This is a genomic window from Pseudomonas sp. H3(2019) (genome assembly GCF_007713465.1).
Taxonomy (GTDB): Bacteria; Pseudomonadota; Gammaproteobacteria; order Pseudomonadales; family Pseudomonadaceae; genus Aquipseudomonas.
Map to the genome: position 1 here is coordinate 56,287 of NZ_VMSG01000005.1, position 57,671 is coordinate 113,957.

Annotated in this window: 45 protein-coding genes and 1 other RNA gene (1 of these 46 running past the window's edge); 30 read left to right on the forward strand and 16 right to left on the reverse strand. The window is 60.0% G+C overall.

What is annotated here, in order from left to right; genetic code table 11:
• The 4 genes in view from ccoN to ccoP are tightly spaced (at most 5 nt apart) and all read left to right on the forward strand, a layout consistent with a single transcriptional unit that may run on beyond the window.
• Positions 1-190: the 3' portion of a cytochrome-c oxidase, cbb3-type subunit I gene (gene ccoN / locus FPT12_RS07140; RefSeq protein ID WP_054593208.1), read on the forward strand. It extends 1,253 nt beyond the left edge of the window; only the last 190 of its 1,443 coding nucleotides appear in the window; its start codon lies beyond the left edge, outside the window; the stop codon is at positions 188-190.
• Positions 190-798 (forward strand): cytochrome-c oxidase, cbb3-type subunit II, encoded by a 609-nt coding sequence (ccoO, locus tag FPT12_RS07145; RefSeq protein WP_054593209.1) that lies wholly within the window; start codon positions 190-192, stop codon positions 796-798. The genes ccoN and ccoO overlap by 1 nt, the downstream gene beginning before the upstream one ends.
• Before the next feature lie 5 nt (positions 799-803).
• Entirely contained in the window at positions 804-989 is a 186-nt protein-coding gene (locus tag FPT12_RS07150) for a CcoQ/FixQ family Cbb3-type cytochrome c oxidase assembly chaperone (protein ID WP_003175465.1), read from the forward strand.
• Positions 986-1,963, forward strand: a complete 978-nt coding sequence (gene ccoP / locus FPT12_RS07155) for a cytochrome-c oxidase, cbb3-type subunit III (protein ID WP_145015278.1) — start codon at positions 986-988, stop codon at positions 1,961-1,963. Before FPT12_RS07150 ends, ccoP begins: the two co-directional genes overlap by 4 nt.
• A 72-nt stretch (positions 1,964-2,035) precedes the next feature.
• On the opposite strand, the gene FPT12_RS07160 is transcribed toward ccoP, so the two are convergent.
• Positions 2,036-3,034: a metallophosphoesterase gene (locus FPT12_RS07160; protein WP_145015279.1), complete on the reverse strand. Its 999-nt coding sequence runs from the start codon at positions 3,032-3,034 to the stop codon at positions 2,036-2,038.
• A 289-nt stretch (positions 3,035-3,323) separates the two neighbouring features.
• Between FPT12_RS07160 and FPT12_RS07165 the strand changes: the two genes are divergently transcribed.
• The 9 genes from FPT12_RS07165 (at position 3,324) to FPT12_RS07205 (ending at position 12,391) form a co-directional block, all read left to right on the forward strand.
• Complete coding sequence (locus FPT12_RS07165) at positions 3,324-3,524, forward strand: hypothetical protein (RefSeq protein WP_145015280.1); 201 nt, start codon at positions 3,324-3,326, stop codon at positions 3,522-3,524.
• 298 nt (positions 3,525-3,822) lie between these two features.
• Complete coding sequence (gene ccoG, locus FPT12_RS07170; protein WP_145015281.1) at positions 3,823-5,238, forward strand: cytochrome c oxidase accessory protein CcoG; 1,416 nt, start codon at positions 3,823-3,825, stop codon at positions 5,236-5,238.
• 11 nt (positions 5,239-5,249) lie between these two features.
• Positions 5,250-5,783, forward strand: a complete 534-nt coding sequence (locus FPT12_RS07175) for a FixH family protein (protein WP_145015283.1) — start codon at positions 5,250-5,252, stop codon at positions 5,781-5,783.
• Between the two features lie 153 nt (positions 5,784-5,936).
• Positions 5,937-8,381, forward strand: coding sequence for a heavy metal translocating P-type ATPase (locus FPT12_RS07180; RefSeq protein WP_145015285.1), 2,445 nt, complete (start codon positions 5,937-5,939; stop codon positions 8,379-8,381).
• Positions 8,382-8,403: 22 nt separating this feature from the next.
• Positions 8,404-8,634 (forward strand): cbb3-type cytochrome oxidase assembly protein CcoS, encoded by a 231-nt coding sequence (ccoS, locus tag FPT12_RS07185; protein WP_123584617.1) that lies wholly within the window; start codon positions 8,404-8,406, stop codon positions 8,632-8,634.
• Positions 8,627-9,310, forward strand: a complete 684-nt coding sequence (locus FPT12_RS07190; RefSeq protein WP_019689546.1) for a sulfite exporter TauE/SafE family protein — start codon at positions 8,627-8,629, stop codon at positions 9,308-9,310. The genes ccoS and FPT12_RS07190 overlap by 8 nt, the downstream gene beginning before the upstream one ends.
• A gap of 257 nt (positions 9,311-9,567) precedes the next feature.
• Positions 9,568-10,950 (forward strand): oxygen-independent coproporphyrinogen III oxidase, encoded by a 1,383-nt coding sequence (gene hemN, locus FPT12_RS07195; protein WP_145015287.1) that lies wholly within the window; start codon positions 9,568-9,570, stop codon positions 10,948-10,950.
• Between the two features lie 79 nt (positions 10,951-11,029).
• Complete coding sequence (gene fnr, locus FPT12_RS07200) at positions 11,030-11,764, forward strand: fumarate/nitrate reduction transcriptional regulator Fnr (protein WP_054593218.1); 735 nt, start codon at positions 11,030-11,032, stop codon at positions 11,762-11,764.
• A 78-nt stretch (positions 11,765-11,842) separates the two neighbouring features.
• The gene (locus tag FPT12_RS07205; protein WP_145015289.1) at positions 11,843-12,391 is read left to right on the forward strand and encodes an adenine phosphoribosyltransferase; all 549 of its coding nucleotides are present in this window, start codon (positions 11,843-11,845) and stop codon (positions 12,389-12,391) included.
• 55 nt (positions 12,392-12,446) lie between these two features.
• Here the strand turns inward: FPT12_RS07205 and recR are convergent, their stop codons facing one another.
• From recR to FPT12_RS07225, 4 genes are all read right to left on the reverse strand, one after another.
• Positions 12,447-13,049, reverse strand: coding sequence for a recombination mediator RecR (recR, locus tag FPT12_RS07210; protein ID WP_145015291.1), 603 nt, complete (start codon positions 13,047-13,049; stop codon positions 12,447-12,449).
• Positions 13,050-13,194: 145 nt separating this feature from the next.
• Entirely contained in the window at positions 13,195-13,533 is a 339-nt protein-coding gene (locus FPT12_RS07215) for a YbaB/EbfC family nucleoid-associated protein (RefSeq protein ID WP_008028561.1), read from the reverse strand.
• 67 nt (positions 13,534-13,600) lie between these two features.
• Complete coding sequence (dnaX, locus tag FPT12_RS07220; RefSeq protein ID WP_145015293.1) at positions 13,601-15,706, reverse strand: DNA polymerase III subunit gamma/tau; 2,106 nt, start codon at positions 15,704-15,706, stop codon at positions 13,601-13,603.
• A 228-nt stretch (positions 15,707-15,934) separates the two neighbouring features.
• Entirely contained in the window at positions 15,935-17,635 is a 1,701-nt protein-coding gene (locus FPT12_RS07225) for a bifunctional diguanylate cyclase/phosphodiesterase (RefSeq protein ID WP_145015295.1), read from the reverse strand.
• 490 nt (positions 17,636-18,125) lie between these two features.
• Between FPT12_RS07225 and FPT12_RS07230 the strand changes: the two genes are divergently transcribed.
• Positions 18,126-18,440: a helix-turn-helix domain-containing protein gene (locus FPT12_RS07230; RefSeq protein WP_054593225.1), complete on the forward strand. Its 315-nt coding sequence runs from the start codon at positions 18,126-18,128 to the stop codon at positions 18,438-18,440.
• A 136-nt stretch (positions 18,441-18,576) separates the two neighbouring features.
• Complete coding sequence (locus FPT12_RS07235; RefSeq protein WP_145015296.1) at positions 18,577-18,945, forward strand: VOC family protein; 369 nt, start codon at positions 18,577-18,579, stop codon at positions 18,943-18,945.
• A 120-nt stretch (positions 18,946-19,065) separates the two neighbouring features.
• Here FPT12_RS07235 and ffs read toward each other — a convergent pair.
• From ffs to FPT12_RS07260, 5 genes are all read right to left on the reverse strand, one after another.
• Positions 19,066-19,162, reverse strand: an RNA gene (ffs, locus tag FPT12_RS07240) — signal recognition particle sRNA small type.
• A 189-nt stretch (positions 19,163-19,351) separates the two neighbouring features.
• Positions 19,352-21,709 carry an NAD-dependent DNA ligase LigA gene (ligA, locus tag FPT12_RS07245; RefSeq protein ID WP_145015298.1) on the reverse strand — a complete coding sequence of 786 codons (2,358 nt, stop codon included), beginning with the start codon at positions 21,707-21,709 and terminating at the stop codon, positions 19,352-19,354.
• 90 nt (positions 21,710-21,799) lie between these two features.
• Positions 21,800-22,648: a cell division protein ZipA gene (gene zipA / locus FPT12_RS07250; protein ID WP_145015300.1), complete on the reverse strand. Its 849-nt coding sequence runs from the start codon at positions 22,646-22,648 to the stop codon at positions 21,800-21,802.
• Between the two features lie 256 nt (positions 22,649-22,904).
• On the reverse strand, positions 22,905-26,393 hold the full coding sequence (smc, locus tag FPT12_RS07255; protein ID WP_145015302.1) for a chromosome segregation protein SMC: 3,489 nt from the start codon (positions 26,391-26,393) through the stop codon (positions 22,905-22,907).
• A 2-nt stretch (positions 26,394-26,395) separates the two neighbouring features.
• Complete coding sequence (locus tag FPT12_RS07260; protein WP_145015304.1) at positions 26,396-27,055, reverse strand: GntR family transcriptional regulator; 660 nt, start codon at positions 27,053-27,055, stop codon at positions 26,396-26,398.
• 266 nt (positions 27,056-27,321) lie between these two features.
• Between FPT12_RS07260 and xdhA the strand changes: the two genes are divergently transcribed.
• The 4 genes from xdhA to guaD all read left to right on the forward strand — a co-directional run bounded on the left by xdhA (position 27,322) and on the right by guaD (position 33,462).
• Positions 27,322-28,776: a xanthine dehydrogenase small subunit gene (xdhA, locus tag FPT12_RS07265; RefSeq protein WP_145015306.1), complete on the forward strand. Its 1,455-nt coding sequence runs from the start codon at positions 27,322-27,324 to the stop codon at positions 28,774-28,776.
• A complete protein-coding gene (xdhB, locus tag FPT12_RS07270; RefSeq protein WP_145015308.1) occupies positions 28,769-31,162 on the forward strand; it encodes a xanthine dehydrogenase molybdopterin binding subunit in 2,394 nt (797 codons plus the stop codon). The genes xdhA and xdhB overlap by 8 nt, the downstream gene beginning before the upstream one ends.
• 128 nt (positions 31,163-31,290) lie before the next feature.
• The gene (gene xdhC / locus FPT12_RS07280; RefSeq protein WP_145015313.1) at positions 31,291-32,133 is read left to right on the forward strand and encodes a xanthine dehydrogenase accessory protein XdhC; all 843 of its coding nucleotides are present in this window, start codon (positions 31,291-31,293) and stop codon (positions 32,131-32,133) included.
• A 24-nt stretch (positions 32,134-32,157) separates the two neighbouring features.
• On the forward strand, positions 32,158-33,462 hold the full coding sequence (gene guaD, locus FPT12_RS07285) for a guanine deaminase (protein WP_145015315.1): 1,305 nt from the start codon (positions 32,158-32,160) through the stop codon (positions 33,460-33,462).
• A 153-nt stretch (positions 33,463-33,615) separates the two neighbouring features.
• On the opposite strand, the gene FPT12_RS07290 is transcribed toward guaD, so the two are convergent.
• Positions 33,616-34,380: a GntR family transcriptional regulator gene (locus tag FPT12_RS07290; RefSeq protein ID WP_145015317.1), complete on the reverse strand. Its 765-nt coding sequence runs from the start codon at positions 34,378-34,380 to the stop codon at positions 33,616-33,618.
• Between the two features lie 242 nt (positions 34,381-34,622).
• On the opposite strand from FPT12_RS07290, the gene FPT12_RS07295 reads away from it, so the two are divergent.
• On the forward strand, positions 34,623-35,813 hold the full coding sequence (locus FPT12_RS07295) for a benzoate/H(+) symporter BenE family transporter (RefSeq protein WP_145015319.1): 1,191 nt from the start codon (positions 34,623-34,625) through the stop codon (positions 35,811-35,813).
• Between the two features lie 44 nt (positions 35,814-35,857).
• Here the strand turns inward: FPT12_RS07295 and FPT12_RS07300 are convergent, their stop codons facing one another.
• Positions 35,858-36,202, reverse strand: a complete 345-nt coding sequence (locus FPT12_RS07300; RefSeq protein WP_145015321.1) for a YggL family protein — start codon at positions 36,200-36,202, stop codon at positions 35,858-35,860.
• Positions 36,203-36,434: 232 nt separating this feature from the next.
• On the opposite strand from FPT12_RS07300, the gene dacB reads away from it, so the two are divergent.
• Positions 36,435-37,895 carry a D-alanyl-D-alanine carboxypeptidase/D-alanyl-D-alanine-endopeptidase gene (gene dacB, locus FPT12_RS07305; RefSeq protein WP_145015323.1) on the forward strand — a complete coding sequence of 487 codons (1,461 nt, stop codon included), beginning with the start codon at positions 36,435-36,437 and terminating at the stop codon, positions 37,893-37,895.
• A gap of 68 nt (positions 37,896-37,963) precedes the next feature.
• Here the strand turns inward: dacB and FPT12_RS07310 are convergent, their stop codons facing one another.
• Together FPT12_RS07310 and rlmKL are read right to left on the reverse strand one after the other, a co-directional pair.
• Positions 37,964-40,363: a GGDEF domain-containing protein gene (locus FPT12_RS07310; RefSeq protein ID WP_145015326.1), complete on the reverse strand. Its 2,400-nt coding sequence runs from the start codon at positions 40,361-40,363 to the stop codon at positions 37,964-37,966.
• A gap of 137 nt (positions 40,364-40,500) precedes the next feature.
• The gene (rlmKL, locus tag FPT12_RS07315; protein WP_145015328.1) at positions 40,501-42,771 is read right to left on the reverse strand and encodes a bifunctional 23S rRNA (guanine(2069)-N(7))-methyltransferase RlmK/23S rRNA (guanine(2445)-N(2))-methyltransferase RlmL; all 2,271 of its coding nucleotides are present in this window, start codon (positions 42,769-42,771) and stop codon (positions 40,501-40,503) included.
• A gap of 545 nt (positions 42,772-43,316) precedes the next feature.
• On the opposite strand from rlmKL, the gene rmf reads away from it, so the two are divergent.
• Positions 43,317-43,532 carry a ribosome modulation factor gene (gene rmf / locus FPT12_RS07320; RefSeq protein ID WP_003223300.1) on the forward strand — a complete coding sequence of 72 codons (216 nt, stop codon included), beginning with the start codon at positions 43,317-43,319 and terminating at the stop codon, positions 43,530-43,532.
• A 152-nt stretch (positions 43,533-43,684) separates the two neighbouring features.
• Here the strand turns inward: rmf and FPT12_RS07325 are convergent, their stop codons facing one another.
• Complete coding sequence (locus FPT12_RS07325) at positions 43,685-44,704, reverse strand: quinone-dependent dihydroorotate dehydrogenase (RefSeq protein WP_145015330.1); 1,020 nt, start codon at positions 44,702-44,704, stop codon at positions 43,685-43,687.
• Between the two features lie 249 nt (positions 44,705-44,953).
• Here FPT12_RS07325 and FPT12_RS07330 point away from each other — a divergent pair, with 249 nt between their 5' ends.
• The 8 genes from FPT12_RS07330 (at position 44,954) to cobA (ending at position 56,589) form a co-directional block, all read left to right on the forward strand.
• On the forward strand, positions 44,954-46,165 hold the full coding sequence (locus FPT12_RS07330) for a CmpA/NrtA family ABC transporter substrate-binding protein (RefSeq protein WP_145015332.1): 1,212 nt from the start codon (positions 44,954-44,956) through the stop codon (positions 46,163-46,165).
• A gap of 15 nt (positions 46,166-46,180) precedes the next feature.
• Positions 46,181-46,756, forward strand: coding sequence for an ANTAR domain-containing response regulator (locus FPT12_RS07335; RefSeq protein WP_145015334.1), 576 nt, complete (start codon positions 46,181-46,183; stop codon positions 46,754-46,756).
• Between the two features lie 339 nt (positions 46,757-47,095).
• Positions 47,096-48,307, forward strand: a complete 1,212-nt coding sequence (locus FPT12_RS07345) for a NarK/NasA family nitrate transporter (protein ID WP_145015336.1) — start codon at positions 47,096-47,098, stop codon at positions 48,305-48,307.
• 7 nt (positions 48,308-48,314) lie between these two features.
• Positions 48,315-49,985, forward strand: coding sequence for a bifunctional protein-serine/threonine kinase/phosphatase (locus FPT12_RS07350; RefSeq protein WP_145015338.1), 1,671 nt, complete (start codon positions 48,315-48,317; stop codon positions 49,983-49,985).
• Positions 49,986-50,320: 335 nt separating this feature from the next.
• On the forward strand, positions 50,321-52,774 hold the full coding sequence (gene nirB / locus FPT12_RS07355; protein ID WP_145015340.1) for a nitrite reductase large subunit NirB: 2,454 nt from the start codon (positions 50,321-50,323) through the stop codon (positions 52,772-52,774).
• Positions 52,771-53,088 (forward strand): nitrite reductase small subunit NirD, encoded by a 318-nt coding sequence (gene nirD, locus FPT12_RS07360; protein WP_019689480.1) that lies wholly within the window; start codon positions 52,771-52,773, stop codon positions 53,086-53,088. Before nirB ends, nirD begins: the two co-directional genes overlap by 4 nt.
• Positions 53,088-55,805: a nitrate reductase gene (locus FPT12_RS07365; protein WP_145015342.1), complete on the forward strand. Its 2,718-nt coding sequence runs from the start codon at positions 53,088-53,090 to the stop codon at positions 55,803-55,805. The genes nirD and FPT12_RS07365 overlap by 1 nt, the downstream gene beginning before the upstream one ends.
• 10 nt (positions 55,806-55,815) lie before the next feature.
• On the forward strand, positions 55,816-56,589 hold the full coding sequence (gene cobA / locus FPT12_RS07370; RefSeq protein ID WP_145015344.1) for a uroporphyrinogen-III C-methyltransferase: 774 nt from the start codon (positions 55,816-55,818) through the stop codon (positions 56,587-56,589).
• Between the two features lie 105 nt (positions 56,590-56,694).
• Here cobA and FPT12_RS07375 read toward each other — a convergent pair whose 3' ends face one another.
• A complete protein-coding gene (locus tag FPT12_RS07375; protein WP_145015346.1) occupies positions 56,695-57,669 on the reverse strand; it encodes an OmpA family protein in 975 nt (324 codons plus the stop codon).
• Positions 57,670-57,671 lie beyond the last annotated feature (2 nt).

Sequence of the window (57,671 nt, forward strand, 5' to 3'; positions counted from 1 at the left end):
CACCCTCACCTATTCCTTCGTCGAAGCCCTGCAAGCCAGCCACCCTGGTTTCATCGTTCGCGCCCTTGGCGGTGCGTTCTTTGCCAGCGGCATGCTGTTCATGGCGTACAACGTGTTCCGCACCGTACGCGCCTCGAATCCGGAAGATGCTGAAGCCGCCGCTCAGATCGCTGTCGTTGGAGCTCACTGATGAAGCATGAAGCAGTCGAGAAGAATATTGGCCTGCTGGCCTTCTTCATGGTCATCGCCGTCAGCATCGGCGGCCTGACCCAGATCGTCCCCCTGTTTTTTCAGGACGTGACCAACAAGCCGGTTGAAGGCATGAAGCCACGCCCGGCGCTGGAACTTGAAGGCCGTGACATTTTCATCGCCAACGGTTGTGTCGGCTGCCACTCGCAGATGATCCGTCCGTTCCGTGCTGAAACCGAACGTTATGGCCACTACTCGGTAGCCGGTGAAAGCGTTTGGGACCACCCGTTCCTGTGGGGCTCCAAGCGTACCGGTCCGGACCTGGCCCGCGTTGGCGGTCGTTACTCCGATGACTGGCAGCGTGCGCACTTGTACAACCCGCGCAACGTGGTGCCAGAGTCGAAAATGCCGGCTTACCCGTTCCTCGTGGAAAACAAGCTCGACGGCAAGGACACCGCGAAGAAAATGGAAGTCTTGCGCACCCTCGGCGTTCCTTACACCGACGAAGACATCGCCGGTGCAAAAGATGCCGTGAAGGGCAAAACCGAAATGGACGCGCTGGTGGCCTATCTGCAAGGCCTGGGCACCATCATCAAAAGCAAACGGTGATTTAGATGGATATCGGGATGATTCGTGGCCTGGGCACCGTTGTCGTGATGGTTGCCTTTATCGGTCTGGCGCTGTGGGTGTTCAGCCCCAAGCGCAAATCGGAGTTTGAAGACGCGACCTTGCTGCCTTTCGCGGATGATCCCGAAGCCATCAAGCACGTCGAGCAAGCTTCTAGGAGTAACAAAGAATGACTACGTTCTGGAGTCTGTACGTCACAGTCCTCAGTCTGGGTACCATCTTCGCCCTGACCTGGCTGCTGCTGTCGACCCGCAAGGGCCAGCGCGCCGAGCAGACGGATGAGACGGTTGGCCACTCGTTCGACGGGATCGAGGAGTACGACAACCCGCTGCCGAAATGGTGGTTCATGCTGTTTGTCGGCACCATCATCTTCGCCCTTGGCTACCTGGTGATGTACCCGGGCCTGGGCAACTGGAAAGGCCTGCTGCCGGGTTACGGCTACCTCGACAACGAGAAGCAGACCGCGTTCGCCAACGGCCAGTCCGGCTGGACCGGCGTTCACGAGTGGGAAAAGGAAATGGCCAAATCGGACGCCAAGTTCGGTCCGATCTTCGCCAAATTCGCGGCCATGCCAATTGAAGAAGTTGCCAAGGACCCACAAGCCCTGAAGATGGGTGGCCGCCTGTTCGCCTCCAACTGTTCGGTTTGCCACGGCTCCGACGCCAAAGGCGCTTACGGCTTCCCTAACCTGACCGACGAAGACTGGCGTTGGGGCGGCGAGCCACAAACCATCAAGACCACCATCATGGGCGGCCGTCACGCGATGATGCCTGCCTGGGGTGAAGTGATCGGCGAGCAAGGCGTCAGCGACGTTGCCGCGTTCGTACTGACCAACCTCGATGGCCGCAAGCTGCCGGAAGGTGCCAAGGCCGACCCGGTTGCCGGCCAGAAGATTTTCGCCGCCAACTGCGTGGCTTGCCACGGTCTGGAAGGTAAAGGCACCCCAGCCATGGGTGCACCTAACCTGACCCACCCGGCCGCGTTCATCTACGGTTCGAGCTTCGCTCAACTGCAGCAGACCATCCGTTATGGCCGTCAGGGCCAGATGCCTGCGCAAGAACAGTTGCAAGGCAACGACAAGGTTCACCTGCTGGCCGCTTACGTCTACAGCCTGTCTCACGGTGAGAAGGCGGCTGACGCCCAGTAAGGCAAACGCCTGTTGCAAAAAAAGCCCCGCCCATGTGAATTGGCGGGGCTTTTTCATTTAAATCCCGGTTACTTATTTCACGACCGGTATGACCGTTTCGACCTTTCGGCTTGGCCAGTTACTGTTCCGAACAACACTGACCGTCAGTGACTGCCTGTCAGCGGAAAAGCTGGCAATCAGATAAGTCTGCTGAGAGGCAGAGCCGCTCAGAAACACCGGCACATCACCAAAAAATTTCGACTTATTCCAAGTAAAGTGCTCCCCCGCCCCCCAGTGATCATGCCCACCGAACACCGCCGTCACCTTGTATTTCTCGATCATCTGATTGAATCTCGAAATCTGTTCGTCGTTGCCGTCCCACCGGTAAACCTTGTGCATATTCAGAATGATGATCTTGCCCTGCTCCCGCGCCTTCTTTAAGTCTTTCTCCAGCCAGTCAAGCGCAGGAGTAATTTCAAACGCTTTCGGAGCAAGTGGATTGCCGGAGGTAAAACTGACGGTATAGGTCGGCTCATTGTTCAGTTGAACCAAATGCACATCCCCGACACTTTTCGAATAAGCCAGGCTGCCATAATAGACCGTCCCCCCACCCGAACTTCTTGCCGCCAGATCCATGGATTCGACTTTTCCCCAGTAGCGATCCTTGAAGTCATTGACACTTCCGGCCGCACAATTATTCAGGAAGCAGTCATCCACATTATTGGCATAGTCATGATTACCCAAACCGTAGTCATAGAGCCCTTCCAGTTTATTTTCGAAAACCGACTTCATGTATGAACGCTCGCCACCATGACCAAATGCCGTGATATCACCGTTGATCATTACCGGTATACGGGATGCACCGCCATTCAGTTTCCTGAAGCTTGAAATATCGGAGTATTGCAACTCTATTAGTTCTTTTGAGCGTGCCTCCTTGTTGGGATCCGGGAGGTTATCATCGGTAAGATCGGACCAGGGGTATTGTGAATCCGAAACAAACACCATATGCCGAGGTGGGTCTGCAGCACAGGCCACGGACATGAGTGACGACAGGGCAAGGCAACCCAATACTTTTGCAGTTTTAAACACCATAGAAATTCCTTTTCCATAAAGACAGAATAATTATTCAACAGGCGCATCAACCCTCAGACAAAAACTAACTTGGCACAGCCCTCGAAGCAAACCCGGAAAAGCCCCCCATGTAATAACGCATATTACAAACACCCTTCACTGCGCCTTACACACCGAAACAAAAGCACAATAGATCGCACCTTTGACAGATGGTAACTTCCCACCCTGTCGAATAAACAACAGAAGAAACTTGTCAAACCAACCTCGACAATACCTGAAAATAGATCATCAACAACAAGGACATCACTAAATGAACGCAAAAAACACCAACTACAACCACTCGAACAACAGCGAAACCTCAACTGACAGTGAAAGTGTTGCAACGGCAAAAGTTGTTAACGAAACAAGCACCCTGTCCCGCCGCAAAAGGCCCCTGGATGGGGAAAGCAGCGCTGACAGGAAACGGGGTACCGGTGGCCTGGATTCTCTTGGGCAAGGCAATCTTCCTTAAAGGCATCGCATCATCGGATCAATCATTGCAGTAACAAGAGTGCATCGCCCGCGCGCTGCACTCCTAAACAAAATCGCGTGCGCTCGGCAGAGAGGAAGATGAATCGTCTATAGTCAATTGACCTGTATCATGCTTTGTTACATTCGCTACACCATTCGTGGATTTCCCCCAACGCGACCAAAGGTCGCACCCTTGAACTAGAGCGACAGGCGTATCATTGCGCCACTGCAACAACCCTTTTTGACCGCGGTCGGCACGTACTGACCGAGGCATTTTTCCACTGCCGTGGGATGCAATGATGAGCAACCAGATTCCGGTACACGACGTCACCCCGCCTGCCAAAAACGCAAATAACAGCGTCGACCTCTACGCCTCTCGGGAAAAAATCTACACCCGCGCCTTCACCGGCCTGTTCCGCAATTTGCGGATGGCCGGCGGTGCCGCGTTGTTCCTGCTGTATTTCGGCACGGTCTGGCTCAATTGGGGCGGTCACCAGGCGGTCTGGTGGAACCTGCCGGAGCGCAAATTCTTCATCTTCGGTGCGACCTTCTGGCCACAGGATTTCATCCTGCTGTCCGGCCTGTTGATCATCAGCGCCTTCGGCCTGTTCTTCATTACCGTGTACGCCGGACGCGTCTGGTGCGGCTATACCTGCCCGCAGAGTGTCTGGACCTGGATCTTCATGTGGTGCGAGAAGGGCACCGAAGGCGACCGCAACCAGCGCATCAAGCTCGACAAGGCGCCGATGAGCGCCAACAAGTTCTTGCGCAAGCTCAGCAAACACACGATGTGGCTGTTGATCGGTTTCGTCACCGGCATGACCTTTGTCGGCTACTTTTCGCCGATTCGTGAACTGACGATCGATTTCTTCATGGGCCAGGCCGATGGCTGGTCGTATTTCTGGGTCGGCTTCTTCACCCTCGCCACTTACGGCAATGCCGGCTGGCTGCGCGAACAGGTGTGCATCTACATGTGCCCTTACGCGCGCTTCCAGAGCGTGATGTTCGACAAGGACACGCTGATCGTTTCCTATGACCCGCGCCGCGGCGAAGCCCGTGGTCCGCGCAAAAAAGGTATCGACTACAAGGCTCAGGGCCTGGGCGACTGCATCGACTGCACCATGTGCGTTCAGGTGTGTCCGACCGGCATCGACATCCGTGACGGCTTGCAGATCGAATGCATCGGCTGCGCCGCCTGCATCGACGCCTGCGACAGCATCATGGACAAGATGGAGTATCCGCGCGGGTTGATCAGCTACACCACCGAGCACAACCTGTCCGGGCAAAAAACCCATAAACTGCGTCCGCGCCTGATCGGTTACGCGCTGGTGTTGCTGGCCATGATCAGCTTGCTGATCACCGCGTTCTTCATGCGCTCGCTGGTCGGCTTCGATGTCAGCAAGGACCGTGTGCTGTACCGCGAAAACGCCGAAGGCCGGATCGAGAACGTCTATAGCCTCAAAGTCATGAACAAGGACCAGCGCGACCACACTTACGTGCTGGAAGCCTCAGGACTGCCGGATCTCAAGTTGCAAGGCAAGCGCGAGATCAAGGTGGCTGCTGGCGAAATCTTCAGCATGCCGGTCGAGCTGTCGAGTGCACCGGAACAACTGCCGTCCAGCACCAACGAGGTGAAATTCACCCTCAAGGATGCCGACGACAACAGCGTCCACGTTGAAGCCAAGAGCCGATTCATCGGCCCACAAATTCGTTGAGAGAAGTCATCATGCCCGCAGCAACTGCCACCAGCCCTTGGTACAAGCACCTCTGGCCATGGATCATCATCGGAATTCTGACCTGTTCGGTGACCCTGACCTTGTCCATGGTGACCATTGCCGTCAAAAACCCGGACAATCTGGTCAACGACAATTACTACGAGGCGGGCAAAGGCATCAACCGTTCGCTGGACCGCGAGTTGCTGGCCCAGACCCTGCTGTTGCGCGCCAACGTGCATCTGGATGAGGTGACCGGTGAAGTCGACGTGCGCCTGACCGGCAACAGCACGCCAGCGACCCTCGAACTGAACCTGATCTCGCCGACCCAGCCGGATAAAGATCGCAAGATCACCCTGACCCGCAGCGCGGCCGAACCGGGTCGCTATATCGGCCAGTTGACCGACAAGATCGAAGGCCGGCGCTTCGTCGAGCTGCTGGGCAGCCAGGACGATCACGTGTGGCGCCTGTTCGAAGAAGAACAGATCGGCCACGACAAGCATTTGCTGCTCGGTGACGAACCGCTGCAAGGCGCGGAAGATCAGTAGCAGTTAGCTCAACCCCTGATCGTACCCACGCTCTGCGTGGGTACGCAGCCAGGGACGCTCCGCGTCCCAGCCGAAGCGGACGCGGAGCGTCCGGGGAGGCATTCCCACGCAGAGCGTGGGAACGATCATCGGATAACGCCCTGTGAAAACCCCATGACCACCCCCTGCTACCACTGCGCCCTGCCCGTCCCGTCCGGCAGCCGGTTTACCGCCGTCATCCTCGGCGAAACCCGCGAGCTCTGCTGTCCAGGTTGTCAGGCCGTGGCCGAGGCGATTGTCGCGGGCGGCCTGGAGCACTATTACGGCCATCGCAGCGAGGCTTCGGCCAACCCGGAGGCCTTGCCGGTGCAACTGGTGGACGAACTGGCGCTGTATGACCGCGCCGACGTGCAACAACCGTTTGTTCGCCACGAAGGCGAACTCGCTGAAACCACCTTGCTGATGGAAGGCATCAGCTGCGCGGCCTGCGGCTGGCTGATCGAGAAACACCTGCGCAGCCTGCCGGCCGTGGCCGAGGCGCACCTGAACCTGTCCAACCATCGCTTGCACGTGCGCTGGGCCGACAGCCAGTTGCCGTTGAGCCAGCTGCTCAGCGAGCTGCGCCACATCGGTTATGCCGCCCACCCCTACCAGGCCGACCGCGCCTGCGAACAACTGGCCAGCGAAAACCGCCTGGCCCTGCGCCAACTGGGGGTCGCCGGATTGCTGTGGTTCCAGGCGATGATGGCGACCATGGCCACCTGGCCGGAATTCAACATCGACCTCAGCCCCGAGCTGCATACCATCCTGCGCTGGGTCGCACTGTTCCTGACCACGCCGATTGTGTTCTACAGCTGCGCGCCGTTTTTCAAAGGCGCAATGCGCGACCTGCGCACCCGCCACCTGACCATGGACGTTTCCGTTTCGCTGGCCATCGGCGGTGCCTACCTTGCCGGGATCTGGACCTCGATCACCGGAGTCGGCGAGCTGTATTTCGACGCGGTCGGGATGTTTGCGCTGTTTCTGTTGGCGGGCCGCTATCTGGAACGCCGCGCCCGTGAACGTACCGCCGCCGCCACCGCGCAATTGGTGAACCTGCTGCCCGCATCGTGCCTGCGCCTGAGTGCGGACGGCCAGAGCGAGCGCATCCTGCTCAGCGAGTTGCGTCTCGGTGACCAGGTATTGGTGCACCCCGGCGCCATCCTCCCGGCCGACGGCAAAATCCTCGACGGCCAGTCGAGCATCGATGAGTCGCTGCTGACCGGCGAGTACCTGCCACAACCTCGAACGCAGGGCGATGCGGTGACTGCCGGCACCCTGAATGTCGAGGGCGCATTGACCGTCGAAGTGCTGGCGCTGGGCCAGGACACTCGCCTCTCGGCCATCGTCCGCCTGCTTGATCGCGCCCAGGCCGAGAAGCCGCGCCTGGCACAAATTGCCGACCGCGCTGCGCAGTGGTTTCTGCTGCTGTCGTTGATGGCCGCCGCGGCCATTGGTTTGCTCTGGTGGGAGCTGGACGCGTCCCGCGCGTTCTGGATCGTGCTGGCGATGCTGGTCGCGACCTGCCCTTGCGCCCTGTCGCTGGCCACACCAACCGCGCTCACCGCCGCCACCGGAACCTTGCACAAACTCGGCCTGCTGCTGACCCGCGGTCACGTGCTGGAAGGCCTGAATCAAATCGACACGGTGATTTTCGACAAGACCGGCACGCTCACCGAAGGTCGCCTGGCTTTGCGTTCGATTCGAGCACTGGGCGCGCTCGACAGCGATCAGTGCCTGGGCCTCGCCGCCGCCCTGGAGAACCGCTCTGAGCACCCGATCGCCCGCGCCTTTGGCCGAGCGCCGCTGGCCGCCGAAGAAGTCCTCAGCACCCCAGGATTGGGCCTTGAGGGCCGGGTTGGCGAACAGCGCCTGCGCATCGGTCAACCGGCATTTGTCTGCGAACTCAGTGGCTGCGCTGTGCCGGCCATCCCGAATGAAGCCGGCCAATGGCTGTTGCTTGGCGACAGTCATGGCGCACTGGCCTGGTTCGTGCTCGACGACCGCCTGCGCAACGACGCGCCTGCGCTGCTCGCGGCGTGCAAAGCACGCGGTTGGCGCACGCTGCTGCTATCCGGTGACAGCTCGCCGATGGTTGCCAGTGTCGCCGCCGAATTGGCTATCGACGAGTTCCGGGGCGGCTTGCGCCCGGATGACAAACTGCAGATGCTCAAGCAATTGCACCAACAAGGCCGCAAGGTGTTGATGCTCGGCGACGGGGTCAACGACGTGCCGGTGCTGGCCGCCGCCGACATCAGCGTGGCAATGGGCTCGGCCACCGACCTGGCGAAAACCAGCGCCGACGCGGTGCTCCTGTCCAATCGTCTCGACGCCTTGGTGCAAGCCTTCAGCCTGGCCCGGCGTACACGTCGGGTAATCATCGAGAACCTGCTGTGGGCCGGGCTGTACAATGGCTTCATGTTGCCGTTCGCCGCCCTCGGCTGGATCACTCCGGTGTGGGCTGCAGTCGGCATGTCGATCAGTTCGCTGACCGTGGTGCTCAATGCGCTTCGCCTGACTCGCATGCCGAGCCAGCCAAGCGCCAGCGCCACGCCAGTAACCCGCCCGCTACCGGTTTGATCCGGTCAGGCATGGAGTCCAGATGCCAGCTCTTTATGTGATGATCCCGGCGGCGCTGCTGATCGTCGCCATCGCCATTTACATTTTCTTCTGGGCGGTCGACAGCGGTCAGTACGACGACCTCGACGGTCCAGCCCACAGCATCCTGTTCGACGACCAGGACCCGAGCCATCAGGCAGCAGTCGACGAAGCCAGCGGTCATGCACCGACCGATCCGGCCAAGCCGAACGACAAGGCCCCGCCTCATGCTTGAGTTGGCGCCCCTGCTGGTTTCTGCGGTGATCCTTGGTCTGCTCGGCGGCGGGCATTGCCTGGGCATGTGCGGCGGGTTGATGGGCGCGCTGACCCTGGCGATTCCCAAGGAACAACGCAGCCGGCGCTTCCGTCTGTTGCTGGCGTACAACCTCGGGCGGATTCTCAGCTACGCCACTGCGGGCCTGCTGATCGGCCTGGCGGGATGGGCGGTGGCCAACAGCCCGGCGGCGATGTTCATGCGCATCCTCGCCGGATTGCTGCTGATCGCCATGGGCCTGTATCTGGCTGGATGGTGGAGCGGCCTGACCCGCATCGAAAGCCTGGGGCGCGGCCTGTGGCGCTACATACAGCCAGTTGCCAACCGTTTGCTGCCGGTATCGAGCCTGCCGCGTGCGTTGCTGCTCGGCGCCCTCTGGGGCTGGCTGCCGTGCGGTTTGGTCTACAGCACGCTGTTGTGGTCTGCCAGCCAGGGCAATGCCATCGATAGCGCGTTGTTGATGCTCGCGTTTGGCCTTGGCACCTGGCCGGTGTTGTTGGCCACTGGCCTTGCGGCCGAACGCGTCACAGCGTTACTGCGCAAACGCAGCGTGCGCATGACCGGCGGATTGTTGGTCATCCTGTTCGGCCTTTGGACCCTGCCGGGGCCACATCAGCATTGGTTGATGGGGCATTAGATCGGCGGCACGCCGCATACCTGTAGCAACTGCCGCAGGCGGTGTTCGGCGGCGAAACCGTCGTAAACTATCCACCTCGCTGTCGCAGTGAAACCGCATGCAACGCATTTGCGAGGACTACGTCCTCGAACGCCGCCTGCGGCAGCTGCTACAAAGGGCCGCACCACTTCCGGCTACCCTTGATGCAAATCAAGATACCCCTACGCCGCCCCCCCTAGACTCGCCAACACTGCCAGCCTATCCGGGGGAATGCCCGCATGCTCGACGCCATTCGTTGGGACACAGATCTGATCCGCCGTTACGACCTGGCGGGACCACGCTACACCTCGTATCCGACCGCGGTGCAATTCAACAGCCAGGTCGGCACTTTCGATCTGTTTCACGCCCTGCGCGAAAGCCGCAAGGCCCTGCGCCCGCTGTCGCTGTATGTGCACGTGCCGTTTTGCGCAAACATCTGCTACTACTGCGCCTGCAACAAAGTCATCACCAAGGACCGCGGCCGCGCCCTGCCCTACCTGCAGCGCCTGGAACAGGAAATCCAGCTGATCGCCTGTCACCTGGACCCGAACCAGAAAGTCGAGCAACTGCATTTCGGCGGCGGCACCCCGACTTTTCTCAGCCATGACGAACTGCGCCAGTTGATGGCGCAATTGCGCAAGCATTTCAACCTGCTGGACGATGACTCCGGTGATTACAGCATCGAGATCGACCCACGGGAAGCCGACTGGTCAACCATGGGTCTGCTGCGCGAACTGGGTTTCAACCGGGTCAGCATCGGCCTGCAAGACCTTGACCCTGCCGTACAGCGTGCGGTCAATCGCCTGCAAAGCCTGGAGGAAACCCGGGCGGTGATCGAGGCGGCGCGCACCTTGCAGTTTCGCTCGATCAATATCGACCTGATCTACGGACTGCCCAAGCAAACCGCCGAGAGCTTCGCCCGCACCGTGGACGAAGTCATCAACCTGCAACCGGATCGGCTCTCGGTATTCAACTATGCGCACCTGCCCGAACGCTTCATGCCACAGCGACGAATCAACAGCAGCGACCTACCGGCCCCCGCCGAAAAGCTCAACATGCTTCAGCGCACCATCGAGCAACTGACCGCCGCCGGTTATCACTACATTGGCATGGACCATTTCGCCCTGCCGGATGATGAGCTGGCCATCGCACAGGAAGAGTCGACGCTACAACGCAACTTCCAGGGTTACACCACCCACGGTCATTGCGACCTGATCGGCCTGGGCGTGTCGGCCATCAGCCAGATCGGTGATTTGTACTGCCAGAACAGCAGTGACTTGAATCAGTACCAAAACGCTCTGGCGAGCGCACAACCGGGCACCAGTCGCGGCTTGCTGTGCAACCAGGACGACCGCCTGCGGCGAGCAGTGATTCAGCAATTGATCTGCACGTTCAGCCTGGCATTCGCCCAGATCGAGCAGGCCTTCAATATCGATTTTCGCGGTTACTTCAGCGAGCTCTGGCCGCAATTGCAGGCCATGGCCGAGGATGGCCTGATAGAACTCGACAGCGAAAAAATCATGGTCCTGCCGGCCGGAAGATTACTGGTCCGTTCAGTGTGCATGGTCTTCGATGTACACCTGGAGCAACAGAATCGCCAACGTTTCTCTCGGGTAATTTAAGACACCACAGGCTGGCTTCGACGTCATTGCGTGGGTTACCCTTACGTCTTATGTGTGTTTTCCCACAAGGATCTAAGAAATGTCCGAGCCAGTTAAACTGCGCGCTCACAGCCAGGCACATTGCAAGGATTGCAGCCTGGCCCCCCTCTGCCTGCCACTTTCGCTGAATCTGGAAGACATGGATGCGCTGGACGATATCGTCAAACGTGGTCGCCCGCTGAAAAAAGGCGAGTTTCTGTTCCGTCAGAGTGACCAGTTCGATTCCGTTTTTGCAGTACGCTCCGGTGCGTTGAAAACCTTCAGCCTGAGCGATGGCGGCGAAGAGCAGATCACTGGCTTCCACCTGCCGAGCGAACTGGTCGGCTTGTCGGGCATGGACACCGAGAGCCACCCGGTTTCTGCCCAGGCGCTGGAAACCACCTCGGTCTGCGAAATCCCCTTCGAACGCCTCGATGAACTGGCCCTGCAACTGCCGCAATTGCGCCGCCAATTGATGCGCGTGATGAGCCGCGAGATTCGTGACGATCAGCAGATGATGCTGCTGCTCTCGAAGAAAACCGCTGACGAGCGCATCGCCACGTTCCTGGTCAACCTGTCGGCGCGTTTCCGCGCACGCGGATTCTCCGCCAACCAGTTCCGCCTGAGCATGTCGCGCAACGAAATCGGTAACTATCTAGGCCTCGCAGTGGAAACAGTGTCCCGCGTGTTCACGCGCTTCCAGCAGAACGAGCTGATTGCCGCCGAAGGCAAGGAAGTGCACATCCTCGACCCGATCCAGCTGTGTGCACTGGCCGGTGGCTCGGTCGAAGGCTGACGTTGCGATTGCGGCTGAGCGAACCTGCCCGGCCGCAGTTATACTTCGCCGTTTGTAGCCTGCCAGGACACTTCGACGATGTTCATCGACTCCTTCGACATCAAATCCCTGATCCGCCCCGTGATCGATTTTCCAAAGCCGGGCGTGATCTTTCGTGACATCACCCCGCTGTTCCAGTCCCCAAAGGCCCTGCGCCTGGTGATGGACAGTTTTGCGCACCGCTACGTCGAGACTGACTTCACGCACATCGGTGCCATGGATGCGCGCGGCTTCCTGATCGGCTCGATCCTCGCTTATCAACTGAACAAACCGCTGGTGCTGTTCCGCAAGCAAGGCAAACTGCCGGCTGACGTGCTGTCCGAGGGGTATCAAACCGAGTACGGCGAAGCCTTCCTTGAAGTCCACGCCGACAGCCTCTGTGAAGGCGACTCGGTGCTGATCTTCGATGACCTGATTGCCACTGGCGGCACGCTGATCGCTGCGGCCAACCTGGTTCGGCGCATGGGCGCGCGAGTGTTCGAAGCCGCGGCGATTATCGACCTGCCGGAACTGGGCGGCTCCCAGCACCTGGAAGACATGGGTATCCCGACGTTCTGCCTGACGCAGTTTGCGTTGACCGATAAGTAAGCCGTTCCTGCCCGTAGAAGCTGCCGAAGGCTGCGATCTTTTTACGATAGATGCCTTACAACACGATCGGCTTACGCCCGGCGAACGAATGGGCCAGGGTGCCGCCATCTACCAGCTCCAGCTCGCCACCCAACGGCACACCATGGGCGATGCGCGAGGCGATCAGGCCTTTATTGTTCAGCAACTGGGCGATGTAGTGCGCTGTCGCTTCACCTTCAACCGTCGGGTTGGTGGCGAGGATGACTTCAGTGAACGTACCCGCCTCTTCGATCCGCGCCATCAATTGCGGAATACCGATGGCTTCCGGCCCCAGACCGTCGAGTGGCGACAAATGCCCCTTGAGCACGAAGTAGCGACCGCGAAACCCGGTCTGCTCCACGGCATAGACATCCATCGGCCCTTCGACCACGCACAGCAAGGTGTCGTCGCGGCGAGTGTCCGCGCATTGCGGGCACAGATCGTCTTCGGTCAGGGTTCGGCACAGTCGGCAATGGCCGACCCCTTCCATGGCCTGACTCAGGGCCAGCGCCAGCCGCGAGCCACCGCTGCGATCACGCTCGAGCAGTTGCAACGCCATGCGCTGGGCGGTTTTCTGACCGACACCGGGCAAGGTGCGCAAGGCGTCGATCAGTTGGCGAATCAAAGGGCTGAAGCTCATGGGGAAAACGTCCGACATATCAACGAGACGCGGTTTATACCCGCGCCTCTGGCCAGCGTCAAATGCTCATCAGTGTGTCGCAGAAACAAAAATGCCAAGCTGAGTGCCTGGCATTTTTGTAGTCCATCCGATGCGTTTACGCGAATCAGAATGGCAACTTCATGCCCGGCGGCAGTTGCATGCCTGCGGTCATGCCGGACATTTTGTCCTGGCTGTTGGCTTCGATCTTGCGAACGGCGTCGTTGACGGCGGCGGCGAATACGGCCTCCAGCATCTCCTTGTCGTCCTCGCTCAGGCCTTCTACCAGGCTTGGATCGATGGTTACGCGCTTGACGTCGTGACGACCGGTCATCACCACGGTGACCATATCGCCACCGGCTTTACCGGTGACTTCGGCATTGGCCAGCTCTTCCTGCATCTTGGCCATTTTTTCCTGCATCTGCTGCGCCTGCTTCATCAGGCCGGCCATGCCACCTTTCATCATGGGAATCACCTCAAAAGTACTTGGATCAAAACAGCGCCCGGCCCAGTGGGCCGAACACCTTCAGTTATTAGCCCTGGCTGACCAGAGCCTCGACAGGTTCAATAGTATCGTTACGGATCACCGCGCCGAACTCTTGCATCATTTGCTGGATGAACGGATCGCCGTGGATCGAATCCTCAGCTTCGCGCTGGCGGTCGGCACGTCGACGCGAAGCCGCCTGGGCCGGGGTTTCCTGCTCAGGCTTGATCAGCTCGATGCTCACCGTCAGGGTGCGCTGGTGATACTGGTTCAGCGCATCGTTCAGCCGGCGTTGTTGAGTCGCGTTGAACAGCGCGCTGTGGGCCGGGTCCAGGTGCAGCAACCAGTGGTCGCCATCGACGGCAATCAACGTGCAGTTGGCGGCGATGCTACCGGTCATGCCGGAAATCGGCAATTTCGGGAACAGCTCCAGCCATTGCAATGCCAACCCTGTGGCCGGCATCGCGGCCGGTTCAGGTTCGGGGGCCGGAGCAGGCTCTGCGGCGTGCTCACTGGCCAGCTCATCGAGGTAACTATAGGCCGAATCCATGTCCGGCTCGATGTAGTCCTCGTCCAGCGGCGGCTCGTCATCCAGGTCCATGCCCGGCGTGGCGACGTCGACGTCAGCCACCGACGGCTCGGGAATCGGCGCTGCCGCCCACTCTGGCGCATCGAGTACAACGCTGTCCGGAGTCGGCGTCGGCATTGGCGTCAGGTCAGGCTGCTCGGCAGTCGTCTCCAGCACCGGCTCGACAGCCGGTTGCTGCACGACTTCAGGCTCTACCGGATCGTTCCAGGGCAAATCGACGACTTCTTCGACGATGGCCACAGGCTCAGCCACCACCTCGACCACCGGCATAGGCACGACCACCGGAGCAACAGGCGCCGGAGCGGGTGCAACGACCTCCGCAACCGGTTGAACCGGCACTGCCGCGACAGGTGCAACGGCAACGGGAGCAGGCGCGACTGCCGGCGCAACACGCGGTGCGCCAGCCACTGAGTGTGCGGAATCAACTGTGGCCTGGCTGATCCCCACTGGCTTTAGCGGCTGCCTCGGTGCGTCCGCGGTGTCTGCCGGCCGGAACGCGAGCATTCGCAGCAAGACCATTTCAAAACCACCGCGCGGGTCCGGCGCCAGCGGCAAATCGCGGCGGCCAATCAAGCCCATCTGGTAATAGAACTGCACATCTTCGGCCGGCAAGGCCTGAGCCAGCGCCAACACCCGGTCGCGGTCGCCATGACCGTTATCGACGCCTTCAGGCAAGGCCTGGGCAATCGCGACGCGGTGCAGCACGTTAAGAATTTCCGACAGCACACCGTTCCAGTCCGGGCCCTGCTCCGCCAAATGCCGTACCGCTTCGAGCAACGCCTTGGCGTCACCATCGAGCAGCGCGTGCAGGACGTCGTAGACCTGACCGTGATCGAGCGTGCCGAGCATCGCCCGCACATCGGCCGCCATGACCTTGCCTTCACCAAAGGCAATGGCCTGGTCGGTGAGGCTCATCGCATCGCGCATCGAACCGTCGGCAGCACGACCCAGCAGCCACAGTGCATCGTCTTCGAACGGCACATTCTCGACGCCCAGCACATGGGTCAAATGCTCGACCACACGCTCCGGCGTCATGTTTTTCAGCGAGAACTGCAGGCACCGCGACAGAATCGTTGCAGGAAGTTTCTGCGGGTCGGTAGTCGCCAGGATGAACTTGACGTAGGGCGGCGGCTCTTCGAGGGTTTTCAACAGCGCATTGAAGGAATGGCTGGAGAGCATGTGCACTTCGTCGATCAGGTAGACCTTGAAGCGCCCACGGCTCGGCGCGTACTGCACGTTATCGAGCAGTTCACGGGTGTCCTCGACCTTGGTCCGGCTCGCGGCGTCGATCTCGATCAGGTCGACAAAGCGCCCTTCATCGATTTCACGGCATACCGAGCACTCGCCACACGGTGTCGACGTGATACCTGTCTCACAGTTCAGACATTTGGCAATGATCCGCGCGATGGTGGTCTTGCCCACACCCCGGGTGCCGGTAAAAAGATAGGCATGGTGCAGCCGCTGGCTGTCCAAGGCATTGATCAGAGCCTTGAGCACATGGGTCTGGCCGACCATTTCGCGGAACGAGCGCGGACGCCATTTACGTGCAAGAACCTGATAACTCATCGAAAACCGTCGCAACTGGGAAGCGGAAGCGGGTAATGCTAGCGGAGCAGGGGCAAAATTGCATCCGGTGTGCTCGGCTAATCTGGCTAAGCTGCTCTTTGGGAGCGTTTAAATTGGCTCCTGGCGGTTTTTTTGCCGGGGAATTTCGGCCGACCCAAGGCATTGGGTACAACGTGATGCTCAGCCTGGCTCAGTGAGCCGGCCCAGGCCAACCCGCCGTAATCAGCCTCAGACCGCCTGGTCCAGTGCCTGCCACCGGGTTGGAGCGACGAAGGCCTCGACCCAACCCGGCACTTCACTGGCCGGCATCGGCCGCGCAATGAAATAACCCTGCGCCACCTCGCAGCCCAGGCGCAACAGCAACTCGCCATGCTCGACGCTTTCCAGGCCCTCGGCGATCACCTCTCGCCCAAACGCCCGGGCAAGACCGATCACCGCGGTGGTCAACGCCAGATCATCGCGATCATGCAGTATGTCGCGCACAAATGACTTATTGATCTTGATGGTTTGCGTGTGCAGGCGCTTGAGATAGCTCAGCGACGAATAACCCGTGCCAAAATCCCCCAGAGAAAACCTCACGCCCAGCGCCTGACAGGCCTGCAGGCAGGTGCTGACGTGCTGAATATTCTCGATCGCCACCGACTCGACAATCTCCAGATCAAGCAGCTGGGGCGCAACCCAGGCGTGCCGTTCGAGCACGGTCTTGAGCCGATCAAAAAAGTCCGCCCGCTGAAAATGCCGGGCGGCGATGTTGACGCTGACCGGCCAGCGTTGACCGTTCTTTTGCCATCGCGACAACTGCGCGAGAACCTGCTCCATCACCCACTCGCCAATATCGACGATCAGGTCCGTCTCCTCGACAAGCGGCAGAAACTCCCTGGGCGGCACCAGGCCATCCTGCGGGTGCTCCCAGCGCAGCAACGCCTCGAAACCAACCACCGAACCGCAGCGCATATTGACCTTGGGCTGAAAATGCAGGCGCAGCTCATCGTTGAGCAAGGCCTGACGCACCCGCGCAACCGTCTGGTGAGTCGCCTTGACCTCTTGGTCGCGCACTACATCAAACAGGTGAAAACGGTTACGTCCGCCCTGCTTGGCCACGTACATTGCCTGATCGGCGTGGCGCAGCAGGGTTTCCGCATCTTCGCTGTCATCCGGGAACAGAGTGACGCCGATGCTGGCAAACACATTGATGTCCTTGCCCAGAATCGAATACGGCGCAGAGATCGTCCCCAGCACACGATGCAGCGCCGCGCGCAATTCCGGCATATCGCGCACAAACCGCAAGATCAGCACGAACTCATCCCCGGCCAGCCGCGCCACCACGTCCTCGCCGCGAACGATGGTGCGCAGACGCTTGGCCACTTCGACCAGCAACAAGTCGCCGCTGGCGTGACCATAGCCGTCATTGACCGCCTTGAAGCCGTCGAGGTCAAGCATGCATACCGCCAACGGCACGTTCTCGACGCGGGAATAATCCAGGGCCTGCTCGAGCAAATCGGAGAGATACGCCCGATTGGGCAGGCCGGTCAGGACGTCATGGCCGACCCGCCATTGCAATGAGTGCAGCAACTGACGCTTTTCACTGATATCGAAGCAAATCGACAGATACCGATGAACCCGTCCGGTCGACTCGTCCAGCACCGGCACCATGGTGCTGTCGACCCAGTACAGACTACCGTCCTTGGCACGGTTGCAGATTTCGCCCTTCCAGACTTTGCCCAAGGCAACCGTGCGCCACATCGTTGTGAAGAAATCGTCAGGATGCAGACCTGAATTGAGGATGCGATGGTTGGCCCCCAACAACTCCTCGCGACTGTAGCCAGACACCGCGCAAAACAAATCGTTGACGTAAGTAATGCGCCCCGCCAAGTCGGTCTCGGAGAAAATGGCGGCTGCATCTACGGCCCTGCGGTACTTCTCATCCATGAGTCCGGCTCACTGTGGCTAGCGGTTGTACCGCTCGACCAGCGCACAACGCCCGGAAGAGATGTTTTGAAAGATCCGACACTGCGCAGAGGATCGCAGCGCGTGATGCTGCCTGGGCAACATCCTTGCAATTGAACGGGCCGGCAAATTCAGATGCACGTTAAAACTCCATGAACAGCATTTGATGGCGACCGAACAGACGAAGATCAACTAGGCTCAGAGGCCTCGTACAGGCACGTCAAAAACATCGACTCTGGTAATATTGAAACGGCATTTCGCGTCGTCGGAGGTGTCTCTGCACACCCTACGAGGTAACGCAATGCTGGCTTTCTCACATTGCCTGGACTTATGAAGCCAGGTCACCGAATGCCTGTACGAAACGGGGATTCTACGAAATACATCACATTTTGCAAAGCAAGGTGATGGATCATGCAGTTGCCTAATGCAAAAATCTATCGTTAAGTTCTTGATTCTAAATGGGAATTGAGCGATGCAAATTTCAAGTTTGGGTCCAGCCATAAGGCGCTATCGCAAGGTGGCGGGGCTTACTCAGGCTGAACTCGGCGAAAAAACCGGTTTTGACCCCAAAACCATCAGCCGCTTCGAAACCGGCACCTATACACCCAGCGTGGAAGCCCTGTTCATGCTTGCCGATGTGCTGGGAGTGAAGCTCAAAGCGTTTTTTGCCGATCTTGGCGACGAAGACGAACAGCGAGCGTATTTGTTCGGTGTCATACACAAAGCCACCCCGAAGGATCTGGGAAAGCTGATCGCGGCGGTAGACCAGGCCTTGTCCAAGCCTTAGAGCCAAAAACAAAAAAGAGCAGGCATGTGCATTGGATTGATACACCTGCCTGCTCTTTTGCTATCGACTACTGACAGAAACTGACAGACCGACCGTTTAGGCTTGAGCCATCAACGCCAACGACATCGGAGTCGCCATGAACGCCCAACATTACCTGCTGCTGTACGTCGACAGCCCCGCCACCAGCGCCAACTTCTACAGCCGCCTGCTCGACAAACCACCGGTTGAACTGCAACCGACCTTCGCGCTGTTCATTCTCGATTCAGGCGTAAAGCTTGGGCTATGGTCCAGGCACACCGTGGAACCTGCGGCCGAAGCGGCGGGCGGTGGCGGCGAGCTGGGATTCTCGGTGGCCGACAAACAGGCGGTTGACACGCTGTACGCCGCATGGACCGCACAAGGGCTGCGCATCGCCCAAAAGCCGATTGAACTGGATTTCGGCTACACCTTCGTGGCGCTCGATCCTGACGGGCATCGGTTGCGGGTGTTTGCGCTTTCGGAATGACGGCGAGGTTATTTTTGACGAAGCAAGGCATCGATCAGGAAAGATCAACGAGATAAAAATTCTGGATTTTTCTGAGGAGATACAAGCCTTGCGAATGAAGGCTTGGCGTTAAGGTGGCGACCCCACCAGCCACACCCCGGCACACAATGTTCCCGCTGTGGCTGCTTCCTTCCGGATCTGACCAGGTTCACGGGTAATCGTTGCGGGGGGACCGATGGGGTCACCATAACGACGCTCACCTGACGGCGAGCCGCGCCATTGTACCTATCTGAGACGAAGTTACAACCGTTCGCGCAGATTAAAAAATATGAACCGGGTCAAGGACATGCGTTGGCCCTTGAAAGATCGCGGCCTGCGGCAGCGCCTACCGGTAAATGCCGATTCCGGAGCTGCCCAGACTGCGATCTTAAACGTTGATGCCGTGCGCCTTCAGAAACCCGACAAACGCTTCTTCGTCCAGCACCCTCAACCCCAACTCATTGGCCTTGACCAATTTGGAGCCAGCACCAGGCCCCGCTACCACGCAGTAGGTCTTGGCCGATACCGAGCCCGCCACCTTGGCGCCGAGGCTTTCAAGCTTGTCCTTGGCGACGTCGCGGCTCATCAGCTCCAGGGAGCCGGTGAGCACCCAGGTCTGGCCTGCCAACGGCAAGCCTTCGACGACTTTCCTCTCGCTTTGCCAGTGCATGCCGAAGTCGCGCAATTGCTTCTCGGCATCCAGCGCCAGCTGACGATTCTGTTCGATGGCAAAGAACTCCCTCACGGCGTTGGCCTGCTTCTCAGGCAGCGCTTGACGCATGTCCAGCCAGTCGGCGCTGATGATCGCTTCCAGCGAACCGAACTTATCGGCCAGCTTCTGCGCCCCGCCCGGTCCGACCGAGGGAATGTTGAGCTTGTCGATCATCCCGCCCAGCGTGGTGCTGGCGGCGAATTCGGCACCCAACTCGCCCTGATCCTGAATATCCAGACCATGCCTGAGCAGCTCCTCGATCACCTTCCGGTTGTGCGCATCTTCGAAGAAGCTGTGAATCTCGTAGGCAACTTCCAGCCCGACATCCGGCAAGTACGTCAGCACTTGCGGCAACGCCTGCTGAACCCGCGCCAGCGACGCGAGCGAGCGCGCCAGCACCTTGGCCGTCTCTTCGCCAACATCCGGAATACCCAGGGCATAGATGAAGCGCGCCAACCCCGGTTTCTTGCTGTCGGCAATCGCGCTGAGCAGGTTCTTGCTCGACAGCTCGGCGAACCCTTCAAGGTCGACGATCTGTTCGAAACTCAAGGCGTACAAATCTGCTGGCGAGCTGACCAGGCCTTCATCCACCAACTGCTCGACACTTTTCTCGCCCAGGCCCTCAATGTCCATGGCCCGGCGCGAAACGAAATGGATGATCGCCTGCTTGAGCTGCGCCCCGCAGGCCAGACGCCCGACGCAGCGATACACGGCGCCTTCGCTGACGGTTTCGCGGCCCTTGCTGCGCTTGACCAACTGCGTGCGCTCGACATGCGAACCACAGACCGGGCAGCACTCGGGAATCTGCACGGGACGGGCGTTTTCCGGGCGACGCTCGGTAACCACTTGCACCACTTGCGGGATCACGTCACCGGCGCGGCGAATGATCACCGTATCGCCGATCATCAAGCCCAGACGCGCGACTTCATCCATGTTGTGCAATGTCGCGTTGGACACCGTCACACCCGCCACTTTCACTGGTTTCAAGCGTGCAACCGGAGTGACCGCACCGGTTCGGCCGACCTGGAATTCCACATCGAGCAGCTCGGTGAGTTCTTCCATCGCCGGAAACTTGTGGGCAATCGCCCAACGTGGCTCGCGCGCGCGGAAGCCCAGTTCACGCTGTGAGGCGAGGCTGTTGACCTTGAACACCACACCATCGATTTCATAAGGCAGCGCGTTGCGACGCTCGCCAATGTCACGGTAGTAATCCAGGCATTCACCAATGCCCTTGGCCAGTTTCAGTTCGTGACTGACCGGCATGCCCCACTGCTTGAGTTGTTGCAGATTGCCAATGTGCGTGTCGGCAACCTCGGCCGAAACCTGGCCGAGACCGTAGCAGCAAAACTCCAGTGGACGACTGGCGGTAATCTTCGAATCCAGCTGACGCAAGCTGCCTGCCGCGGCGTTGCGCGGGTTGGCGAAGGTTTTGCCGCCGGATTCCAGCTGCGCGACGTTAAGGCGATCGAATCCGGCCTTGGACATATACACTTCGCCGCGCACTTCCAGGGTCGACGGCCAGCCGCTGCCCTGTAGCTTGAGCGGTATATTGCGCACGGTGCGCACATTGACGCTGATGTCTTCACCGGTGGTGCCGTCGCCGCGAGTAGCGCCGCGCACCAGCATGCCGTCCTGATACAGCAAGCTGACCGCCAGGCCATCGAGCTTCGGTTCGCAGCTGTACTCCACCTCGGCGCCACCGCCAAATAAATCACCGGCCGGCAAATCCAGACCTTCAGTGACCCGACGATCGAACTCACGCATATCGCTTTCTTCGAAGGCGTTGCCAAGACTGAGCATCGGCACTTCGTGCCGCACTTGAGTGAACGCCGCAAGCGCCGCACCGCCAACCCGCTGGGTCGGTGAGTCGACAGTGACCAGCTCGGGGTTTGACGTTTCCAGCGCCTTGAGCTCATGAAACAGCCGATCGTATTCGGCGTCCGGAATGCTCGGCTCGTCGAGGACGTAGTAACGGTAGTTGTGCTGATCCAGCTCAGCGCGCAGCTCTAGAATGCGTTTTTCAACGACGGTCATGGGTGCTCTCTCATAAAGCAAAAGAGCAGCCGAGGCTGCTCAATCTATTTTGCTGGTCGTCCCGCGTCCGGCGCGAGAACAACCGATGAATCAGCGCTTCTGGGTCAGGGCGCGGCGCTCGAACTCGACGATCCGCTGACGGTAGTGCTCGATGGTCTGAGCCGTCAGCACGCTGCGCTGATCGTCTTTCAGTTCGCCGTTGAGCTCCTGAGACAGCTTGCGGGCAGCCGCGACCATCACGTCGAAAGCCTGTTTCGGATGGCGCGGGCCTGGCAAGCCGAGGAAGAAACTGACAGCCGGGGTGCTGAACAGATCGATATCGTCCAGATCGAACACGCCAGGCTTGACCGCATTGGCCATGGAGAACAGCACTTCACCGTTGCCGGCCATGCTTTCGTGACGATGGAAGATATCCATCTCGCCAAAGCGCAGACCGCTTTCCAGTATGTTCTGCAACAGGGCCGGGCCCTTGAAACCGCCCGGGTCACGGCAGATCACGCTGATGACCAGCACTTCTTCCGCCTGCGGCTGCTCTTTATTGGCTGCTGCGCTCGGCGATTTGGTTTCGTCCGGGAAATCATCACGGCTGCTGAAGCTCGGGCCGCCATCCAGGTCCAGATTCAAATTCAGGTCGCCCTGGGATGGCTCGCCACCCCGCTTGCCGCGCTTGGAGCCCGATTCACGCGGCTCACGGGCAGACATGCTCACCGACGGCAAGTCATGCTCGTCGAGTTGCGGTTCTTTATGGGTATCCAGCACGCGTGGCGGGCCCAACAGTTCGGCACCGCCGTCCTCGTCCGGCAGGTTGGACAGGCTTCGGTCCAGGCGAAATTTCAGCTTGCCCTTGCCGCCGCGCATGCGCCGCCAGCCATCAAAAAGAATACCGGCAATGACAATAATGCCGATGACGATCAGCCACTCGCGCAGACCGATTTCCATGTAATCCCGTGCCTCTATAAAAAATGCTGGAAAATAAGGGGTTTACAAGCTGCAAACCGCTTTAAAACGTGGCGCCAACTCTATGTTCTGAATGGCGTTTTGCCCACGCATACGAAAAATTGACATTAAACTAGCACGACCAAAGATAACTTTACACCGTCAGTCACAATGGCTTCAGCCATTATGTCGATTAGCCAGCATTCTCTGCGGGTAAAAATCCCTGATTCCCGCAAATATCTGGCCTACGCGCCATGACTCAGGCGTCCACCATCGCCATCGCCTCCTCGACATCCACGGCTACCAGACGCGAACAACCGGGCTCGTGCATCGTGACCCCCATCAATTGGTCGGCCATTTCCATGGCGATCTTGTTGTGGGTGATATAGATGAACTGCACCGTTTGTGACATCTCTTTCACCAATCGGGCATAGCGTCCAACGTTAGCGTCATCCAGCGGTGCGTCAACTTCGTCGAGCATGCAAAACGGTGCCGGGTTGAGCTTGAAGATCGCAAAAACCAGCGCCAATGCCGTCAGGGCTTTTTCACCGCCGGACAGCAAATGGATGGTGCTGTTCTTCTTCCCGGGCGGACGCGCCATGATCGTTACCCCTGTATCGAGTAGATCTTCGCCCGTCAGTTCCAAATAAGCGCTGCCCCCACCGAAAACTTTTGGAAAAAGCGCCTGCAATCCACCGTTAATCTGATCAAAGGTATCTTTGAAGCGATTGCGGGTTTCCTTGTCGATCTTGCGAATGACGTTTTCCAGGGTGTCGAGCGCTTCCACCAGGTCAGCGTCCTGAGCATCCAGATAACGCTTGCGCTCGGACTGCTGCTGGTACTCATCGATGGCCGCGAGGTTGATCGCACCCAGTCGCTGAATTCGCGCGGCAATGCGCTCGAGTTCTTCTTCGGCTGCTTTTTCGTTCGCTTCAGCCACCAGGGTGGCGAGCACCCCGTGCAGGTCATAGCCGTCTTCGAGCAATTGATCCTGCAAGGCTTTACGGCGCACGGTCAGGGCCTGCCATTCCATGCGCTGCTGTTCAAGTTGACCACGGATCAGCTGCGATTGCTGCTCGGCCTGGCTGCGGCGCTTCTCGGCATCTCGCAATTCACGGTCGGCATCTTCCAGGACGATCTGCGCGGTTCTGAGTTCTTCGTCGACGCTCATGCGCTTGTCGAGCAACTCTTCAAGCTTGAGCCGCAACTCTTCCAGCGGCGCTTCGCCCTCCTCCAGATTAAGGCTGAGCTGCTCGCGCTTTTCAGTCAGGCGCTCGGACTGCAACTCCAGCCGCTCCAGTGCCTGACGGGTTGAATCGTGTTGCGCCTTGAGCGAGCCCAGACGCACCGCCAATTGGTGCGCGTGGTCTTTATGCTGACGGGCCTCCTGCCGCACCCGATCCAGGCGTTCGCGCAAGCTGTCGCGCTGAGCCAGCAGCAACTCGCGCTGTTCGGTGTCGATTGCCATGCTGTCGAGGGCTTCCTGCAATTGCAGGCGCGACTCGCCAATCTGCTCATGCTCCAGCGCGCGTTGCTCCGCCAATTCACCGAGCTCTTCGTCGAGCCGCTTACGGCGTAACGTCAGCTGCTCGGCCTTGGCTTTACCGGCCGACAGTTGAGCTTTCAATTCGCCTTGCTGGCGCGCTTCGTCTTGCAGCAAACGGCGCAGGTGTTCGCGGCCATTCTCTTGCTGACGCTGCTGGGCGCGCAGGTTTTGCAGGGTGGTTTCCAGTGTCTCGACGGTGGCTTCGCGCTCTTCGCGCTCAAGCCCCAGACGCTGGATTTCCTGCCCGCGCGCCAACATGCCGCTCTCGGCCTCACTGGCGCGGCGCACCCGCAAAAAGTGCCGACCAACCCAGTAGCCATCACGGCTGATCAGGCTTTCGCCGACCGACAATTGACCACGCAGCGACAGCGCCTGTTCAAGACTGTCCACCGGTTTGACCTGCCCCAGCCACGGCGACAGATCGATCTGCGCCTCAACCTTGTCGAGCAGACTGCCGGGGATCCGCACACCGTCGCTGGCCGGGCTGAGCAAGCGCAGATCGCCCCGGGCAAAGCCGGACAGATCGAAGCCCGCAAAGTCATCGACCAGCACTGCTTGCAGGTCGGCACCGAGCACGGTTTCCACCGCCAGCTCCCAACCCGCTTCAACTTTCAAGCCTTCAGCCAGACGCGGACGCTCGGCCAAATGCTGTTCGCGCAACCACTCGGCGGCGCCGGTGCCCGGATCGAGCGCCGCTTGCTGCAACGCCTCCAGCGAGGCCAGGCGCCCGTTGAGCCGTTGCAAGTCACCCTGCGCCTGCTGCTGGTTTTGCAGGGCCAGTTGCAGTTCCTGACGCAACTGCTCAAGCCGCTCGACCTGCGCGTCTTCGCTGGCCTGCAAATCTTCGAGGGTCGCTTCACTGGCGGCGAGTTGTTCACTCAGATCGAGAATCGCTGCGTCTTCCGGGGCTGCCGACAGCAGGTCGCGCTCTTCGGCCAAGCGACGCTGGCGCTCGGCCAGGCGTTCCATGCTGGTTTCCAGCTGCTGGATGCGCGACTGCTGGACTTCGGCCTGACGCCGTGGCTCGGCCGAGCGCAGGTTGAAACTGTCCCACTGCTCCTGCCAGCCGTGCATGGTGGTTTCGGATTCTTCCAGCGCGGCGGCGGCCTCTTCAGCGGCGGCGCTGGTGACCTCCTGCTCGGGCGTGAGCAGGTCCAGCTCTTCGCCGAGGGTCGCCAGCAAGGTGCGGTCGTGACCCAGGTGCGACTCGGTTTCCAGGCGCGAACGCTCGGCTTCCTTGAGGTCGTCCTGCAACTGACGCAAACGCTGCTGACCGTGCTGGATGCTTTGCTCGACCCGGGCGATGTCGCCGCCGACCGAATAGAAACGTCCCTGCACCAGATTGAAGCGCTCAGACAGCTCGTGATGACCGTCGCGCAGCCGTTCGATGCTCGCATCGGCATTGCGCTGTTCAGCGACCAGGGCTTCGAAACTGATTTCCTGGTTGCCAATGATTGCTTCGCGCTGGCCAACCTGTTCGTTCAGTGCCTGCCAGCGTAGCGCCGACAGTTGAGCCTTGAGCTGACGCTCTTCGGCTTTGTATTCCTGATACTTCTCGGCCGCCTGGGCCTGACGATGCAGGCGTTCGAGCTGACGTTCCAGCTCATCACGCAGATCGGTCAGGCGCGCGAGGTTTTCGTGGGTGCGACGAATGCGGTTTTCGGTCTCGCGCCGGCGCTCCTTGTACTTGGAGATCCCCGCCGCTTCTTCGATGAAGTTGCGCAGGTCTTCGGGCTTGGACTCGATCAGCTTGGAGATCATCCCCTGCTCGATGATCGAGTAGCTGCGCGGGCCCAGGCCGGTACCAAGAAAAATGTCGGTAATATCGCGGCGACGGCATTTGGTGCCGTTGAGGTAATAAGTAGTCTGGCTGTCGCGGGTGACTTTGCGGCGAATGGAAATCTCCGCATAAGCCGCGTATTCGCCGATCAACGTGCCGTCGGAGTTGTCGAACACCAGTTCGATGCTTGCCTGGCTCACCGGCTTGCGACTGGTAGAACCGTTGAAGATGACGTCGGTCATCGACTCGCCGCGCAAGTTCTTGGCCGAGCTCTCGCCCATCACCCAGCGTACGGCGTCGATGATGTTCGACTTGCCGCAACCATTGGGCCCGACCACAGCCGCCATGTTACTGGGGAAGTTCACCGTGGTCGGGTCGACGAAGGATTTGAACCCCGCCAGCTTGATGCACTTGAGCCGCACGCTCAGGCAACCGGCAAGGCAGACAGCACCAGATCGCAACTGCGCCGGGCATAAGCCGAGAGCACGACGCGAATCTCTGGCAGATCACGAGCCAGCACGGCCGCGAGCAAGCGCTCGAACAGTTCGAGGAACTCGCTCATCTCGGCCTTGCGCTGTTCCAGGGCGAGAAAATACGCACGGCTCATGGCCGGTTGCAGGTTCTCGACGGTTTCCTGCAAGTACGGGTTATTGGCGAACGGGTACGCCGCGCGCATCACGCTGAAGCTGTCTTCGACAAAGGCGCGGATGTCCTGACGCTCGTAACTGGCGATCAAGCGCTGCTGGATTTGCAGGAACGGCGCCATGTCGGCCTGGACCTGCCAGCCACTGGCCACCGAATTACCGAGCAGGACGTAGAGCTCGCTCATCAGCGTGCACAGGCTCTGCACCTTGTGTGCGGTGAGCTCGGTCACATGAGCACCACGACGTGGCAGGATGGCGATCAGGTGTCGGCGCTCGAGAATCAGCAAGGCTTCGCGAACCGAGCCGCGGCTGACATTCAGGGCCAGCGTGACCTTCTGTTCCTGGATGCGCTCTCCCGGCTTGAGGTCGCCGCGAATGATGCGTTCGGCGAGGTGGTGAGCGATTTGCTCGGCGAGGCTGTCCGGCGCCTTGAACGTCATGGTTTTCCTTCAAACTCTTCGATCTGTACAAGCGGCGCAGTGTAGCGCACTTGGGCGGTGATGGCGCAGGGCCAAGCCAGCGGAATTTGGCACGATTCAAGCAAAAAGCGAGGCATCCCGAGAGGGTCAATAATGAAATAAGCCACTGTTGATCGGCAAAAGCGATTTTCTTGACCCTTAAGTCAGAAAATCATTGACCGAAAAGTCAGACCTGATAAATTCAGGTCAAATCGGTTAACAACAATAATGAGTCTGCGAGGCCTTCCGTGATCCAGTTTTTACTTAACCAGGAACTCCGTAGCGAGCACGCCCTGGACCCGAACCTGACCGTGCTCAACTATCTGCGCGAACATTTGGGCAAGTCCGGTACCAAAGAAGGTTGCGCCAGCGGTGACTGTGGCGCATGTACGGTGGTGGTCGGTGAATTGCAGACCGATGACAACGGCGGCGAACACATTCGCTATCGCAGCCTCAACTCGTGCCTGACATTTGTTTCGTCGCTGCACGGCAAACAGCTGATCAGCGTCGAAGACCTCAAGCATCAGGGCAAACTGCACAGCGTGCAAAAAGCCATGGTCGAGTGCCATGGCTCACAGTGCGGCTTCTGCACACCGGGCTTCGTCATGTCATTGTTCGCCCTGCAGAAAAACAGCGATCACGCCGATTCCCATAAAGCTCACGAAGCCCTCGCCGGCAACCTCTGCCGCTGCACCGGCTACCGGCCGATCCTCGCTGCCGCCGAACAAGTGTGCAGCGCCAAACAGCCCGACCAGTTCGATGCTCGCGAAGCCGAAACCATCGCTCGCCTGAAAGCCATTGCGCCGACCGACACCGGCGAACTGAACAGCGGCGACAAACGCTGCCTGGTGCCGCTGACCGTCGCCGATCTGGCCGACCTCTACGATGCCTATCCGCAAGCCAAACTGTTGGCCGGCGGTACCGACCTGGCGCTGGAAGTGACCCAGTTCCACCGCACGCTGCCGGTGATGATCTACGTCGGCAATGTCGCAGAAATGAAGCGCATCGAGCGCTTTGACGATCGCCTGGAAATCGGCGCCGCCACCGCCCTCTCCGACTGCTACGACGCCCTCGAGGCCGAGTACCCGGACTTCGGCGAATTGCTGCAACGTTTCGCCTCCTTGCAAATCCGCAATCAGGGCACCCTCGGCGGCAACATCGGCAACGCCTCGCCGATTGGTGACTCGCCTCCGCTACTGATCGCTCTGGGCGCACAGATCGTGCTGTGCAAAGGCGAAACCCGTCGCACCCTGGCGCTGGAAGACTATTTCATCGATTACCGGGTCACTGCGCGCCAGGAAAGCGAGTTCATCGAGAAAATCATCGTGCCGCGTGCCTGCGCTGAACAGCTGTTCCGTGCCTACAAGGTTTCCAAGCGTCTGGACGATGACATTTCCGCGGTCTGCGCGGCGTTCAACCTGCGCATCGAAAACGGCGTGGTTGCCGACGCCCGCGTCGCGTTCGGCGGCATGGCCGCGACACCGAAACGCGCGAAAAGCTGCGAAGCCGCGCTGCTCGGCGCGCCCTGGAACAACACTACAGTGGAACATGCCTGCGCCGCCCTTGCGCAAGACTTCACGCCGCTCTCGGATTTCCGTGCGAGCAAGGAATACCGCCTGCTCAGCGCGCAAAACCTGCTGCGTAAATACTTCATCGAACTGCAAACACCGCACATCGAGACTCGGGTGACCGCTTATGTCTAACCATCACAAAGTCGAGAAGACCCAAGCCGAATTGGCCGAACTGTTTGCCAAGGACCTGACTACCGGTGTCGGTCGCAGCGTCAAGCACGACAGCGCCGACAAACACGTGTCCGGTGAAGCGCAGTACATCGACGATCGACTGGAATTTCCGAATCAACTGCACGTTTACGCGCGGCTCTCGGACCGCGCCCACGCGAAAATCATCAGCATCGACACTAAGCCCTGCTACGCCTTCGAAGGCGTACGCATCGCCATTACCCACGAAGACGTGCCGGGCCTGAAAGACATCGGCCCCTTGTTGCCGGGTGACCCGCTGCTGGCCATCGATGACGTGCAATTCGTCGGTCAACCGGTGCTTGCGGTCGCCGCAAAAGACCTGGAAACCGCACGCAAAGCGGCCATGGCAGCGATCATCGAATACGAAGATCTGGAGCCGATGCTCGACGTGGTCGAAGCCCTGCGCAAACGCCATTTCGTGCTCGATAGCCACACCCACAAGCGCGGCGATTCGGCCACTGCGCTGGTAACCGCAGAGCATCGGATTCAAGGCACGCTGCACATCGGTGGCCAGGAACACTTCTATCTGGAAACCCAGATCTCTTCGGTCATGCCGACCGAAGACGGCGGCATGATCGTCTACTGCTCGACCCAGAACCCCACCGAAGTGCAGAAACTGGTGGCGGAAGTGCTCGACGTGTCGATGAACAAAATCGTCGTCGACATGCGCCGCATGGGCGGCGGCTTCGGCGGCAAGGAAACCCAGGCCGCCAGCCCTGCGTGCCTCTGCGCGGTGATCGCGCACCTGACCGGACAGCCGACCAAAATGCGTCTGCCACGGGTCGAAGACATGCTGATGACCGGCAAACGTCACCCGTTCTACATTGAATACGATGTCGGCTTCGACGACAGCGGCCGCCTGCACGGCATCCAGCTGGAACTGGCCGGTAACTGCGGTTGTTCACCAGACCTGTCGGCATCGATCGTCGACCGGGCGATGTTCCACTCGGACAACTCGTACTACCTGGGCGACGCGACCATCAACGGTCACCGCTGCAAGACCAACACCGCGTCGAACACCGCCTATCGCGGCTTTGGCGGCCCGCAAGGGATGGTCGCCATCGAAGAAGTGATGGACGCCATCGCCCGTCATTTAGGCCAGGATCCGCTGGCGGTGCGCAAGGCCAACTACTACGGCAAGACCGAGCGTAACATCACCCATTACTACCAGACCGTCGAGCACAACATGCTCGAGGAAATCACCGCCGAACTGGAAGAAAGCAGCCAGTACGCCGAACGCCGCGAAGCGATCCGCCGCTACAACGCCAACAGCCCGATCCTGAAAAAAGGCCTGGCGCTGACCCCGGTGAAATTCGGTATTTCCTTCACCGCCAGCTTCCTCAACCAGGCCGGTGCGCTGATTCACGTCTACACCGACGGCAGCATCCACCTGAACCACGGCGGCACCGAAATGGGCCAGGGCTTGAACGTCAAAGTCGCGCAAGTCGTGGCCGAAGTGTTCCAGGTTGAAATCGACCGTGTGCAGATCACCGCGACCAATACCGACAAAGTGCCGAACACCTCGCCGACCGCCGCGTCCAGTGGCGCCGACCTTAACGGCAAGGCTGCGCAAAACGCTGCCGAAATCATCAAGCAACGCCTGGTGGAATTTGCCGCGCGCAAGTATGCAGTCAGCGAAGAAGACGTGGAGTTTCACAACGGCCACGTGCGGGTTCGCGATCAGATCCTGACCTTCGAAGAACTGATCCAGCAGGCGTATTTCGCCCAAGTGTCGCTGTCCAGCACCGGTTTCTACAAGACCCCGAAAATCTACTACGACCGTAGCCAGGCGCGCGGACGGCCATTCTACTACTACGCGTTTGGCGCAGCCTGCGCCGAGGTGATCATCGACACCCTGACCGGCGAATACAAAATGCTTCGCACCGACATCCTGCATGACGTCGGCGCCTCGCTGAACCCGGCCATCGACATGGGCCAGGTCGAAGGTGGCTTCATCCAGGGCATGGGCTGGCTGACCATGGAAGAGCTGGTCTGGAATAACAAAGGCAAACTGATGACCAACGGCCCGGCCAGCTACAAGATCCCGGCAGTCGCCGACATGCCGCTGGATTTGCGGGTGAAGCTGGTGGAAAACCGCAAGAACCCGGAAGACACGGTGTTCCATTCCAAAGCCGTGGGCGAACCGCCGTTCATGCTCGGCATATCCGTCTGGTGCGCAATCAAGGATGCGGTGGCGAGCCTGTGCGATTACAGGCATCAACCGAAAATCGACGCACCGGCCACACCGGAGCGGGTGTTGTGGGGCTGTGAGCAGATGCGCCAGCTGAAGGCGGTGAAAGCTGTCGATTCCATGGTCGAGGTCGTTTGATGATCGTTCCCACGCTCTGCGTGGGAATGCAGCCCGCGACGCTCTGCGTCGCATTGTGAAGAGCGGGCGCGGAGCGTCCAGTGATGCATTCCCACGCAGAGCGTGGGAACGATCTGAAGAGGTGGGACATGTACAACTGGATCGACGCCCTCGCCGACCTGCAAAACCAGGGTGAACCCTGCGTATTGGTGACCATCATCGAAGAGCTCGGCTCGACGCCGCGCAATGCCGGTTCGAAGATGGTCGTCAGCGCCACGCAGGCGTTCGACACCATCGGTGGCGGGCACCTGGAATACAAGGCGATGCAGGTCGCCCGGGAAATGCTTGCCAGCGGCAAACAGGACACTCACCTGGAGCGCTTCAGCCTCGGCGCCAGCCTCGGTCAATGCTGCGGCGGTGTCACGGTGTTGCTGTTCGAGCCCATGGGCCAGGTACAAGCACAGATCGCCGTATTCGGCGCCGGCCACGTCGGTCGGGCGCTGGTGCCGTTGCTGGCCAGCCTGCCCTGCCGCGTGCGCTGGATCGATTCGCGGGAAGCCGAGTTCCCCGAACAGATCCCCCACGGCGTGCTTAAAATCGTCGCCGAAGAACCGGTGGACGAAATCGACGACCTGCCGGCTGGCAGTTACTGCATCGTCATGACCCACAATCACCAACTCGACCTGGAGCTCACCGCAGCGATTCTCAAGCGCAATGACTTTGCCTACTTCGGCCTGATCGGTTCGAAGACCAAACGGGTGAAATTCGAACATCGCCTGCGCGAGCGCGGCTTCGACAACGCCGTGCTGCAACGCATGCGCTGCCCGATGGGCCTGGGCGAGGTCAAAGGCAAATTGCCTGTGGAAATCGCCATCTCCATCGCCGGCGAAATCATCGCCACCTATAACGCGAATTTCGGCCAGCACAGCGCGAAAGCCGAACCTATTGCCAAACTGCTGCCCGCCTCACGCCGCAGCCACGCCTCGAACTAAAAAAGCCACGAACCGAGAACGACAATGCCTTTGACTCGCAAAGCCTACCGCGCCGCCATTCTGCACAGCATCGCCGACCCCGCCGTGGTGGGTATCGAAGCCTCCTACGAGTATTTCGAAGACGGCTTGCTGGTGACCGAAAACGGCCAGATCAGCGCCGTCGGCCCTGCCTGCGAACTGCTCGCCAGCCTGCCCGCCGACATTCAAGTCAGCCATTATCAGGATGCGCTGATCACGCCGGGCTTCATCGATACGCACATTCACCTGCCGCAAACCGGCATGGTCGGCGCGTACGGCGAACAACTGCTGGACTGGCTCAACACCTACACCTTCCCGTGCGAAAGCCAGTTCGCCGACAAGGCCCACGCCGAAGAAGTCGCCGGTATCTTCATCAAGGAACTGCTGCGCAACGGCACCACCACCGCACTGGTGTTCGGCAGCGTGCACCCGCAATCGGTGGACTCGTTCTTCGAAGCCGCACGGACGCTCGACCTGCGGATGATCGCCGGCAAGGTGATGATGGACCGCAATGCGCCGGACTACCTGACCGACACCGCCGAATCCAGCTACGTCGACAGCAAGGCGCTGATCGAGCGCTGGCACGGCAAGGGTCGTCTGCACTACGCGGTGACGCCCCGTTTTGCACCGACCAGCACCCCGGAACAACTGACCCTGGCCGGCCAGTTGCTCAGCGAATACCACGACCTGTACATGCAGACCCACATCAGTGAAAACCTGCAGGAAATCGAATGGGTCAAGGAACTGTTCCCGGAGCGCAAGGGCTACCTGGACGTCTACGACCACTACAAATTGCTCGGCGAACGCTCGGTATTCGCGCACGGCGTGCACCTGTGCGATGACGAATGCGCACGCCTGGCCGAAACCGGTTCGGCCATTGCTTTCTGCCCGACCTCGAACTTCTTTCTTGGCAGTGGATTGTTCAACCTGCCAATGGCCGAAAAGCACAACCTGAACGTCGGCCTGGGCACTGACATCGGTGGCGGCACCAGTTTCTCGCTGCTGCAAACCCTGAACGAAGCCTACAAAGTCATGCAGCTGCAAGGCGCACGCCTGAGCCCGTTCAAATCGCTGTACCTGGCAACCCTCGGCGGTGCCCGCGCACTGCGCCTGGAAGACAAGATCGGCACCCTGCAACCGGGCACCGACGCCGACTTCCTGGTGCTGGACTACAACGCCACGCCGCTGCTCGGCTATCGTCTGAAACAGGCCAAGACCATTGCCGAGACGTTGTTTGTGCTGATGACATTGGGGGATGACCGGACTGTTCTGCAGACTTACGCGGCGGGGAACCTGGTTCACCAGCGCTAGGTTTTCCTGAGCATAAAAAAATCCCCCGTCGTTTTACAGCCCGGGGGATTTTTATTGCCTGTCAGATCGCTATCGCGAGCAGGCTCGCTCCCACAGGGGAATGCATTTCAATTGTGGGAGCGAGCCTGCTCGCGATGGGCGCGCCGCGGTCTATCAGAGTTTCGCGGTTGGCCGCCCTGGCTTTTTGGTCTGCAACAGGTGCGAAAACACCGCGTGCAAATCGTCCGAGGCGCTTTCTTCGTCGAGGTTGAGCTTGCTGTCGATGTGATCCATGTGATGCATCATCAGGTTCACCGCCAGCTCGGCGTCGCGGGCCTCGATGGCATCGATCAGTTGAGTGTGTTCATCGTAGGAACAGTGCGAGCGGTTACCGCTTTCATACTGGGCGATGATCAACGAAGTCTGCGACACCAGGCTGCGCTGGAAGCTGATCAGCGGGGCATTCTTCGCCGCCTCGGCCAGCTTCAGGTGGAACTCGCCAGACAGACGGATACCGGCACCACGGTCGCCACGGGAGAAGCTGTCGCGCTCGTCGTTGACCATCTGCCGCAACTCGGCAATCTGTTCGGCCGTCGCGTGTACGACTGCAAGCTCGGTGATCGCCTTCTCGACCAGACGCCGCGCCATGAATACCTGACGGGCTTCTTCGACACTCGGGCTGGCAACCACGGCGCCACGGTTAGGACGCAAAAGCACCACGCCTTCGTGGGCCAGACGCGACAGCGCACGGCGAATGATGGTGCGACTGACCCCGAAAATTTCTCCCAGCGCCTCTTCGCTCAACTTTGTACCGGGCGCCAGGCGCTGTTCGAGGATGGCCTCGAAGATATGCGCATAGACGATATCGTCCTGGGTTCCGCTGCGGCCGGCTTTACCTGCTCGCGGTTGTTTCTTGAGGGGCTGCAACTGTTCGTTCATGGGCACTCGAGTCGGGAGAACTGCGGCGAATTGACTGTGACTGTAATACGGCACAGAGGGTCGCTGGCAAGTATTGCGTAAAAAACACAGCACATTGTACACAACCGCTGGTGGCAACACGACTGTACGGCCATATACGCCCCCGGCTGTATCGCAACGAGCTGCCACGTTTAAGCTTAGGCTTGAATACCCCCGACACTCCGGGGTGCATCATCTTTATCAAGATCAAGGAACACCGCGCCATGACCGACGCCACTCACGCGCAACTTCGCCCATTGGCCGACACTTCACCTTCGGCCATCGTCGCCGGGTTCATTGCCATGATGACCGGCTACACCAGTTCGCTGGTGCTAATGTTCCAGGCCGGCCAGGCGGCGGGCCTGAACAGCGGGCAGATTTCGTCGTGGATCTGGGCGATTTCAATTGGCATGGCGGTGTGCTCGATCGGTTTGTCCTTGCGTTATCGCACACCGATCACCATTGCCTGGTCGACGCCCGGTGCGGCGCTGCTGATCACCAGCCTGTCGGGCGTGACCTACGGCGAGGCGATTGGCGCCTACATCACTTGCGCCGTGCTCGTCACCCTTTGCGGTATGACGGGCAGCTTCGAACGCCTGGTCAAACGCATTCCTGCGTCACTGGCGGCGGCGTTGCTGGCGGGGATTCTGTTCAAGATCGGCAGCGAAATTTTCGTCGCCGCCCAGCACCGCACGGGCCTGGTGCTGGGGATGTTTTTCACCTATCTGGTGGTCAAGCGCCTGTCGCCGCGTTATGCAGTGCTGGCGGCGCTGCTGATCGGCACGTCACTGTCCGGCGTCATGGGCCTGCTGGATTTCAGCGGTTTTCATCTTGAAGTGGCCACCCCGGTCTGGACCACCCCGCACTTTTCCCTCGCGGCGACCATCAGCATCGGCATTCCATTGTTCGTGGTGGCCATGACCTCGCAGAACATGCCCGGCATCGCCGTATTGCGCGCCGATGGCTACAACGTGCCGGCCTCGCCGCTGATCACCACCACCGGCATCGCCTCGCTGTTGCTGGCGCCATTTGGCTCCCACGGGATCAACCTGGCAGCGATCAGCGCCGCCATCTGCACCGGGCCGCATGCCCATGAAGACCGCAACAAGCGTTACACCGCAGCCGTCTGGTGCGGGATTTTCTACGGGATTGCCGGGGTCTTCGGCGCAACCCTCGCGGCGCTGTTCGCCGCCTTGCCGAAGGAGCTGGTGCTGTCGATTGCCGCGCTGGCACTGTTCGGCTCGATCATCAACGGCCTGAGCATCGCCATGAGCGAAGTGAAAGAACGTGAAGCGGCGTTGATCACCTTTATGGTCACTGCGTCGGGGCTGACGCTGTTCTCCATTGGCTCGGCGTTCTGGGGGATTGTGGCGGGTGTGGTGACGCTGATGATTTTGAATTGGCGACAAGCCTGAGACATAAAAAAACGGCGACCCTTGGGTCGCCGTTTTTTTGAACATCAAGCTACCGGATTGATCGGCTTTTCCGGGTACCAAACGTCCAGCAACGGGCTGACTTCAACGCTGGTCAGCTCGGTGCGGCCTTTCAGCCAGCCTTCAACGGCGGCGCGCTGTTCAGCGCTGACCGAGCCACGTTTTTGCAGGCAAACCAGACCGTAGTCGTCGCCGCCAACGTAGCCAAGGCCGTTAGCTTCCATGGCTTCTTTCAGAAACGCGTCGAGGAAAGCGTCAACAGCCTCATCAGCCAGATCTTCTTTGAAATCCAGGTTCAGTTCGAAACCCAGCTCTTGAAATTCATCGACGCAGAGTTTTTTGCGCAGACGCTGGGAACGGTTAGTCGCCATTGGAACAATCCTCAAAAGTAATAACGGGCGGCACTTTAGCAGTTTAAGCCGTTGTTTGCCCGACTCTCTGGGAGCTTGTGCCTACCACTGGTAAAAAAATAGCGGATTCGGCCCTCTGTATACGGCACAAGGCGCTATTCCTTGGGCATAATGCCGACACTTTCGTGACCACTGAGGGAATTTATCTCCATGCCCTCATTTTTTTCCCCTCGGCTGTAGGGCTTTATTTCAGATGATCAAATCTTTGCGTCCATTGCTTCTCGCCAGCCTGCTTGTGCCGCTGGCCTTTCCTGTTTCCGCTGCCCCGATCAACACCACCCTGCCACCCAGCGTTGAAAAAGCGCTCAAAGCCAGCAAGTTGCAGGACAGCGCCCTGTCGCTGGTGATGATTCCACTCAACGGCCCGGGCACACCGACAGTCTTCAACGCTGACGTTTCGGTCAATCCGGCCTCGACCATGAAACTGGTCACCACCTACGCCGCGCTGGAAATGCTTGGCCCGAACCACCAGTGGAAGACCGAGTTCTACACCGACGGCACCCTCAGTGGCGGCATCCTGAACGGCAACCTGTACCTCAAGGGTGGCGGCGACCCGAAGTTGAACATGGAAAAACTCTGGCTGCTGATGCGTGACCTGCGGGCCAATGGCGTGCAGCAAGTCACCGGCGACCTGGTGCTGGATCGCAGCTTCTTCGTCCAGCCACAACTGCCTGAATTCAATGACGACGGTAAAGACGAGAACAAGCCATTCCTGGTCAAACCCGACGCGTTGATGGTCAACCTCAAGGCCTTGCGCTTCGTAGCTCGCAACGACTCGGGCAAGGTCCTGGTGTCGGTCGAGCCACCGATCGCCAGCATTCGCATCGACAACCAGGTCAAAGCGCTCAGCGGCAAACAGTGTTCCGGGGGCGTGCGCTACAACCCGGTAACCCAGGCCGACGGCAGCGTGTCCGTGACGGTTGCAGGCCAGTTGGCCGACGGTTGCAGCTCGCAGACTTACCTTTCGCTGCTCGACCATGCGACCTACACCGCTGGCGCCGTACGGGCGATCTGGCAGGAACTGGGTGGCAGCATCCAGGGCAAGGATCGTCTGGCCGCCGTACCGAAGGATGCCAAGGTACTGGCCCGGGCGTTCTCGCCGGACCTGGCGGAAATCATCCGCGACATCAACAAATACAGTAACAACACCATGGCTCAGCAGCTGTTCCTCAGCCTGGGCGCGAAATACCGCACCGACGCTGATGCTGACGATGCAAAAGCCGCACAACGCGTGGTTCGTCAGTGGCTGGCGAAAAAAGGCATCACCGCGCCGCACCTGGTAATGGAGAACGGCTCGGGCCTGTCGCGTGCCGAACGGGTCAGCGCCCGTGAAATGGCGAGCATGCTGCAAGCGGCCTGGAGAAGCCCGTACTCGGCCGAGTTCGTCAGTTCGCTGCCGATCAGCGGCATGGACGGCACCATGCGCAAACGCCTCAAGACCACCGCGATGCGGGGTGAAGCGCACGTCAAGACCGGCACCCTGAACACTGTGCGCGCTATTGCCGGTTTCAGCCGTGACAACAACGGCAACACCTGGGCAGTGGTCGCGATCCTCAACGATCCGGCGCCATTTGGTGCGCATACGGTGCTCGATCAGGTGCTGCTGGACCTGTACCGCCAGCCGAAACTGGCGACAGCCGAGTCGGCGCTTTAAGCCCCACTTAAACATAGCGCAACTGTGGCGAGGGAGCTTGCTCCCTCGCCACACAAGCCTGAACCGGCCTACGCCAGTTCCACCTCAACCCGATCCCGCCCAGCCTGCTTCGCCGCATAAACCCCCGAGTCAGCGCGCAACAGCAAGGCATCAGCCCCCTCCCCGGAACGCCAACTGGCGATACCAAAGCTGGCAGTCACCGTGCCCAGGCCCTCGATAGGCGTATTGCGCAAGCTCTGCCATAGCTCGACGGCCAATGTATGGGCATGCTGCCCGTCGGTGTCCGGACACAGCACCATGAATTCCTCGCCTCCCAGGCGACAGAACACATCGGTGCGCCGCAATCGTTGGCGAATGCGCTGACAGACCGCCTGCAACACCCGATCGCCTGCCGCGTGGCCGTACGCATCATTGATACGTTTGAAGTGATCGATATCCAGCATGATCACCGCCAATTCCCCGATACCGCGCTCAACGCGGGCCATTTCCATGATCAACCGCTCCTGGAAATAGCGTCGATTGTGAATGCCGGTCAGCGAGTCGGTAACCGACAAGGCGCGCAGCTCTTCCTCGACCCGCTTGAGGTCGGAAATATCCGAAATGTAGCCATGCCACAACACCCCGCCGCCGGGCAGCTCTTCCGGTGTTGCCTCACCGCGCACCCAACGCAGACCACGGACGGGCAACTGCACGCGGTACTCTTCGCGCCATGGGCTGAGCTTTAGCGAAGAGACCCGGATCGAGGCACGCACCCGGGCGACATCCTGCGGATGAATCCGCTCGAAAATGGCCTCGGCGTTCTGTTGCAGCACGTCCGGATCGATCTCGTAAATGTCGCGAATGCCATCACTGGCGTAGATCACACTGAAGCGCCCGTCTACCGCCATCTTGAACTGATAAATGCCGCCCGGCACATGAGCACTGAGTTTCTTGAGCAGCAAATCGCGCGCCGCCAACGCTTCATGCACCCGCTTGCGCTCGGTAATGTCGATGCAGATCGCCAGATTCCCGACCCAAAGCCCCTGCTCATCAAGCACCGCGGTGGCGAGCATGTTCACCGTCAGATGGCTGCCGTCCTGACGCACCAAGGTCCATTCACGCGCTTCCTGCCCACCCGCTTCGCCACCTTCCACCAGCATCGCCTGGCAGCTCGGTACCGGTTTGCAGTAACGCTGACTGAGCTCCACAGCCCGCGCCTCCAGCTCAGCAGGCAGATGCAGGCTTTCCAGGGTCGCCTGTCCCAACACATCGTCACTGCGATAACCAAGCATGTGCTCGGCACCGGCATTGAAGGTGGTGATCACACCGCGCAGGTTGGTGGCGATCACCGCCACTTGGGTCGCCGCGTCCAGCACCCCGCGTAACTGCCCATGAGCGCCGCTTAGCTCCTGTTCTCGCAGACGCAACTCACGGGTGCGCTGCTCGACCAGCGCCAACGCTCGTTGCCGCTGACTGACCAGAATGTAGAGCAAGGCACTGAGCAGCACGCTCAACAGCGTCCCCATCACGATCAGGCTGGCAACCGCCGAATGAGTGGCGTGTTCAAACACGGTACTGGTGCGAATATCGAGATCGTAGACATGATCGCCCAGTCGCAACATCGAGCTGTAATGCAACGGCTGGTTCGCCACCGGGTTGGTCGATTCGTAGAGCGCTTGCGCCTGACCGTCCTGCGCCCGACCGCGAATCTGCACCACAAGGTTGTCCTGACCGGGCAACGGAAAACCATCGGCCACCAACTGACGCATGCTGATCACTGCCAGCACGTAACCAAGGGGTGCGGCGTTTTGAGCGGACGCTGTGGCATCGCGCAAAACAGGCTCGACCAGCAGCACGCCACGGGCATATTCAGAATCGACGCCAATCAGCAGCGTGGGCTCGGACACCGCCATCGCGTTGAGGGTGCGGGCCCTTTCCAGGGTTACCCGACGTGTTGGTTCCGAGAGCAAATCAAAACCCAGCGGCGCGGCTTTTGAACCTAGCGTCTGGTTGTACAACACCGGCGCGTATTCATCGCGCTCGGCGGCAGGTTGCAACGTGGCGGAAGGTGTCAGATCGCGGATGGAATACCCTGCTTTACCTTGCTCGCGCCCCCGTTGCTCGAACACGGAACGTTCACTGCGGGCCACCAGCGGCGCCCAGGCGTAGGCCTGAGTTCTGCGCAACAGGGCTTTGGTAAAGCCGTCGAACTCCTCACGGGAGACCCACTCGGAGTTGACGAAGAATCGCCGCAGGCTGTCAAGGCGCAGCTCCTGATCGTCGAAACGCTCGGTAATCCGGCTCTTGCGTTCGTTGACCAGCATTTGGAAACGCTGCGCCACCTGCTGATGGTGCGCATTGAAGCTGGCCCAGGCGAGCAGCCCCGTCAGTACGCCGCCGACCAGCAACACCAGCAGCGCAATGAGCCAGGCCGAAACATCTTCACTGATCAAGCCCAGGATCTTGGGTCGTACGGCGTGCAACGGCATAAGCAAAACTCAAACGCCGGCGTGCTCAGGCGTCACCTTGGCTTTGAGTGAAGTTATAGCTATTAGCCATTAGATTAGCCAGCGCAAAAAGACCACAGAACCTCGAAAAGTCAAGGCTCTGTGGATCCAATCAGGCCTCAGCGCGCCATGATTTTCCAGGCGCGATGGATCTTGCCGTTACGGGCAAAGTCCGGGTCGATGGTTTGTGCGGTGATCTCCTCGACGGCATAGCGCGCCATGAGGTTTTCTTCGAGCTGGAACTTGCGGAAGTTGTTGGAGAAATACAACACGCCACCCGGCGCCAGACGGGCCATGGCCAGGTCCAGCAACTGCACGTGGTCACGCTGCACGTCGAAGATCCCTTCCATGCGCTTGGAGTTGGAGAAGGTCGGCGGATCGATAAAGATCATGTCGAACTCGTCACGGTTGGCTTCCAGCCAGGCCATCACGTCGCCCTGCTCCAAACGGTTCTTATCGGAGAAACCGTTCAGCGACAGGTTGCGACGCGCCCAATCCAGGTAGGTTTTCGACAGGTCGACGCTGGTGGTGCTGCGTGCGCCGCCCTTGGCTGCATGAACGCTGGCTGTCGCGGTGTAGCAATACAGGTTGAGGAAGCGCTTGCCGGCCGCCTCTTTCTGAATCCGCAGACGCATTGGGCGGTGATCCAGGAACAGGCCGGTGTCGAGGTAGTCGGTCAGATTGACCAGCAACTTCACGCCGCCTTCGTTCACCTCGGTGAACTTGCCCTGCGCGCTCTGGCGCTCGTACTGCTTGGTGCCGCTCTGACGCTCGCGGCGCTTGACGACCACGCGGCTCTTGTCGATGTTCAAGGCCTGCGGAATGGCGGCCAGCGCATCGAACATCCGCGCCGAGGCTTTTTCCGGATCGATCGACTTCGGTGCCGCATATTCCTGAACGTGGACCCAGTCGTGATACAGGTCGATGGCCATGGAGTATTCCGGCATGTCGGCATCGTAAACGCGGTAGCAGTCGATACCTTCACGCTTGACCCACTTGCCCAGCGCCTTGAGGTTTTTTTGCAGGCGATTGGCAAACATCTGCCCGCCTTCGCTCAGACGTGGCTGCTCGACAACGGGAGCCGGCGCCGGTGCAGGTTTGATCGGGTTGCCGTTCTTGTTGTACTGACGCTCTTGCGGCTCGGCCGGCGACTGATCGTAGGCCGCCTGCTCACGTTCGGCCTGACGCTGTTCCGGGGTACGACGCTCCCCTGTGACAAACTGGTCCGGCAGTACTTTGATCAGCAGCAATTTGCACGGCAAGGCGCCGTTCCAGAACGAATACTGCTTGTGGCTGCGAATCCCCATGCGCTTGCCCAGATCCGGTGCGCCGGTGAACACCGCCGCTTCCCAGTTCAGGCAGGCCTGACGCAGACGCTCGCCGAGGTTCTGGTAGAGGTAGAGCAAGCTCGCCTCATCGCCCAGACGCTCGCCGTACGGAGGGTTGCAGATCACCAGGCCTTTCTGGTTCTGGTCCGGACGCGGCTCGAAGGTTGCGACTTCACCCTGGTAGATCTTGATCCACTCACTCAGGCCTGCGCGCTCGACGTTATTGCGGCCCGGCTGAATCAGCCGTGGGTCGGCTTCGTAACCGCGAATCCACAGCGGTGGCTTGGCCAGACCGGCAGCGGCGCGGGCGACGGCTTCTTCGTGAAGTTTTTTCCACAGCGCCGGCACGTGACCGAGCCAGGCAGTGAAGCCCCATTGCTCGCGACGCAGGTTCGGCGCCATGTCGGCAGCGATCATCGCGGCTTCGACGAGGAACGTACCGACACCGCACATCGGGTCAGCCAGAGCGCCACCTTCAGCCGCAATGCGCGGCCAGCCGGAGCGGATCAGAATCGCTGCCGCGAGGTTTTCCTTCAGCGGCGCCGCCCCTTGCTGCAGGCGGTAACCGCGCTGGTGCAGGCTGTGGCCGGAGAGATCGAGGGACAGAATTGCTTCGCCACGGTCCAGGCGCAGGTGAATGCGCAGGTCCGGATTGAGCTTGTCGATGGAAGGACGCTCGCCCGACGGGGTGCGCAGCTTGTCGACAATGGCGTCCTTCACTTTCAGGGCGCCGAAGTGGGTGTTGTCGATGCCCGAGCCGTGACCGCTGAATTCGACGGCCAGGGTGCCGTCATTGAGCATGTGGTCTTGCCACTCGATATCCAGCACGCCGTGGTACAGGTCTTCGGCATCCTTCATCGGGAAACGCTTGAGTACCAGCAGCACCCGGTTAGCCAGACGCGACCACAGGCACAAGCGATAAGCCGTTTCCATGTCGGCCATGCCGCGCACAGCCGACGTGTGCTCGCGCGCTTCCTCAAGGCCAAGCCCGACGGCTTCCTCGATCAGCAGGCCTTCGAGGCCCTTGGGGCAAGTGAGGAAGAGTTCGTAACGATCCGACATGGGAGTTCCAGGGCCTTTAGCAATAAGTGAACGGACAACGCATTGACCGCTCGGTTTTCAATCAAGCGCTTTTCTTGAAGAGCGCTCGCGTGGCACGAAAGTGTGCCGCCCCACCCCGGCCACACAGCCAACCAACCGGTTGAATGAGCTTAGATGCCCGGGCAGATAAAAAATTCTGTGCAACAAAATGTCATAACTCGACCCTTCGTCGAATAGTACCCGAGTGCAGCGGGTGGACATTTTTACTAAAGCATCAGCCTCATCATCCAGTGAAAGGCCGATCATAGCGAGCTTTGGTCAATGAACACCGGAATTACATCGTGTTACTTATGGCCTTCGCATCATTATTGTTACGTCCTTATGACAAAACGATCATTCCCTCGATGTGACGCATTGGTTAGAACTCAACACAGGTTGACGTCGCAACGGCGTCAACACCTTGGCTCGTGACGCCGGCAGCGAGCCACCAACGGCAGAAATTTTTCTGCCTGACCTCGATCGAGGTCGACGCGACAAATACAGTCAACAAGTGAGGGAAACACCCTATGAGAAGACTTAAGCGTGATCCGTTGGAAAGAGCATTTTTGCGCGGATATCAATATGGCGTTGGTGGAAAATCCCGTGAGCTTTGCCCCTTTACTCTACCGTCGGTACGCCAAGCCTGGATCAACGGCTGGCGAGAAGGACGCGGCGACAACTGGGACGGTATGACCGGCACTGCGGGAATCCATAGACTCAACGAACTTCACGCCGTCGGCTAATACAGGGCACACACTCCGACACGAAAATCTGAATATGTAACGACTTAACCATGCACGTCCTCTCCGGACGGCGGGCTTCGGCCCAGGGGCTCCTTCGAGGAGCCCTTTTTTATGCCTTCAAAACCCCAACCTTGAGCTCGCTCCCACAGGGTTTAGCGCAAGGCCGCTATGGCATCCACCGATTCGCGAATCAGCGCCGGGCCTTTGTAGATGAAGCCCGAATACAGCTGCACCAGACTGGCGCCCGCGGCGATTTTCTCAGCCGCGTGCTTGCCTTCGGTAATACCGCCCACCGCGATGATCGGCAAACGCCCGGCCAACTCGGCCGCCAGCACCTTGACCGTGTGAGTGCTTTTGTCGCGCACCGGAGCGCCGGACAATCCGCCCGCCTCGTCACCGTATTCCATGCCTTCGACGCCTACGCGGCTCAGGGTGGTGTTGGTCGCAATCACCGCGTCCATCCCGGTGTCGATCAGCGCTTGCGCCACCTGAACAGTTTCTTCGTCGGTCATGTCCGGTGCGATCTTGATCGCTAGCGGTATACGCTTGCCGTGGCGTTGAGCCAGGTCTTCCTGACGCTGACGCAAGGCTTCGAGCAGTTGCTTGAGCGAATCACCAAACTGCAGGCTGCGCAGGCCCGGAGTGTTCGGCGAGCTGACGTTGACCGTCACGTAACTGGCGTGGGCGTAGACCTTGTCCAGGCAGATCAGGTAGTCGTCGACCGCACGCTCAACCGGCGTGTCGAAGTTCTTGCCGATGTTGATCCCCAACACGCCCTTGTATTTGGCCGCTGCCACGCGTGCCAGCAGATGATCGACGCCGAGGTTGTTGAACCCCATGCGGTTGATGATCGCTTCGGCTTGCGGCAGGCGGAAGATCCGTGGTTTTGGATTGCCTGGCTGTGGACGCGGGGTGATGGTGCCAATTTCGACGAAGCCGAAACCCAATTGAGCAAACCCGTCGATGGCCGCCCCGTTCTTGTCCAGACCGGCCGCCAGTCCCACCGGGTTTGGAAAGTCCAGGCCCATGACATTCACTGGCAACTGCGCTGGCGCCTTGCACAGCAAGCCATTGAGACCCAAACGCCCACCTGCGCCGATCAGGTCCAGGGACAAATCGTGGGAGGTTTCCGGGGAGAGTTTGAACAGCAGTTGGCGGGCCAGGGTATACATGGGCGAATTTGACTCGGTTGGCGGCGAAATAAGGCGGCGATTATAGCCGTGCATCGGGGTCGCAAGCGAGGCGCACGATGAAATCAGCTGTCAGTGGCATATGCCTTGCACCAACTTGCTTATCAGCACCCATGCCAATGGCGGGATGCGTGCTAGGTTGCGATTTGAAAGGACAATGGCGTCGTCACCTGGCCTGGTTTGCACATGGGGCCTGGGTACGGCGCTTTTTTCATGCAAGGTGCTTATGTGATGACTGAACCTGAAGCAGGACCGCTGGCCTGGGTCAACGGCAGCGATGCCCCGGAAAAAACCACAATCAACCTTGGCTTCATGGCCCTGAGTGACTGCGCATCCGTGGTGGTTGCGGCGACTCAGGGCTTCGCCCAACCCTATGGGTTGACCCTGAACCTCAAGCGCCAATCGTCGTGGGCCAACCTGCGGGACAAACTGGTCAGCGGCGAACTGGATGCCGCCCACAGCCTCTATGGTTTGATCTATGCGGTGCATCTGGGCATCGGCGGCGTCGCCGCGACGGACATGGCCGTGCTGATGGGGCTGAACCAGAACGGCCAGAGCATCAACCTTTCTCACGGCCTGCAAGGACTGGGCGTGACCGGTCCTGAAGCGCTGGAACGTCACGTGCACCAAAGTCGCCCAAAACTCACCTTCGCCCAGACCTTCCCCACTGGCACCCACGCCATGTGGTTGTATTACTGGCTGGCGAGCCAGGGCATCCATCCGTTGCAGGATGTCGACAGCGTCGTGGTGCCACCGCCACAAATGGTCGCGCACTTGCAGGCTGGACGGATCGACGGTTTCTGCGTCGGCGAACCCTGGAGCGCCAGTGCGGTGAAGCAGAACCTCGGCTTCACCCTGGCGACAAGCCAGACCATCTGGCCCGACCACCCGGAAAAAGTCCTCGGCTGCACCCGTACCTTCGTCGAGCAATACCCGAACACCGCACGGGCGCTGGTCATGGCGATCCTGGAGGCCAGTCGCTTCATTGAACAAAGCCCGGAAAACCGCCGCAGCACCGCGCAACTGTTGAGCGCTGCCGAATACCTCGACGCCCCTCTCGACTGCATCGAACCGCGCTTGCTGGGCGATTATGCCGACGGCCTGGGCAATCGCTGGCAGGACCCTCACGCGTTGCGCTTTCACGGCGGTGGCGACGTCAACCTGCCGTACCTTTCCGATGGCATGTGGTTCATGACCCAATTCCGCCGCTGGGGCTTGCTGCGCGAAGATCCGGACTATCTGCAAGTGGCGCGTCAGGTCCAGCAACTCGGTGTCTATCGCGACGCCGCCAGCGCGCTGGGCATCGCGGCCCGGGATCAGGAAATGCGCAGCAGCCAGTTGATCGACGGTAAAATATGGAATGGCTCGGACCCGGCGGCGTATGCCCGCAGTTTCAGGCTGCACGCCATGGCCGACACCCCCACCCTTCTCGCCCGCCGCTGACAGGAGCCTGCAAATATGTTGCGTATCCTGCTGATCAACGACACCGCGAAAAAGGTCGGGCGGCTCAAGGCCGCGCTGACCGAAGCCGGGTTTGAGGTGATCGATGAATCAGGCCTGACCATCGACCTGCCTGCGCGCGTCGAAACGGTGCGTCCGGACGTGATCCTGATCGATACCGAGTCACCGAGCCGTGATGTGCTGGAGCAAGTGGTGCTGGTCAGCCGCGACCAGCCTCGGCCAATCGTGATGTTTACCGACGAGCACGACCCGGACGTGATGCGCCAGGCGATCAAGTCCGGCGTCAGCGCCTACATCGTCGAAGGCATTCATGCTGCACGCCTGCAACCAATCCTCGACGTGGCCATGGCGCGCTTTGAAAGCGATCAGGCCTTGCGTGCCCAACTCCAGGCCCGCGACCAGCAACTGGCCGAGCGCAAGCGCATCGAACTGGCCAAGGGCTTGCTGATGAAAATGAAAGACTGCAATGAAGAACAGGCCTACACCCTGATGCGCCGCCAGGCCATGAGCCGCCAACAGAAGCTGATCCAGGTGGCCGAGCAGATCATTGCCATGAGCGAGTTGCTGGGCTGAAGCCGTTGCGGCGCCTGCGAAGACGCCATCGCGAGCAAGCTCGCTCCCACAGTTGATTTGTGTACGACGCAATTCCCCTGTGGGAGCGAGCTTGCTCGCGATTGGCCACGATGCGGTTTCACCTGTTGGCACAGATCTCGCTACGTAAACCGCACAGGTAACCAACGGCGGTTGCCCCACCTACGACAAAGACGTCGCACACCCCTTTCGCGCATGCGCAGCGGGTTGCGGCGTTTTTTCGTTTTGGCCCCACAGCCCGGGGCCGGTGGTGCGGCCGTTGCGGCGCGCCACCGCAAAGCTCATGACTCCCTTCGAGACTCTTCACAGCTGAGGTGCGCGATGAATTCAAGCTTCTGGAAATCCGGCCATACCCCGACACTCTTCTCGGCCTTTCTGTATTTCGACCTGAGCTTCATGGTCTGGTACCTGCTTGGCCCGCTGGCAGTGCAAATCGCCGCCGACTTGCACCTGACCACCCAGCAACGCGGGCTCGTGGTGGCCACGCCGATTCTGGCCGGGGCGTTCCTGCGCTTCGTGATGGGACTGCTGGCAGATCGTCTGTCACCAAAAACCGCCGGGCTGATCGGTCAGGTCATCGTGATCTGCGCGCTGTTCGGCGCCTGGAAGCTGGGCATCCACAGCTACGAGCAAGCGCTGCTGCTGGGCCTGTTCCTCGGCATGGCCGGCGCCTCGTTCGCGGTCGCCCTGCCCCTGGCCTCGCAGTGGTATCCGCCACAGCATCAGGGCAAGGCGATGGGCATCGCTGGCGCGGGTAACTCGGGCACGGTGTTCGCCGCACTGATCGCCCCGATATTGGCGGCCTCATTTGGCTGGAGCAACGTCTTCGGCTTCGCGCTGATTCCACTGATCCCAGCGCTGATCATTTTCGCCTGGCTGGCGAAAAACGCACCTGAACGGCCCAAAGCCAAATCCATGACTGACTACTTCAAGGCCCTCGGTGACCGCGACAGTTGGTGGTTCATGTTTTTCTACAGCGTGACCTTTGGCGGCTTCATCGGCCTGGCCAGCGCCCTGCCCGGCTACTTCAACGACCAATACGGCCTGAGCCCGGTCACCGCCGGCTACTACACCGCCGCCTGCGTGTTTGGCGGCAGTTTGATGCGGCCACTCGGTGGTGCACTGGCGGATCGTTTCGGTGGTATTCGCACCCTGCTGGTGATGTACACGCTGGCCGCGACCTGCATTGCTGCCGTGGGTTTCAACCTGCCCAGCTCCTACGCTGCACTGGCACTGTTCGTCTGCACCATGCTCGGCCTTGGCGCGGGTAATGGCGCGGTGTTCCAGTTGGTGCCGCAGCGCTTTCGCCGCGAAATCGGCGTGATGACCGGGTTGATCGGCATGGCGGGCGGCATCGGCGGTTTCGCCCTCGCGGCGGGCATGGGGGCGATCAAGCAGAGCACCGGCAGCTATCAACTGGCCTTGTGGTTGTTCGCCAGCCTCGGTGTCCTGGCCTGGTTTGGCCTGCATGGGGTCAAACGCCGCTGGAGAACCACATGGGGCTCGGCCGCTGTGACCGCCGCGCGGGTATGATGCACCGATGAGCCTGCAATTGAGCTTCGCCGAGGCCAGTGCCATCGGTCCACGGGACGAAAACCAGGACGCCCTGCGCCTGGTCACGCCCGCCGCTGAACTGGCGGCGAGCAAGGGGTTTCTGTTCGCCATCGCCGACGGCGTCAGTCAATGCGCCGATGGCGGGCTGGCAGCCAGGGCAACCTTGCAGGCCCTGGCCCTCGACTACTACGCCACGCCGCAGACCTGGGCTGTGGCGCAAGCGCTGGACCGTCTGCTGCTGGCACAAAATCGCTGGTTGCAGGCCAATGGCGGCAGCCAGCCATTGCTCACCACCGTCAGCGCGCTGGTGCTGCGCGGTCGTCGCTTCACCTTGGCCCATGTTGGCGATTGTCGGGTGTACCGCTGGCACGCCGACCAGTTGCAACGCATCACTGAGGACCACGTCTGGGAACAACCGGGCATGCAGCATGTGCTCAAGCGCGCATTGGGACTGGATCAGCATCTGGTGCTGGACTTTCTCGACGGCGAGTTGCGCGCGGGCGAGAGTTTCGTCCTGCTGAGCGACGGCGTTTGGGCGACACTCGGCGACACCGCCATCGCCGCCATTCTGCGTGATCAACCCGACCTCGACAGCGCGGCGCAAACCCTGGTCAACGCCGCTCACCTGGCCGGCAGTCAGGACAACGCCAGTGCGCTGCTGGTGCGGGTCGACACCCTCGGCGAAACGAGCATCGGTGATACGCTGATCCAACTGCAGCAATGGCCATTGCCACCGCCGCTCAAACCCGGTCAGACCTTCGAGGGCTGGCACGTCGAGAGACTGCTCGGGCAGAGTCAGCAGTCGCTGATTTACCGTGTCCGTGATGGGCAGCAACAGCCCTGGTTACTGAAAACACTCCCCTCACAGCTGAACAACGACACAAAGGCCGCCCAGGCGCTGCTCTCTGAAGAGTGGTTTCTCAAGCGCGTTGCCGGTCGAAGCTTTCCGGAAGTTCACCCGGCGGCTCAACGTCAGCACCTGTATTACGTGATGCGCGAGTATCCGGGGCTGACCCTGGCCGAGCTGTTCGCGCAAAACGGCCCGTTGCCGCTGCCCCAATGGCAGCAACTGGCCGAACGTTTGCTAAGGGCGGTGGGCATGCTGCATCGGCGGCAGATCTTCCATCGCGATATCAAACCGGAAAACCTGCTGCTGGCTGATGACGGTGAATTACGGCTGCTGGATTTCGGCCTGGCGTACTGCACCGGTTTATCCGAAGACCAATCGAACGCGCTGCCGGGCACCCCTAGCTATATTGCCCCGGAAGCGTTCAACGGGACTCCACCGACACCGCAACAGGATCTGTATGCGGTTGGTGTGACGCTTTATTACCTGGCCACCGGGCATTATCCCTACGGGGAAATCGAAGCCTTTCAACGTCCGCGCTTTGGCCTGCCAATCAACGCCAATCGTTATCGGCCGGATTTACCCGACTGGCTGGGACAAAGTCTGGAACGTGCGGTATGCGCCGACCCGGCACAACGCTATGAAACGGCGGAGGAATGGTTGCTGCTGCTGGAACAAGGCGAACGGCGCAGTTTGAGTGTGCGCCCCAGGCCGCTGCTGGAGCGTGAACCGTTGAAGGTCTGGCGGACCTTGGCGCTGGGGTCGCTACTGATCAATCTGGTGCTGTTGTATCTGCTGCTCCATTCCTGAGTCAAACACCCCCCCTCGCCACAGGTCTTTTCCGCGCCATGACTGGGCGCCACGCTTTGATTTGGTGCAAAAAGCTCAAACCCGACACTGCTTAACGAAGCAAAACCCAACAAAACCGCGCCCTCCCCCGATTTGGCACGACCACTGCATTACCTTCTACACCATACATAAAGCCCGGCCTTCAACGACGAAGGGTGTGCTTCCCGAGAGAACGGGACCAGGACAAAGGCGTCCTCGCTAGGCAACTAGCGGGACGCCTTTTTTTGTTTGCGCAAAATTTGTCGAGCCAGCCTGACCGCCCTGATGAGGCAAGCCTGAGCTCCCCGGAGAACCTGATGAAAAAACTAAAACTGGTGATGATCGGCAATGGCATGGCCGGGGTTCGCACCCTGGAGGAATTGCTCAAGCTGAGCAGCGAGCTGTATGACATCACGGTCTTCGGCGCCGAGCCCCACACCAACTACAACCGTATTCTTCTTTCGCCGGTGCTGGCGGGTGAGCAGACCTTTGAAGAGATCGTGCTTAACGATCTTGATTGGTACCTGGACAACAACATCAAACTGCTGCTCAACCGCAAGGTGGTGGAGATCGACCGGGTCAAACGCCGGGTCATCGCCGAAGACGGCAGCGAAGCCGAATACGATCGGCTGCTGATCGCCACCGGCTCGACGCCGTTCATCCTGCCGATTCCTGGCAATACCCTGAAAGGCGTCATCGGCTACCGCGACATCGCCGACACCCAGGTCATGATCGACACCGCCAAGACCCACAAGCACGCAGTGGTCATCGGCGGCGGCCTGCTGGGCCTTGAGGCGGCCAATGGTCTGATGCTGCGCGGCATGCACGTGACCGTGGTGCACCTCGGCGAGTGGTTGCTGGAGCGGCAACTGGACAAAACCAGTGGTCAGCTGCTGCAAACCGCCCTGGAAGGTCGCGGCTTGCACTTTCGCCTGTGCGAACAGACCCAGGCCCTGCACGACGCCGGCAATGGCCGGGTCGGCTCGGTGCAGTTCAAGAACGGCGACATCATTCCCGCTGATCTGGTGGTGATGGCCGCCGGCATTCGCCCCAATACCGAACTCGCGGAAAAATCCGGCATCCCCTGCAACCGCGGGATTCTGGTCAACGACACCCTGCAAACCTATGACCCGCGGATCTACGCGATCGGCGAATGCGCCAGCCACCGTGGCATCGCCTACGGCCTGGTGGCACCGCTGTTCGAGCAGGCCAAAGTCTGCGCTAACCACCTGGCGCAACTGGGGTTTGCCCGCTATTCGGGCTCGGTGACCTCGACCAAATTGAAAGTCACTGGCATCGACCTGTTCTCCGCTGGCGACTTCATGGGCGGCGAAGGCACCGAAACCATCACCCTCTCCGACCCCATCGGCGGGGTCTACAAAAAACTGGTGATCAAGGATGACGTGCTGGTCGGCGCCTGTCTGTACGGCGACACGGCGGATGGCGGCTGGTATTTCCGGCAGATTCGTGAGAACCACGCCATCGGCGAGATCCGCGATCACCTGATGTTTGGCGAAAACACCATTGGCGATGTAGGCCATCAAGGCCAGGACAAAGCCATGGGCATGGCTGACAACGCCGAAGTATGCGGCTGCAATGGCGTCTGCAAGGGCACCATCGTCAAGGCGATTCAGGAACACGGGCTGTTCAGCGTCGACGAAGTCAAGAAACACACCAAAGCGGCCAGCTCCTGCGGCTCTTGCGCCGGACTGGTGGAGCAGATCCTGATCAACACCGTCGGCGGCGCGGCGGACGTCAAACCGAAAAGCGAAAAAGCCATCTGCGGTTGCAGCGACCTCAACCACGGACAGATCCGCCAGGCGATCCGCGAAGAGCATCTGCTGACCCTCTTCGGAACCATGACTTATTTGAACTGGCGCACCCCGAATGGCTGCGCCACCTGCCGTCCGGCGCTCAATTACTACTTGATTTCCACATGGCCCGGCGAGGCCAAGGATGATCCGCAATCACGACTGATCAACGAGCGGGCCCACGCCAACATTCAGAAAGACGGCACGTACTCTGTAGTCCCACGGATGTGGGGCGGTGTGACCAATCCTTCGGAGCTGCGGCGCATTGCCGATGTCGCCGACAAGTACAACGTGCCCATGGTCAAGGTCACCGGCGGCCAGCGTATCGACTTGCTGGGGATCAAGAAGCAGGATCTTCCCGGTGTCTGGAAGGACCTCGACATGCCGTCCGGCCATGCCTACGGCAAATCGATCCGCACGGTCAAAACCTGCGTCGGCAGTGAGTTCTGCCGCTTCGGCACGCAAAACTCCACGCAACTGGGCATTGAACTGGAGCATGACCTGTTCAACATGTGGTCGCCGCACAAGGTCAAGCTGGCGGTCTCTGGTTGCCCGCGCAACTGCTCGGAAGCCGGAATCAAGGACGTCGGAATCATCGGCGTCGACTCTGGCTGGGAGATGTACATCGGCGGCAACGGCGGGATCAAAACCGAGGTCGCGGAATTCTTCGTCAAACTGAAAACCGCCGAAGAAGTGCGCGAGTACAACGGCGCGTTCCTGCAGTTGTATCGCGAAGAAGCCTTCTACCTCGAGCGCACCGTGCACTACCTGCAACGGGTCGGCATGGAGTACATCAAGAAAGCCGTGCTGGAAGACCCGGAGCGCCGCAAAGCGCTCAACGACCGACTGCAATTCTCCCTGTCGTTCGAGCAGGACCCATGGAAAGAACGCCTTGAACAGCCGCAGCTGAAGAAGGAGTTCGATGTGATCCCCGTGAAAAACCTGGAGGTGCCGGCATGAACTGGCTGGATATCTGCGCACTCGAAGAAATCAACGCCCTGGGCTCGCGCATCATCAGCGGCCCCAAAGGTGACATCGCGATTTTTCGCACCAGTGACGACGAGGTTTTCGCTCTCGACGACCGCTGCCCACACAAGGGAGGGCCGCTGTCCCAAGGATTGATCTACGGCAAACGCGTCGCTTGCCCGTTGCACAATTGGCAGATCGACCTGGAGTCCGGTCAGGCCCTGGCGCCTGATGTCGGTTGCGCCCATCACCATCCGGCACGGGTGGAGAACGGTCGGGTCATGCTGGCTCTGCGGGAAGCAGGCTGATGAGCCGCCAGACGACCGCCTCGACCTGCTGTTATTGCGGGGTGGGCTGCGGCGTACTGATCGAGCATGACGGCGAGCAGATCCTCGGCGTCAGCGGCGACCCGACGCACCCGGCCAACTTCGGCAAGCTGTGCAGCAAAGGCTCGACCCTGCACCTCACCGGCGACCTCGCGGCACGGGCGCTGTACCCGGAACTGCGCCTTGGCAAAGGCATGGCCCGCAGCCGTACCGACTGGGACACCGCCCTCGATCACGCCACCAGCGTGTTCGCCGACACCATCGCCGAGCACGGCCCGGACAGCGTGGCGTTCTATATCTCCGGGCAACTGCTGACGGAAGACTATTACGCCTTCAACAAGTTGGCCCGGGCGCTGGTCGGCACCAACAACATCGACAGTAATTCGCGACTCTGCATGTCGTCGGCAGTGGTCGGCTACAAGCGCAGCCTGGGTGCCGACGCCCCGCCGTGCAGCTATGAAGACCTTGAGCTGAGCGATTGCGTGATGATTGTTGGCAGCAACATGGCCTACGCCCATCCGGTACTGTTTCGCAGACTGGAAGAAGCCAAATCCCGCCGACCACAGATGAAAGTCATCGTCATTGACCCTCGACGTACTGACACCTGTGACCTCGCCGACCTGCATCTGGCCATTCTGCCGGGTACCGATGTCGCACTGTTCCACGGGATTTTGCACCTGCTGCTGTGGGAAGACTGGGTCGACCGCGAGTTCATCAAAGCGCACACCGAAGGCTTGGCCGAGCTGAAAAACCTGGTGCGCGATTACACCCCGCAAATGGTCGCGCAACTCTGCGGAATCAGCGTTGAACAGCTGCAGCAATGCGCCGAGTGGGTCGGCACCTCATCGAGTTTTCTCTCGCTGTGGTGCATGGGGTTGAACCAGTCCACCGCCGGCAGCGCAAAAAACAGTGCACTGATCAACCTGCACCTGGCCACCGGGCAAATCGGCCGGCCTGGCGCTGGCCCCTTCTCGCTCACCGGTCAGCCGAATGCCATGGGCGGGCGCGAAACCGGCAGCTTGTCGAACTTGTTGCCTGGTCATCGCGAAGCAGCCAATGCGCAACATCGCGCCGAAGTGGCGGCTTACTGGGGTGTCGAAAAATTACCTGACACCACCGGACTCACCGCCATTGAACTGTTCGAACAGGTCCAGAGCGGCAAGATCAAAGCATTGTGGATCGCCTGCACCAACCCGGCGCAGTCGCTGCCGGATCAACAAACCGTGCGCGCTGCATTGCAGGCTTGCCCATTCGTAGTGCTGCAAGAAGCCTTTCGTACCACCGAAACCGCCCCCTTCGCCGACCTGCTGCTGCCAGCCGCCAGTTGGGGTGAGAAAGAAGGCTCGGTGACCAACTCCGAACGGCGGATTTCCCACGTTCGCCGCGCCATCAACGCACCGGGTCAAGCGCGCCCCGACTGGGCGATCACTGTGGATTTCGCACAACGCCTGGAGCAGCGTCTGCGTCCAGGACAGCCCAGCCTGTTTGCTTTCGAACAACCGGCGCAGGTCTTCGATGAATATAAACAACTGACGCGCGGACGCGATCTGGACCTCTGCGGGATCAGCCATGCGCTGCTCGATCGCCTCGGCCCACAGCAATGGCCGTTCCCGGACGGCGCCTTGAGCGGAACGCCACGGCTTTATGTGGACGGGATTTTTCCGACCGAGAGTGGCCGTGCACAGTTTGTCGCCGACCCGTATCGTGCCGCCAAGGAGCAACGTGACGCACGCTTTCCGCTGACCCTGATCACCGGGCGCCTGCGCGATCAATGGCACGGCATGAGCCGCACCGGCACGGCTGCACAATTGTTCGGCCATGTCAGCGAAGCCCTGTTGAGCCTCCACCCTGATGAACTGTGTCGGTATCGGCTGCAGACCGGTGACCTGGTCAACCTCAAAAGCCGTCGAGGCAGCGTAATCGTTGCGGTCGGCAGTGATGACAGCGTGCGCCCGGGCCAGGCGTTTCTGCCGATGCACTGGGGAGACCGTTTCCTCAAGGGTGGCGTCAATGCGGTCACACAGCCGGCATTCGACCCCCTGTCGAAACAACCCGAACTCAAACACAGCGGAGTGCGTATCGAACCGATAAAGCTGCCATGGCATTTGTTCGCACTGGTTGAGGGCGATGTTCAGCAGCATTTTGAGACCTTACGACCGCTCTGTGAGGACTTTTCCTACATCAGCCTCAGCTTGGCTGGCCGTGAACGCCCAGCGCTGCTGATACGCGCTGCCAGCGCCCTGGCACCCGACCCGCAACGACTGCATGACATCGATCAACAACTGGGGCTCAACGATGGCCCTGTCCTGGCCTACGACGATCCACGGCGCGCCATTGGCAAACGCGTGCGCATCGAACAGGGCCGGATTACCGCCATTCGCCTGGCCGGTGAAACCCTTGCACAACACTGGCTGCAAAACCTCTGGCTGGAAGGCCGTGCCGACGAACAACTGCGGCGCTGGCTGTTGGCGCCGTTGAGCACGCCACCCGGCAGTGCGGGCTCATCCGTCAGCGCCACGAAAACTCTGTGCAACTGCAAGAACGTCAGCGAAAGCGCGGTGTGCGCCGGCATTCGCAGTGGCCTGGATTTGCAGGGCCTGAAACAACAACTCGGTTGCGGCACGCAATGCGGCTCCTGTGTCCCGGAAATCAAGCGTCTGTTGGCGGCCAGCGTGCAGCCCATCGCAATCACCTCGTGAGGAATAGAACATGAGCGCAAAAGTCTGGTTGGTGGGTGCAGGTCCCGGTGACCCTGAATTGCTGACCCTCAAAGCTGTACGGGCGCTGAACGAAGCCGATGTGGTGCTGATCGATGACCTGGTCAACGACGCGGTGCTGGTGCATTGCCCGCAGGCGCGAATCATTGCGGTCGGCAAACGTGGCGGCTGTCGCTCTACTCCGCAGGCGTTCATTCATCGCTTGATGCTGCGTTATGCCCGCCAAGGCAAGTGTGTGGTACGACTCAAGGGCGGCGATCCGTGCATTTTCGGACGCGGTGGCGAAGAAGCGCAGTGGCTACGCGAGCGCGAGATTGAAGTGGAGTTGGTCAATGGCATCACCGCCGGCTTGGCCGGCGCAACGCAATGCGATATTTCCCTGACCCTGCGCGGCATCGCCCGCGGCGTAACCCTGGTCACCGCGCACACTCAGGACGACAGCGAGCTTAACTGGGGAGCCTTGGCCCAAAGCGGTACGACGCTGGTGATTTACATGGGTGTGGCGAAATTGAGCTCCATTGGCGAGCAATTGCTCGCCGGTGGGATGGCGGCTGATACGCCCGTAGCGATGATTGAAAATGCTTCATTGCCTCACCAGCGCGAATGCCGGAGCAACCTGACTGCTATGCAGGAAGACGCCCACAGCTTCCAACTGAAAAGCCCGGCGATCCTGGTGATCGGTGCGGTGGCTGCCAGTGACAACGCCAAGAGATCGCAGCCTGCGACAGCTTCTACAGAAGAGTTCTGGAGCGCTAACCTCGCATAGGTGCCCTCGAAAGTTCGAGCCGCGTTCGGACGATCTTTCAAAAAACCAAATCGCAGGCAAAGAAAAGCCCGGCCTAAGCCGGGCTTTTCCGAACTACCAGGCTAATTACTTAGCGGTAGCTTCAACCTGCGCTTCTACGCGACGGTTTGCAGCGCGGCCAGCGTCAGTGCTGTTGTCAGCAATTGGGCGGGACTTGCCATAACCAACCGAGTGAACGCGGTTAGCTTCAACGCCGTCTTTGACCAGAACTTGCTTAACAGCGTCAGCACGACGCTGGGACAGCTTCTGGTTGTAAGCGTCAGGACCGACGTTGTCGGTGTGACCTTCAACTACGGTGGTGGTGTTCGGGTACTGCTTCATGAAGTCAGCCAGGTTCTTCACGTCGCCGTAGCTGTTTGGCTTAACAACAGCCTTGTTGAAGTCGAATTTCACGTCCAGTTGAACGCGAACAACTTCAGCAACTGGAGCTTCTGCCACTGGCTCTGGAGCCGGTGCTGGAGCTACTGGAGCCGGAGCAACTTTGCCGCCAGTGCCGCCGAAGTTAACGCCCAGGCCGATCAGAGCCTGGTAGTCCCAACGACCGTTGTCCAGCTTGTAGTCAGCTTCAACGCCGGCACGAGCGTACAGGTTGTCGGTCATGTACCACTTGGCGCCAGCACCAGTGGTCAGGTAGGTGGACTTGTCACGACCAGTGTGACCGTCAGCAGCGACGTTGGTCATGCTGCCGTGGGATACACCGCCTTCAACGTAAGGACGGATAGCGTCGCCAACGGTACCGAAGTGGTACTGGGATTTCAGGCCGAAGTGATCGCCTTTGATCCGCTGGTTGCCAGTGTCAGTGTCCGAACGGGTGTATTCGTCTTTGCGGTAGGTTGCGTTCACAGAGACGTCGTCGGTCAGGAAGTAGCCGATCGAGACGCCAGGAGTGCGACCGTTCTCGTAGGAATCGACGCTGTGGTTCCAGGTTTTGCCCCAGAACGCCTCACCTTCGACCGCGCCTTGGCCTTGTGCCAGAGCGCCGAACGAAGTAGCGGCAATAAGAGAACCAATGGCCAAGCCCAAGGTGTTTTTCAGTTTCATCC

Bases quoted from the DNA above. Each gene is read 5' to 3' on its own strand.
- FPT12_RS07190 (WP_019689546.1), top strand. From the start codon at position 8,627: ATGCTTGAGTTGGCGCCCCTGCTGGTTTCTGCGGTGATCCTTGGTCTG.
- FPT12_RS07300 (WP_145015321.1), bottom strand. From the start codon at position 36,202: ATGGCGACTAACCGTTCCCAGCGTCTGCGCAAAAAACTCTGCGTCGAT.
- nirD (WP_019689480.1), top strand. From the start codon at position 52,771: ATGAACTGGCTGGATATCTGCGCACTCGAAGAAATCAACGCCCTGGGC.
- zipA (WP_145015300.1), bottom strand. From the start codon at position 22,648: ATGGAAATCGGTCTGCGCGAGTGGCTGATCGTCATCGGCATTATTGTC.
- FPT12_RS07180 (WP_145015285.1), top strand. From the start codon at position 5,937: ATGACCACCCCCTGCTACCACTGCGCCCTGCCCGTCCCGTCCGGCAGC.
- rmf (WP_003223300.1), top strand. From the start codon at position 43,317: ATGAGAAGACTTAAGCGTGATCCGTTGGAAAGAGCATTTTTGCGCGGA.
- FPT12_RS07290 (WP_145015317.1), bottom strand. From the start codon at position 34,380: ATGAACGAACAGTTGCAGCCCCTCAAGAAACAACCGCGAGCAGGTAAA.
- FPT12_RS07225 (WP_145015295.1), bottom strand. From the start codon at position 17,635: ATGGATGAGAAGTACCGCAGGGCCGTAGATGCAGCCGCCATTTTCTCC.
- FPT12_RS07235 (WP_145015296.1), top strand. From the start codon at position 18,577: ATGAACGCCCAACATTACCTGCTGCTGTACGTCGACAGCCCCGCCACC.
- FPT12_RS07375 (WP_145015346.1), bottom strand. From the start codon at position 57,669: ATGAAACTGAAAAACACCTTGGGCTTGGCCATTGGTTCTCTTATTGCC.
- FPT12_RS07330 (WP_145015332.1), top strand. From the start codon at position 44,954: ATGACTGAACCTGAAGCAGGACCGCTGGCCTGGGTCAACGGCAGCGAT.
- FPT12_RS07325 (WP_145015330.1), bottom strand. From the start codon at position 44,704: ATGTATACCCTGGCCCGCCAACTGCTGTTCAAACTCTCCCCGGAAACC.
- ccoG (WP_145015281.1), top strand. From the start codon at position 3,823: ATGAGCAACCAGATTCCGGTACACGACGTCACCCCGCCTGCCAAAAAC.
- hemN (WP_145015287.1), top strand. From the start codon at position 9,568: ATGCTCGACGCCATTCGTTGGGACACAGATCTGATCCGCCGTTACGAC.
- rlmKL (WP_145015328.1), bottom strand. From the start codon at position 42,771: ATGTCGGATCGTTACGAACTCTTCCTCACTTGCCCCAAGGGCCTCGAA.
- FPT12_RS07205 (WP_145015289.1), top strand. From the start codon at position 11,843: ATGTTCATCGACTCCTTCGACATCAAATCCCTGATCCGCCCCGTGATC.
- xdhB (WP_145015308.1), top strand. From the start codon at position 28,769: ATGTCTAACCATCACAAAGTCGAGAAGACCCAAGCCGAATTGGCCGAA.
- FPT12_RS07150 (WP_003175465.1), top strand. From the start codon at position 804: ATGGATATCGGGATGATTCGTGGCCTGGGCACCGTTGTCGTGATGGTT.
- ccoS (WP_123584617.1), top strand. From the start codon at position 8,404: ATGCCAGCTCTTTATGTGATGATCCCGGCGGCGCTGCTGATCGTCGCC.
- xdhC (WP_145015313.1), top strand. From the start codon at position 31,291: ATGTACAACTGGATCGACGCCCTCGCCGACCTGCAAAACCAGGGTGAA.
- ccoO (WP_054593209.1), top strand. From the start codon at position 190: ATGAAGCATGAAGCAGTCGAGAAGAATATTGGCCTGCTGGCCTTCTTC.
- FPT12_RS07160 (WP_145015279.1), bottom strand. From the start codon at position 3,034: ATGGTGTTTAAAACTGCAAAAGTATTGGGTTGCCTTGCCCTGTCGTCA.
- FPT12_RS07345 (WP_145015336.1), top strand. From the start codon at position 47,096: ATGAATTCAAGCTTCTGGAAATCCGGCCATACCCCGACACTCTTCTCG.
- FPT12_RS07175 (WP_145015283.1), top strand. From the start codon at position 5,250: ATGCCCGCAGCAACTGCCACCAGCCCTTGGTACAAGCACCTCTGGCCA.
- FPT12_RS07335 (WP_145015334.1), top strand. From the start codon at position 46,181: ATGTTGCGTATCCTGCTGATCAACGACACCGCGAAAAAGGTCGGGCGG.
- nirB (WP_145015340.1), top strand. From the start codon at position 50,321: ATGAAAAAACTAAAACTGGTGATGATCGGCAATGGCATGGCCGGGGTT.
- recR (WP_145015291.1), bottom strand. From the start codon at position 13,049: ATGAGCTTCAGCCCTTTGATTCGCCAACTGATCGACGCCTTGCGCACC.
- FPT12_RS07365 (WP_145015342.1), top strand. From the start codon at position 53,088: ATGAGCCGCCAGACGACCGCCTCGACCTGCTGTTATTGCGGGGTGGGC.
- dacB (WP_145015323.1), top strand. From the start codon at position 36,435: ATGATCAAATCTTTGCGTCCATTGCTTCTCGCCAGCCTGCTTGTGCCG.
- FPT12_RS07215 (WP_008028561.1), bottom strand. From the start codon at position 13,533: ATGATGAAAGGTGGCATGGCCGGCCTGATGAAGCAGGCGCAGCAGATG.
- FPT12_RS07310 (WP_145015326.1), bottom strand. From the start codon at position 40,363: ATGCCGTTGCACGCCGTACGACCCAAGATCCTGGGCTTGATCAGTGAA.
- FPT12_RS07230 (WP_054593225.1), top strand. From the start codon at position 18,126: ATGCAAATTTCAAGTTTGGGTCCAGCCATAAGGCGCTATCGCAAGGTG.
- guaD (WP_145015315.1), top strand. From the start codon at position 32,158: ATGCCTTTGACTCGCAAAGCCTACCGCGCCGCCATTCTGCACAGCATC.
- FPT12_RS07350 (WP_145015338.1), top strand. From the start codon at position 48,315: ATGAGCCTGCAATTGAGCTTCGCCGAGGCCAGTGCCATCGGTCCACGG.
- FPT12_RS07260 (WP_145015304.1), bottom strand. From the start codon at position 27,055: ATGACGTTCAAGGCGCCGGACAGCCTCGCCGAGCAAATCGCTCACCAC.
- FPT12_RS07295 (WP_145015319.1), top strand. From the start codon at position 34,623: ATGACCGACGCCACTCACGCGCAACTTCGCCCATTGGCCGACACTTCA.
- ccoP (WP_145015278.1), top strand. From the start codon at position 986: ATGACTACGTTCTGGAGTCTGTACGTCACAGTCCTCAGTCTGGGTACC.
- FPT12_RS07165 (WP_145015280.1), top strand. From the start codon at position 3,324: ATGAACGCAAAAAACACCAACTACAACCACTCGAACAACAGCGAAACC.
- fnr (WP_054593218.1), top strand. From the start codon at position 11,030: ATGTCCGAGCCAGTTAAACTGCGCGCTCACAGCCAGGCACATTGCAAG.
- ligA (WP_145015298.1), bottom strand. From the start codon at position 21,709: ATGACCGTCGTTGAAAAACGCATTCTAGAGCTGCGCGCTGAGCTGGAT.
- cobA (WP_145015344.1), top strand. From the start codon at position 55,816: ATGAGCGCAAAAGTCTGGTTGGTGGGTGCAGGTCCCGGTGACCCTGAA.
- dnaX (WP_145015293.1), bottom strand. From the start codon at position 15,706: ATGAGTTATCAGGTTCTTGCACGTAAATGGCGTCCGCGCTCGTTCCGC.